The following is a 49,091-nucleotide window of genomic DNA, read 5'->3' on the forward strand; positions in this document are numbered from 1 at the left end:
GGGCGCTGTCCGACGTGCCGGCGAGCGCCCGACCTGGGCGTCCGCTCGCCGCCGACCATGTGCTGGGCATCGGTGGGGCGTCGACCACGCTGGTCGGCGCGACCGTACGGCGGCCGGTCGAGACCGCCCTGGACCTCGGCACCGGCTCCGGCGTACAGGCACTGCACCTGGCCACCCACGCACGCCGGGTGACCGCCACCGACTTCTCCACCCGTTCGCTGCGTTTCGCGGCGACCACCGCCGCGCTCAACGGCCAGCAGTGGGAGCTGTTGCACGGCGACATGACCGCACCGGTCGCCGGTCGCCGCTTCGACCTCGTGGTCAGCAACCCGCCGTTCGTGGTCGGGCCCGGCACCACCACGCACAGCTACCGCGACTCGGGACGGGTCGGCGACGGGATCGCGGCGGAATTGGCCGCCGCAGCGCCGGACCTGCTGACCGAGGGCGGCACCATGCAGTACCTCGCCAACTGGGTGCACGTCGCCGGTGAGGACTGGGGCGAGCGGGTGGCCGGTTGGTTCGCCGGCACCGGGCTCGACGCCTGGGTGATCCAGCGCGAGGTGGCCGACCCGATGGCGTACGTCGACCTGTGGCTGGCCGACGCGAGCGAGGCGACCGACCCGCACCGGATCGCCGCCTGGCTGGACTGGTTCGACGCGCAGAAGGTGGAGGCGGTCGGCTTCGGGCTGATCAACCTGCGCCGGGGCGGGCACGACCAGCCGGTGGTCCGGGTCGAGGACCTTCGCCAACCGGTGCAGCCGCCGATGGGCGACCAGATCGCCGGCTGGTTCGACCGCCAGGACTGGCTGCGCGTACGCGACACCGAGGCGCTGCTGGCCAGCCGCTACCGGATCGCGGAGGGGTTGCAGCTGCGGCAGGAGGCGACCATGGGTCCGGACGGCTGGGCGGTGGACCGGCAGGTGCTCGCCATGCCGCACGGGCTGCGCTGGAGCGAGGAGGTGGACCCACTGGTGCTGGCCCTGGTCAGCGGAGCCGACGGGCAGGTGCCGCTGCGCGAGCAGCTGGCGGTGCTGGCGATCGCGCACGAGGTGGCGGCCGACGACCTGGCCGACGCGGCCGGCCCGATCATCGCGCACCTGGTGGAACGGGGTCTGATCACCCCCGAGACGGACTGATCGCGGTGCGCGCGGTGGTGCAGACGGTCAGTCGGGCCAGTGTCACGGTCGACGGCGAGGTGGTCGGTGCGATCGCCGACGGACTGCTGGTGCTGGTCGGGGTGACCCACACCGACACCCCGGCGGCGGCCGAGACGATGGCCCGCAAGGTGTACGAGCTGCGGATCCTGGACGACGAGCGGTCGGCGTCGGAGGTCGGGGCGCCGGTGCTGGTGGTCAGCCAGTTCACCCTGTACGGCGACGCCCGCAAGGGCCGGCGGCCGAGCTGGGGCGGTGCGGCGCCGGCCGAGCTGGCCGAGCCGTTGGTGAAGTCGTTCGCCGAGGCGCTGCGGGCGCGCGGCGCGACGGTCGAGACCGGCCGGTTCCGGGCCCACATGCTGGTCGAGAGCGTGAACGTCGGCCCGTGCACGATCCTGCTAGACGTGTGAGCGGTCCCGGCCCTCGCACGAGCCTGCTCGACCTGTGAGCGGGCCGGGGACGATCCTGCTCGATTGCTGAGCGGTCCCGGCCCGGCCCGCTCCACCAGGTGTGGGCGGGACGGGCCGGGTGGGACGGCTAGAAGAACAGGCCGCGCTGGCGCATCGACTGGCGCAGCCAGCCGTCGAGCTGGGCGGCCCAGTCGGTCTGGTCGGCGGTGGCGTAGTCGACCGTGAACCGGCCGAACGCGTCGCGGCCCTCGGAGAAGACGCCGCCCCGCTTGTCGATCTCCAAGACGAGTTGGAGGTGCTGGGGCGTACCGACGAAGCTCAGTTCGAGCTGGTTGATGGCGCGGGCGTACTGGGGCGCCGGGTAGAACTCGATCTCCTGGTAGAACGGCAGCGTCTGCTGCACCCCGTAGATCCGGCCCCGCTCGACGTCGGCCCGGGTGAACCGGAAGCCGAGCCGGAGCAGGGCGTCGAGGATGCGCTCCTGCGCCGGCAACGGATGTACGGCAACCGCGTCGAGGTCGCCCTTGTCCACCGCGCGGGCCACCTCCAACTCGGTACGCAGCCCCATCGTCATGCCGTGCAGGTGCTGGCCGTAGACCTCGGTGATCGGCGTCTCCCACGGCACCTCGAAGCGGAACGGGATCTCGTGCCGTTGCCCGCCCTCCAGCCGGAACGCGCCGGTGGCGCGCTGGCGCTGGAACTCCTGCGTGGTGTCGTACTCGCCGTCGCCGCTCTCCACCTCGACCCGGGTGACGAGGCCCAACGCGACGTACTCGATGTCGACCGGGTGGTCGCCCCCGCTGATCTGGATCCGGCCCTCGAGCTGCCCGCCCGGACGGCAGTTCGGGTTGTTCAGCACGGTTTCCACGGACGGGCCACCTACACCCATCGCCTGCATCAGTCTTTTGAAGACCACGCCGTCCTCCCTGGCTTTCTTCGGCTCTTGCTGGTTCTCGTTGCTGGCCCGGTGGCCAATCGGTGGCACAGTAACCGGTCCCGGCAAGCCCTCGTTCGCAGACTGAGCGCTCAGAATATTATCGACGTACCGCATTAAATCGGGTAAGTCACCCGGATCACCTCCCGGATTCATGCCACCTGGACGATCGCCTCACCGCCGCTTCACGCCCCGCCCGCCAAGCTGTTTCCATCGGCGCCACAGGGCTGCCGGTACGCGCCACTTAGTCGACGCGGGGAGGCGACTGAAGATGGTCCTCAACATGATCCAGAACGAACTGCACCCGGCCGCCGTCATCGGGCCCGATAACAGCAAGGTTGCCGACAGCCTGGTTGTCGACAGCAGCACCACGGACACGCTGGTCGACCTGGACGCCACCGACGAGCGGGGCGTGTCGGCCGACCTGGTCCGCGCCTACCTCAACGGCATCGGCCGGACCAAGCTGCTCACCGCCGTACAGGAAGTCGACCTGGCCAAGCGGATCGAGGCCGGTCTCTACGCCGAGGAGAAGCTGGCCGGCGACCCGCCCGCGGCGCTGCGGCGGGACCTCACCGTCGTGGCCGACCAGGGTCGGCTGGCGAAGAACCACCTGCTGGAGGCGAACCTCCGACTCGTGGTCAGCATCGCCAAGCGCTACACCGGCCGCGGCATGGCCTTCCTCGACCTGATCCAGGAGGGCAACCTCGGCCTCATCCGGGCCGTCGAGAAATTCGACTACACCAAGGGCTACAAGTTCTCCACCTACGCCACCTGGTGGATCCGCCAGGCCATCACCCGCGCCATGGCCGACCAGGCCCGCACCATCCGCATCCCGGTGCACATGGTCGAGCAGGTCAACCGGATGGTCCGGGCCCGCCGCGACCTCGCCACCACGCTCGGCCGCGAACCCACCGTGGCCGAGGTCGCCGTGGCGCTGGGCGTACCGGAGTTCCAGGTGATCGAGCTGATCTCGTACGACCGGGAGCCGGTCAGCCTGGACCAGGCCGTCGGCGAGGACGGCGAGAGCGCGCTCGGTGACTTCGTCGCCTCGGTCGACCCGCGCGAGGAGCCGGGCGACGCCGTCTCCCAGGGTCAGTTGCGCAACGAGGTGGAGATCGTGCTGGCCACCCTCTCCCAACGGGAGGAGGCGGTGATCCGGCTGCGCTTCGGGCTCGACGACGGACGGCAGCGCACCCTGGACGAGGTGGGACGGGAGTTCGGGCTCTCCCGCGAACGGATCCGGCAGATCGAGAAGGTGACCCTGCTCAAGCTCCGCCACCCGTCACGCGCCGACCGCCTGGAGGCGTACGCGAGCTGACGCTCACCGGCCGTACGGAAGGGCCTCCGGTCGACAGCGGTTCGCGTCGACCAGGGGTCCTTTCCGTGTCCGGCCCGACCGGCGCCATGATCAGGGGACGGGGTGAGAGAGTTCGGGCATGAGAATCGCGAACCTGGGCCTGCGATTCCTGCTGGAGCTCGGCGCGCTGGTCGCGCTCGCCTACGGCGGCTGGCTGGCCGGCGAGCCACAACTGTGGCAGCGGCTGCTGCTGGCCGTGCTGTTCCCGCTCGCCGCCGCGCTGATCTGGGGCCGCTGGGTCGCGCCGAGATCGGACCGGAAGCTGGCCGACCCGGTACGCCTGGTCCCGGAGTGGGTGGTCTTCGGCAGCGCGACCGCCGTACTGGTTGTCGCCGGCCGTCCCTACCTCGGCGCCGCGCTGGCGGTACTGGCCGCCGCCAACCGACTGATGCTGTGGCGCCTGGGCAGCGACACCGACGGCCGCGCGGTGCGTTGACCGGACCCGGCCGCCGATCGGTCAGAGACGGCGGGGACCGGTGTCGGGACGGGTGGCCGAGGGGCCGAGCGTGATCTCGGCGTGCAGGACCGCCACCCCGTCGGGGCGAGCCAGCACCGGGTTGAGGCGCAGCGACCGTACGCGTGGTTGCTCGTCCACCAGCCGGCCCACCCGTTGGAGCAGGTCGGCCAGCGCGGCCCGGTCGACCGGGTCCGCGCCCCGGTAACCGTGCAGCAGCGGCGCGGCCCGTGGCCCGTCGATCAGCGCGGCGGCGTCCCGGTCCGTCAGCGGTGCCGCCCGCCAGGCCCGGTCACCGAGCAACTCGGTCGCCACCCCGCCGAGCCCGAAGCCGACCACCGGGCCGAACACGGGATCCTCGACCGCCTCCACCACGCACGCGACCCCCGGTGGCACCATCGGCTGGACCAGCACCCCGGCACCGAACGGTTCGGCGATCTCCCGGTACGCACGGCGTACCGCCTCGTCGTCGGCGAGGCCCAGGCGTACCGCGCCCAGGTCGAGCCGGTGCCGCAGTCCCTCCCTGGCCGCCTTGAGCACCACCGGGTAACCCCGGACGCGGGCAGCCTCCACCGCCGCCTCGACGGACTCGGCCACTGTGGACGGCACGACCGGGATCCCGTACGCGGCGAGCAGCCGCTCGGCCAGCCCGGTCCCACCGTCGGTCAGCGCGAAACCCGCCGCCTCGGCGTCGACGCCGGCCAGTTCGGGCAGCTCACCCATTGGTTCACGTAACCAGCCGGCGTAGCCGGTCATCCGGGCCAGGGCCCGTACCGCCTCCTCCACCGACGGGTACGACGGCACCCCGGCCGGCGGTCGCCCGACCGGGAAGGTCACCACCGTCGGCCGGTCCCCGGCCAGCGCCACGCTCGCCACCGCCGAGGTGAAGTCGGCGTCCTCCCCCACGAGCTGACCCGGCAACGGCGGGGCGAAGTGCACCAGCAGGGCGTCGACCTCCGGGTCCACCGCGGCGTCGGCGAGCGCGTCGGCGAAGTCGTGCGCGGTGGCCTGTGGCTCGACGTTGCGCGGGTAACCGGCGGCGACGGTGAGCCCGTACGCCCGGCAGGCGATCGCGGCCAGGTCGGCCAGTGCGGTGGAGTTGCCGACGATCCCGATCCGCCGGCCGGCCGGCAGCGGCTGCTGCGCCAGCAGCACCCCGACGTCGAAGAGTTCCGCCACGGTGTCGACCCGGATCACGCCGGACTGGGCGTACAGGGCGGTCATCGCCGCAGCGTCCGGACCGGCGGGCACGGAATCCGACCGGGGCTGCACGGACGCGGGCTGGCGGGTGGACGAGGCGAGCGCCACCACCGGTTTGGTACGGCCGATCCGGCGGGCCAGCCGGGCGAACTTGCGCGGATTGCCGAAGGTCTCCAGGTAGAGCAGGATCACGTCGGTTCCGGGATCGTCCTGCCAGTACTGCAACAGGTCGTTGCCGGACACGTCGGCCCGGTTGCCGGCGGAGACGAAACTCGACAGGCCCAGCCCACGGCGTTCCGCCTCGGCCAGCAGCGCCACCCCGAGCACACCGGACTGGCTGAAGAAGCCGACCCGCCCCGGGGACGGCAGCCGGGGCGCGAGGGTGGCGTTGAGGCGTACCCGCTCGTCGGTGTTGGCGACACCCAGGCAGTTCGGCCCGACCACGCGCATGCCGGCGGCGTGCGCGGCGCGGATCAGGTCGCGCTCGGCGGCGGCGCCGGCCGGTCCGGACTCGGCGAAACCGGCCGAGACCACGACCAGGCCGTGCAGGCCGGCACCGGCAGCGTCGGCCACCACACCGGGTACGGCCTCTGGCGGCACCGCGACGACCGCCAGGTCCAGCGGTACGCCGGCAGCAGCCGCCGTCGGGTACGCGGGCAGCCCACCCACCACGGCCGCGCTCGGGTGCACCGGTACCAGGTGTCCGGTGAAACCGCCGTCGCGCAGGTGCCCGAGGATGGCCGCCCCGATGCCCTGACCGGTGGCGCTGGCCCCGTACACGGCGATGCCGGTGGGTGCGAGCAGCCGGGCGATCGACCGGGCCTCGGTCAGGTGCTCCCGGCCCCACTGCACCCGTAGCGACGCCTCGGTGGGGGCGATCGGGAAGCTGAGGTGGACCACACCGTCGGCGTACTGGCGCTGCACCAGGTAGCCGAAGTCGGCGAAGACCCGCAGCATCATCGCGTTGGACGGCAGCACCTCGGCGACGAACCGGGTGATCCCCTCCCGGCGGGCCGCCTCGGCCAGGTGTTCCAGCAGCACCGGTCCGATGCCGCGCCCCTGGTGGGCGTCCTCGACCACGAACGCGACCTCGGCGTCGGTCGCGCCGGGGCCGAGCCGGTCGAACCGGCCGACGGCGAGGATCCGCTCCCCCGCGACCACCACGAACGCCTCCCGGTCGTGGTGGTCGACGGTGACGAACCGGTGCAGGTCCCGCTCCGGAATGCGCGGGTACGGCGAGAAGTAGCGCAGGTAGCGGGTGCGGTCGGAGAACCGGGAGTGCATGGCGACGATGCCGGCCGCGTCGTCTACGCGGATCGGTCGCAAGTGGACGGTGGTGCCGTCACGCAACAGCACGTCTGCCGAGCGGTCCGGTGGGCCCTCGACCACGCTCGGGTCGCCTCCCATCACCTGCTCGGCTCTCAGTCCCTGGGGTCGTGCGGGTCCAGCCCGTGCAGCGGGAAGACCGCCTTGCGGGTGGCCAGGATGGCCCGGTCCACCCCGTCCGGCTCGCCGGTGGGCTGCCACGGCTCGTACGCCGGGTCGACGTTGTCGGTCATCCGCAGTGGTACGTCCCGCTCCGGTCGCCGGGATCGGGCCAACGCCCGCCAGGCCGGTGGGGTGAGCGCGGCCGGTTCGATCGGGTCGCCGGTGGCGATCGCCAGCAGGTGCGTCCACGCCCTCGGCACCACCTCGACCAGGGCGTACCCGCCGCCGCCGGTGGCCACCCAGCGTCCCTCGCAGAGTTCGTCGGCGAGCGCCCGCAGCGCCAGGTAGCTGGCCCGCTGCCCGTCGACGGAGAGCCGCAGGTCGGCGAGCGGGTCGAGCCGGTGACTGTCCGCGCCGCACTGGGTCACCAGGATCTGCGGCTCGAAGGCGCGCAGCACCGACGGGACGATCGCGTGGAAGGCGCGCAGCCAGCCGGCGTCGCCGGTGCCCGGCGGCAGGGGCACGTTGACCGCGCTGCCCTTGGCGGCGGGGCCACCGGTCTCGTCGGAGAAGCCGGTGCCGGGGAAGAGCGCCAGCGGGGTCTCGTGCAGGCTGACCGTCAGCACCCGTGGGTCGTCGAGGAAGATCTCCTGCACCCCGTCGCCGTGGTGCACGTCGACGTCAACGTACGCGACCCGCTCGGCGCCGAGGTCGAGTAGCCGGGCGATGGCCACCGCCGGATCGTTGTAGACGCAGAACCCCGCAGCCCGGCCGGCCATGGCGTGGTGCAGGCCACCGGCGACGTTGACCGCCCGCCGGGCCTCGCCGCGCCAGACCGCCTCGGCGGCGGCCAGGCTGGCCCCGGCGATCAGGGCGCTCGACTCGTGCATGTTGTCGAAGATCGGGTTGTCCGAGGTGCCGAGGCCGTAGCCGGAGAAGAACGGGTCGTCCGGGGCGGCCCGGACCGCGTCCAGGTAGTCCGGCCGGTGCACCCGGGTCAGCGCCGCCTCGTCGGCCGGTGTCGGCGCGACGACCCGGACGCCGGCCCGGTCGAGTACGCCGAGCTCTCTCGCCAACGCGACGGTCAGCTCGACCCGGACCGGGTCGAGCGGGTGCTCACCCAGGTCGTAGGCGAGCAGGGACTCGTCCCACATCACCACCGTGCCATCCGACATGGCGCCATCGTCGCACGCTCCGGGGCCCGCTCCCAGACGCATCCGCTCTCGGGCGGATGCGGATCGGGCCCCGGTCGAGGGCGGGATCAGGTGCCGGTGCCGGTGGCCACCGGGCGGTCCGGGTCGGTGAGCCACTGGCTCCACGAGCCGACGTAGAGGGCGGCGTCCTCGTACCCGGCGAGGTGCAGGGCGAGCACCGTATGGGCGGCGGTCACCCCGGACCCGCAGTACGCGCCGACGCGTACGCCGGGCTCGACGCCGGCCTCGGCGAACCGCGACCGGAGGGCGGTGGCGGCCCGCAGCCGCCCGTCCGAGTCGACGTGCTCGGTGGTCGGGAGGTTCACCGCGCCCGGGACGTGCCCGGCTACCGGGTCGATCGGCTCGGTCTCGCCCCGGTAGCGCGGGGCGGCCCGGACGTCGAGCAGCACGCCGTCACCGGCGGCGAGCGCGGCCGCCGCCTGCGCGTCGAGCACCGGCAGGCCGCCCGGGCGGACGGTGACGTCTCCCGGCGGTGGTGCCGGCACGTCGGCGGTGACCGGCTGACCAGCGGCAACCCAGGCCGGGTAGCCGCCGTCGAGCACCCGGACCTCGGTGTGCCCGGCCCAGCGCAGCGTCCACCAGGCGCGCGCGGCGGCCAGCCCGTCACCGGCGTCGTAGACCACCACCGGGTGGCCGGTGCGGACCCCGGCGGCGCGCAGCACCCGCTGGAGCGCGGCCGGATCGGGCAGCGGGTGCCGCCCGTCGGTGCCGGGCGTACCGCACAGCTCGGCGTCGAGGTCGACGAAGACCGCTCCGGGCAGGTGCGCGGCGACGTAGTCGTCCCGGCCGGGAGGGCCGGCGAGACGCCAGCGCACATCGAGTACGGTGGGTGCGGCCGTGGCGGCCGGCTCCGGGTCGGCCAGTTCCCCGGCGAGGGTGGCTACGTCGACCAGAAGATCATCTGTGGCGGGCATGACACTCAGTCAACACCATCACATTCGGTGGATACGAACGCGAGACGCCCCGTTCGGGCTACGGCTGCGTGTCGGTAACTCGGGGTAGCATTGACTACCGGGAGGGCGGCTGACGTGAACGACCTGGTCGATACGACTGAGATGTACCTGCGCACCATTCTCGAACTCGAAGAGGAAGGTGTGCCGGCCCTGCGCGCGAGGATCGCCGAGCGGCTGCACCAGAGCGGTCCGACCGTCAGCCAGACCGTGGCGCGGATGGAACGCGACGGCCTGCTGACCCTCGAGGACGACCGGCACCTGCGGCTCACCGCGTCCGGTCGTGGCCTGGCCATCGCCGTGATGCGCAAGCACCGGCTCGCCGAGCTGCTGCTGGTCAACGTCATCGGCATGCCCTACGAGGAGGCCCACGAGGAGGCCTGCCGGTGGGAGCACGTGATGAGCGACGCGGTGGAGCAGAAGGTATACGACCTGCTCAACCGGCCGACCCGGTCGCCGTACGGCAACCCGATCCCGGGGCTGGAGGCGCTCGGCAGCGCACTGGACTCGGCGACCGCGGAGAGCCCCGACGCGGAACGCAACCTCGCCTTCCCCGGTCTGACCGGCCCGGTCGTGGTCCGGCGGATCTGCGAGAGCGTGCAGACCGACGGGGACGTGCTGCGTCAGCTGCACGCCGCCGGGGTCGACCCGGGTGCCACGGTGACCGTGGCGCAGGAGCGCGACGGGGTCACCATCGACCGCTCCGGTGACAAGATCCGGCTGCCGCGTGAGGTGGCCTCGCGGGTCTTCGTCGCCGCATCCTGATCTCCGGTCCGGCACCCCCGGACCACCCCATGCCGGTCACCACGCGGTGGCCGGCCGTCAGGCCTTGACGGCGTCGATCTCCTTGGCCAGGGTGACCAGCTTGCCGGCGAGAGCGTCCGCCGCCGGCTTACCCTCCCCGGCCGGGAAGGTGTAGCGGAGGTTGATCATCCGGCCGTCCGCGGAGAGCCACGACACCTCGACGCCCGCCCCGTAGTCCTTGCCCGCCGGCAGCGACAGCCGGTACGCGGCCTTACCCAGCCCCTTGACGCTCTGTCCCCCCTTGGGCATCTCGTCGGCGAAGACGGCCGAATCGGCGGTGGTCGGCGTCACCGACAGCGCCAGATCGGGGCGGCTGGCCTCCTCGGACTGGAGCACACAGGTGCTCGTCTTGCCCGAGGTGGTGGAGGCGGACACGTCGAACAGGGTGCCGATCGCCTTCTCCACCGCCGGGTAGTCCAGCAGCTGGCAGACGCCACCACCGGCCGAGGCCGGCAGCTTCACGACCGGCGGGATGGGCAGCGGATCGTTGCGGGTCGAGGCGGCGGACTCGCCACAGCCGGACAGCACCAGCAGTCCGGCACCGATCAGTAAGAGCCGCCCGCGCACAGTAACCTCCCGCTCGGCCCGGCCGGGGGCGGCCGGTGAGTCCGTCGGACACCGTACGGGGTCGGGCGGTAGGGGCGAAACCCCCCACCCGGACAAGGCGCTCAGCGAATGGAAATTCGTCCATGCGGGCAGCGATCCACTCCGGGCTGGCGTGGATCCACTCCGGGTCGGCGCGGAGCTACCCCGGCAGCCGGGCCACTATGTGCTTGGCGATCTCCAGCGAACTGGTCGCGGCCGGCGACGGCGCGTTGAGTACGTGCACCTGGCGGTGAGCGGCCACGATCAGGAAGTCGTCGACCAGCGACCCGTTCCGGGCGATCGCCTGGGCGCGTACGCCGGCCGCGCTCGGCACGAGATCCCGCTCGGTCAGCTCCGGCACCAGACGGGCCAGGCTGGCGGCGAACAGTTGCCGGGACAGCGAGCGGCGGACCTCGGTCAGGCCGTACCCGAGGTGTTTGCGGGCCAGCCGCCACAGGCCCGGATAGCTGACCGCGTCGGCCAGTTCCCGCAGGTTGACCCGCCCCCACGAGTAGCCCTCGCGGGCCAGCGCCAGCACCGCGTTCGGGCCGGCGTGCACGCTTCCGTCGATCATCCGGGTCAGGTGTACGCCGAGAAACGGGAACTGCGGGTCGGGCACCGGGTAGATCAGGCCACGCACCAGGTCCCGCCGTTCCGGCCGCAACTCGTAGTACTCGCCCCGGAACGGGACGATCCGCGCGGACGGGCTGACCCCGGCCAGCCGCGCCACCCGGTCGGCGTGCAGCCCGGCACAGTTGACCAGTACGTCCGCCACCACCTCGCCGACCGTACTGGTCGTCACCACCAGTTCCTCGGCTCCGGCCGGGCCTCCGCCACGGGTGCTGATGCCGGTGACCCGGGCGCCGAGCCGGATCCGGGCGCCCGCCTTCTCCGCCAGGCTGGCCAGGGCTGTGCAGACCGCGGTGAAGTCGACGATGCCGGTGGACTCCACCCGGAGCGCCGCGACGCAGCGGACCGCCGGCTCGTACTCGGCGGCCTCGGCGGGGGTGAGCAGTCGGACCGGCAGCCGGTTGGCCAGCGCCCGTTCGTGCAGGGCCCGCAACCGGGGCAGTTCCGCCTGGTCGGTGGCGACGATGAGCTTGCCGCAGCGCTGCACCGGGATGTCCTGCTCGGCGCAGAAGTCCACCATGGACTGGCTGCCGGCGCGGCAGAGTTCGGCCTTGAGGCTGCCCGGTTTGTAGTACACCCCGGCGTGGATCACACCCGAGTTGTGGCCGGTCTGGTGGGCCGCCAGCCGGGACTCCTTCTCCAGCACGGTCACCTCGGCGTCCGGCCGGTCGAGGATTATCCGGTGGGCCGTTGCCAGCCCGACGATGCCGCCACCGATGACCACGTACCTCGCCATGGGCGCAGACGCTACCGGCTGACGGGGCCGCCGGGAGCCGGGTCACCGGCCGGCTCGTCGTCGACGTACGGACAGTGCCGGCATCCCCGTCCGCAGCACGTACCCCGGCGGGCCAGGAATCCCGCGGTGAGGACGAAGAGGCCGGTCGCCGGGTCGGGGTAGCCGGCCTGCCCGGCGGCCAGCGCGTCGGAGTGCGCGGCCAGGATCGACGACCGCAGCGGGTGGTCCGGTGCCAGCCGGGACGGGTGCGGCCGGTCCAGCGGCCGGGGTGCCAGCGGCAGTCGCCGCCCCTGCTCGCCATCACCCATCCCGCGAGGCTACGCCCGGCTGGCGGACCCGCACCGCAGCGAGTCCGGCACTGCCTGTCGGCTGCCGGCGCCACCGGCGAGTCCGGCTCCCCCGAGCGAGCCGGACTCGCGGCCACGGTCGGTCAGGTGGTGGCCCGCCGGATGGTCAGCAGCCCGGCACCGGCCAGCAGCAGGGCGAGCAGTGCGGGCCAGCCGGCGAACAGGGTGAGTGCGGACTGGTCGCCGAACCAGCGCCCGACCGCCAGCCACCACCCCTGCCAGGTGATCAGTACGGCCGGCAGGCCGAGCAGGGACAGCAGCGAGATGCTCAGCACGTACAGGCCGCTGATGCCCCAGCGCTTCATCACCAGGGCAGCGAAGATCCCGAAGAAACCGAGCACCAGGAACGGCACCATGTAGATCAGGATCTGCAGCACCGGGTTGTCGCTGTTCAGGAACGACGGGGCGAAGAACCCCATCGAGATGCCCCACCCGTCGGTCGCCCGCTCGACCAGCTTGCACAGGTAGAGCATGACCCCGAAGAGCAGCGACTCACCGAGCAGCAGCAGCGAGACGGCGGCGTAGAAGGTCCGCCGGGTCACGCTCAGCCCGAGCGAGAACGGGAAGAACTGCGTGATCGACTGGCCGGCGCTGACCATCGTCACGATGTAGACGCTGACCAGCCCACCGGTCTGCGGCCCACCCTCGATGTCGTCGCCGATCCCGGTGAACAGGACCAGGTTGAACACGAAGCTGGTGAGCAGGATTCCCCACGGCCAGGCGAGCAGGGTCGGCCAGGTGATGAGGTGGACCCGGGTCGCGGGAAGGACACGGTTCATCGGGGGTCACCCTTTCCTGCGGTACGGAGGTTGCCGGCGCCGTTCGACGTACTGGTGAGCCGGACGACGAGTTCCTGCAACGACACCGGTGCCAGTTCCAGCCCGAGTCCGGTGACCCGGTCCCGCTCCACCGGGTCGAACCGACCGCGCAGGGTGGCGCGTACCAGGTTGCCCAGCCGTTCGCGGTGCAGTTCCTCCGCGTTCGCGGCGACCTGTTCCACGGCCGCCACCGGCCCGGAGACCGTGACCAGCTCGGTACGGAGATCCTCCGCGCTCTCGTCCAGCAGGATCTTCCCCCGGTCGATCAGCAGCACGTGCTCGATCAGGTTGCTGACCTCGTCGATGAGGTGGGTGGAGAGCACGATGGTGCGGGGGTGTTCGGCGTAGTCGGCGAGCAGCCGGTCGTAGAAGATCTGCCGGGCGGTGGCGTCCAGCCCGAGGTACGGCTCGTCGAAGAAGGTGAGCGGCGCGCGGGCGGCGAGTCCGATGATCACGCCGAGCGCGGAGAGCATGCCCCGGGAGAGCTTGCGCACCTGTCGCCGTAGCGGCAACTGGAAGTCGTCCACCAGGGCGGCGGCGAACTCCTCGTCCCAGCCGGGGAAAAGCAGTCGGGCGGCGGTGAGCGCGTGCCGTACCTGGAAGTTCTGCGGGTAGGTCTGGCTCTCCTTGATGAAGCAGACCCCGGCAAGCACCTCGTCGTTCTCGTACGGGTGCTGCCCGAGCACCGACAGTTCGCCGGAGGTGGCGAAGTTCTGTCCGGTGAGGATCTGCATCAGGGTGGTCTTGCCGGCGCCGTTGCGGCCGAGCAGGCCGTGGATGGTGTTCTCGGTCAGGGTGAAGCTGACGTCGTCCAGCGCGGTCGTCTGACCGAATCGCTTGGTCACGCCCTGGGCGGTCACGACCGTGCTCATCGCTCCCCCTCCCGGAGGTCGATCATCGACTTGAGTTCCTCGGCGCCGATGCCGAGCCGGCGCGCCTGCGCGAGCAGGGGTTGGACGTACTGGTCGGCGAACTCTTCACGGCGCCGTTCCCGCAGTTTGGCGCGGGCGCCGGTGGAGACGAACATCCCGATTCCTCGTTTCTTGTACAGAACGCCGTCGTCGACAAGCTGGTTGACGCCCTTCGCGGCGGTGGCGGGGTTGATCCGGTGGAAGGCGGCCAGCTCGTTGGTCGAGGGGACCTGGGTCTCCTCGGGGAGGCTGCCGTCGATGATCGCGGTCTCCAGCAGCTCCGCGACCTGGAGGAAGATCGGCCGACCCTCTTCCATCACCCGCACCCGCCCGCTCGAAGGTCGAGCCGACCGGGCCAGCCGAGGTTAGCCGGTTCATTACTCATGTAACTAACCATGTAACCAAGCCGCCCGGATGTCAAGTCCGGATACTCGCGCGGAAAGTCGATCGCCCCGGTTCGACGGCCATGCCACGATCGTTGGCCGGAGCCCCTCGACGGCGTCCGCCCGTCAACCCTCGGAGAGGCGGCACAGGTGACGCGACAGCTGGCGCCACCCGCGCGGGTCGGGACGGCAAGGCCGACATCGCTCTGGCGCAGCAGGAACTTCCTCCTGCTCTGGAGCGGCCAGACGGTCAGCGAACTGGGCACCCGGATCTCCGGCATAGCGATCCCGCTGCTCGCGGCCAACGACCTCGACGCCAGCGTGTTCCAGATCTCCCTGCTGACCTTCCTCGCCTGGCTGCCGTACCTGTTGTTCTCGCTGCCCGCCGGGATCCTCGCCGACCGGGTCGACCAGCGCCGGCTGATGATCTTCTGCGATCTGGGCCGGATGGCGCTGATGCTGTCGCTGCCCCTGGTCGCGCTCGGCGGAAAGCTGACGCTGTGGTACCTCTACGGCGTCGTGGGGCTCTCCGGGGTGCTCACCGTGCTGTTCACCGTCGCCTACCGCAGCCGGCTCCCTCGGCTCGTCGCGGCCGACCAGCTCGTCGACGCCAACGCGAAGCTCGGGATGAGCCAGGAGTTCGCCGAACTCGTCGGCGCGAGCATCGGCGGTGCGCTGATCGGGCTCGTCGGCGCCGCCCGGACCTTCTTCAGCAACGGAATCGCCTTCCTGGTCAGCGCGCTGACCCTGTGGCTGATCCGGGAGACACCCGCCGAGAGGGAACCGGCCGAACCGGACGCCGCGCGGGTTCCGCTGCGAACCGCGATGATCGACGGCCTTGCCTTCGTCCGCCACCAGCCGATCCTGCGTCTGATCCTGGCCTGCACGACCACGTCCAACTTCTTCGTCATGGCGTCAGGCTCCATCGAGGTCACCTTCATGGTGCGCGAGCTGCACGCCTCGTCCATGCTGGTCGGACTCGTCTTCACGCTCAGCGCGCTCGGCGGCCTGGTGGCCGGCGCCCTGGCGAGCCGCCTGTCCGGCTGGATCGGGTCCGCCCGGATCATCTGGGTGGCGATGGCCGCACCGGGCCCGCTGTACCTGCTCATGCCGCTGGCCCAGCCCGGCTGGGGGGTGCTGCTCTACGGCCTCGGCCTCGCCGCGTTCTCCGCCAACGCGGTCCTGTTCAACGTGGCCGCGATGACGTACCGGCAGCGCATCACCCCGCCCGGTCTGCTCGGCCGGGTCAACGCGGCGTTCCTGTGGATCTGTCTCGGGGCGGTTCCGCTCGGCGCGCTGTTCGGGGGCGTACTCGGCAGTCGGCTGGGTCTGCGGGAGACACTGTGGATCTGCGTACTGGGCACCTGGAGCGCGGCGCTGTTCGTCGTCTTCTCACCGCTGCGGAAGATGCGGGACATGGTGCCGGACTGAGTTCCCGGCGGGGAGGGCCGTCGTCTCAGCCGAACCAGGTCATCGCCTGGCCGTGGCCACGGGTCCAGGCGAGCGGCTTCCCGTCGAGCGCGAGCACGTTGTGCATCGCCTCGCTCGGCGGCTGCGGCAGGTCGTCGTAGGGCAACACGTCCGGCGCCTCGTTCGCGATCCAGTGCCCTGGCAGGTCGCGTACCAGGTCGACGAACGCCTCCCGGCGCGGCGGCGGCACCTGGTAGAGCACCGAGGTGTGGAACACCACCAGCGTCGCGTCGGCCGGTGCCCGCGCGGCCAGCGCCGGCAGGTCGTCCACCAGATCACCGCGTACGAGTGTCGGTGGCTCGGCCGAGGCCACGGCGGCGGCGGCGCGTAGCCGGGCCCGGCGGTGCGTGTGCTCCGGCCAGATCAGCGAGTCGAGCCAGCCCACGTCCGCGGGATCGGTCACGTCGAGCGGGTTCAGGTCCAGGCCACCCCGCCACACCACCTCGGGTACGCCGGTCGGCAGCGGCACCCCGGTCGCCTCGCACTCGAGTCTCGGCTCACCCGTACCGAGCAACCGGTCGCCGTAGCGGTAGGCGTACCGGTCGGGGTAGAGGCAGAGCCCGGCCGACGCACCGACCTCCAGCAGGGCGAGCGGCTGCGGCAGCGCGGCGAGCACCGGCAGCAGTACGGCACACCGCCCGGCCTCGTTCGTCTGGGTGGCCCTGGACCGGATCTGCGCCTCGATCGCCGGCCAGTTCTGCACCACGTACTCGTGGAACGCGGCGGGATCGTCGACCGGGCCACCGAGCAGTCGTACGACGCCGAAGAGCAGGTTCGGCTGCCGTTTGGCCGGCGGCAGCGTACGGAGCAGTGCGATCAGCTCGTCGTCACGGGAAACCGCGAGCGACAGCCGCTCGTACGCGGTCGACACCCCGCGCGCCTCACGTACCCCGAACTCGACGTAGACCTCGGCGATCGTCATCCCCCGATGATCGCAGGAACTCCTGCCCACCCGTGCCCGTCGGCACCGGGCGACGGCGAAGGGGAGCCGGGCGGCTGCCCGACTCCCCTTCGTCCTGACGGTGTTCCGACGTTCACCCCGTCCCGACGGACAACCCGTCAGGTGCGGCGGTCAGGCTCAGCTACAGCCCGAGGTGGAGCCGCAGCCCTCGCAGACGTAGCAGCTACCGGCCGGGCGCATCTTCGTGCCACAGGTGAAGCAGAGCGGTGCGTCCGCCGCCTTGCCCAGCACCGATTCGAGCAGCTCGGTCGAGGATCCGATCCGGACCCCCAGCTGCTTGGTCCCGGTGGACTCGACCGACACCGGCTCGGCCACCGGCGCCGCGGGAGCGGCCACCGGCTCCGGCTTGACCTCGGCCGGAGCCGTCACCGGAGCGGAGGACGCCATCACGGACAGCTCCAGGTTGTTCTCCGCCTCCGCCTCGGCCCGCAACTGCGCGGCCCGCTCGGTCGCGGTGAAGATGCCCAGTTCGGCGCGGCGCTCGTACGGCAGGAAGTCCAGTGCCAGCCGGCGGAAGATGTAGTCCATCACCGAGGCGGCCATCCGGATGTCCGGGTCGTCGGTCATCCCGGCCGGCTCGAACCGCATGTTGGTGAACTTGCTGACGTACGTCTCCAGCGGGACGCCGTACTGCAGGCCGATCGAGATGGCGACCGAGAAGGCGTCCATCACCCCGGCGAGCGTCGAGCCCTGCTTGGACATCTTGAGGAAAACCTCGCCCAGACCGTCGTCCGGGTACGACGACGCGGTGAGGTAGCCCTCGGCACCGCCGACCGAGAAGGAAACCGTCTCCGACGGGCGCTTCTTCGGCAGGCGCTTGCGTACGGGGCGGTACTCGATGACCTTCTCGACGACCTTCTCCGCGCTGACCGGCGCAACCTCGGCCGGGGCGGTCTCCGCTGCCTTGGCCGGCTTGGCCACCGAGAGCGGCTGGCCGACCTTGCAGTTGTCGCGGTAGATCGCCAGTGCCTTGAGGCCGAGCTTCCAGCCCTCGAAGTAGATCTCCTCGACGTCGGCGACGGTGGCCGCCTCCGGCATGTTGACCGTCTTGGAGATCGCGCCGGAGATGAACGGCTGGACCGCGGCCATCATCCGGACGTGCCCCATCGGTGCGATCGAGCGCTCGCCCATGGCGCAGTCGAAGACGGCGTAGTGCTCCGGCTTGAGGCCGGGCGCGTCGACGACGTGGCCGTGGTCGGCGATGTGCTCGACGATCGCCTCGACCTGCTCCTCGGGGTAGCCGAGGCTGCGCAGGGCGCGCGGGACGGTCTGGTTGACGATCTGCATCGAGCCGCCGCCGACCAGCTTCTTGAACTTGACCAGCGCCAGGTCGGGCTCGACGCCGGTGGTGTCGCAGTCCATCATCAGGCCGATGGTGCCGGTCGGTGCGAGCACCGACGCCTGGGCGTTGCGCCATCCGTTGCGATCGCCGAGCTTGTTGCCCTGCGTCCACTGCTTGGTGGCCTCGCGGACGATCGCGGTGGCGACCGCGCCGGACGGCTTGATCTCGTCGTTGGCGGCGGCGTGCTTGCGCATGACCCGCTTGTGCGGTTCGGCGTTGCGGGCGTACCCGTCGTACGCGCCGACGACACCGGCCAGCTCGGCCGAGCGGCGGTACGCGGTGCCGGTCATCAGCGAGGTGATCGCCGCGGCAACCGAGCGCCCGGTCTCCGAGTCGTACGGGTGGCCGGTCGCCATCAGCAGCGCGCCGAGGTTGGCGTAGCCGATGCCGAGCTGCCGGTACGCCCGGGTCGTCTCGCCGATCTTCTCGGTCGGGAAGTCGGCGAAGCAGATCGAGATGTCCATCGCGGTGATCACGAACTCGACCGACTGGACGAACTTCTCCACCTCGAAGCCACCGTCGGCGCGGAGGAACTTCATCAGGTTGAGCGACGCCAGGTTGCACGAGGAGTTGTCCAGGTGCAGGTACTCCGAGCACGGGTTGGAGGCGGTGATCCGCCCGGTCTCCGGGCTGGTGTGCCAGTCGTTGATGGTGTCGTCGTACTGCAGGCCGGGGTCGGCGCACTCCCAGGCGGCCTGGGCGATGGTGTGGAACAGCCCCTTGGCGTCGACGGTGTCGATGACCGCGCCGTCGAGCCGGCCGCGCAGGTCGAACGTGCCGCTGCCCTCGACCGCCCGCATGAACTCGTCGGTGACCCGGACCGAGTTGTTGGCGTTCTGGTACTGCACGCTGACGATGTCGGAACCGCCGAGGTCCATGTCGAACCCGGCGTCACGAAGGGCACGGATCTTGTGCTCCTCGCGTGCCTTGGTGGTCACGAACTCCTCGATGTCCGGGTGGTCGACGTCGAGGATGACCATCTTGGCCGCGCGCCGGGTGGCGCCACCGGACTTGATGGTGCCGGCGCTGGCGTCCGCGCCGCGCATGAAGCTGACCGGGCCGGAGGCGGTGCCGCCGCTGGAGAGCAGTTCCCGCGAGGACCGGATCCGGGAGAGGTTCACCCCGGAGCCCGAGCCGCCCTTGAAGATCAGCCCCTCTTCCTTGTACCAGTCGAGGATCGAGTCCATCGAGTCGTCGACGGCCAGGATGAAGCAGGCGCTGACCTGCTGCGGCGAGGCGGTGCCGACGTTGAACCAGACCGGCGAGTTGAAGCTGAACACCTGGTGCAGCAGCATCCAGGCCAGCTCGTGCTCGAAGATCTCGGCGTCGGCCGAGGTGGCGAAGTAACCGTGCTGCTCCCCCGCAGCCCGGTAGGTCTTCACCACCCGGTCGATGAGCTGCTTGAGCGACCACTCCCGTTCCGGGGTGCCGACGGCACCGCGGAAGTACTTGGTGGTCACGATGTTGGCCGCGTTGACGCTCCACGACTCCGGGTACTCGACCCCGCGCTGCTCGAAGTTGATCGAGCCGTCCCGCCAGTTCGTCATGACGACGTCCCGGCGCTCCCAGGTCACCTCGTCGTAGGGGTGCACCCCCTCGGTGGTCCAGACCCGCTCGACCTTGAGTCCGGTCGTGGTAGCCGCCCGTGAACGGCTCTTGTTCGCTGTCATACCTTCCCCCGCCATCTCATCCGCCCCCTTACCGGCACGGTCCGCCGCCGTGCCACCGACATGATCAAAAATCCAAGAAGCTAACTGGTACGGCCACCGGCCGGCTCCGCTGGCGCCGGGATCGCCGACCCCTGCGGTGCATCGGTCCGCGCCGTACGGGCAGCCGCCGCCGCGCGCAGCGACTCGATCTCGCGCTCGAAGTCCCCCAGGGAGTCGAACGAGCGGTAGACGCTGGCGAAGCGGAGATAGGCCACCTCGTCCAGTTCCCGCAGCGGCCCGAGGATGGCCAGGCCCACCTCGTTGCTCGGGATCTCGGCGGCGCCCTTGGCCCGGACGGTCTCCTCTACCCGCTGCGCGAGCAGAGCGATCCTGTCCTCGTCGACCGGGCGGCCCTGGCACGCCTTGCGTACCCCACCGATGATCTTCGTACGGCTGAACGGCTCGGTCACCCCGCTGCGCTTGACGACGGCGAGCACCGCCTCCTCGACGGTGGTGAACCGCTTGCCGCACTCCGGGCACGACCGGCGGCGGCGGATCAACTGGCCGTCGTCGGCCTCACGCGAGTCGACGACCCGGGAGTCGGCGTGCCGGCAGTATGGACACCGCATAGCCGACCTCCTTTCACCGCACTGTGGGGTGCCCGCCATCCCCCGGACACCAGGACAGCCGGCGGGACCCACTGCGAGGTGGTCGTCGCCGTGCTGGTGAGCGGGAAGCTGTGGGTAGTCGAACCCAACCTGTGGACGACTTACACCCTTGTCACTACTACATCTAGGGGTCGACCGTATGCCGCAGAGCGGCCGGGGTCAAGTTACGGGCGGGTCCCGCGCGTCGGGCGTTATCTTCCCAACACCACCGGTCGGCCCCGGGTTACCGGCCCCCGACAGACGGTCAGACAACCACCGCGTGTCACCCCGAAAACCCCGAGAGTCACTCCTCTCGCGGCAGCTTCAACCGCTGCCCGGCATGGATCGTGTAGTCGTCGAGCCCGTTCAGTCGGCGGATCTCGGCGATCACCCGGAACGGCTGCCGGCTCGGCCGGTGCCGCTCGGCGACCGACCAGAGCGTGTCGCCGGGAAGCACCACGGCGGTGGGCGCCGGACCCGGCGGATCGGACGCCCGGGAGGAAGGGGCGAGCGCCACCGCCAGCCCGGCCGCGAGAATCAGGAAAAGACCGACCAGCACCACCCGACCACGTCGGGTCAGGCGGAGTCGACCACCCTGCGAGGGCCGGGAGATGTCCGGTGCACCCACGCTGACCTCCAAGATCGTACGTCAGTTCGATAGAACAGACGTACGATGGTGTATCAGAACAGGCGTACGGATGTCGAGCGTGCGGGCACGACACGCCGACGCCACGTCGTACAGATGTTTGAAACTGTCCGATCTCACCTATACGGTCGTGAACAACCGATCCCGGCCGGCACACGGCCGCACGGGATCCGGGCCATGCGCACCACGTGCCACACCGGCACCACCGCCGAGCAGGGAGGACGGACGTGTCGACCGACGACCGGACGAACCGGCAGCAAAACCCGCAAGAGGCCGCCGCTGGATCCGGCGCCACCTCGGCCCGCCGCCGCGGCCCCGCCCGCGCCCGCGCGGCCGAGCCCACCCTGCGGGCCGTCACCTCGGTGGTGAGCCACTTCCCCGACCTGGTCAGCGCCGACCTGACCGCCCGGCAGCGGCGGATCCTGGAGTTCATCCGGGACTGGGTGGAGCGCTACGGCTACCCGCCGAGCGTGCGCGAGATCGGCGAGGCGGTCGGCCTGGTGTCCCCGTCCAGCGTTGCCTACCAGCTCAAGGAACTCGAACGGAAGGGCTTCCTGCGGCGCGACCCGAACCGCCCCCGGGCGGTGGACGTACGCCCACCCAGCGACCTGATGGACGACGAGGCCGCCCGCGCACAGCGCCCCACCCCGGCGTACGTGCCGATGCTGGGCCGGATCGCGGCCGGTGGTCCGATCCTCGCCGAGCAGGCCGTGGAGGACGTCTTCCCGCTGCCCCGCGAGTTGGTCGGCGAGGGCGAGGTGTTCATGCTCAAGGTCAAGGGCGACTCGATGCTCGACGCCGCGATCTGTGACGGCGACTGGGTGGTGGTCCGGCAGCAGCCGACCGCCGACTCGGGCGAGATCGTCGCCGCCATGCTGGACGGCGAGGCGACGGTGAAGACCTACCGTCGGCGGGACGGGCACGTCTGGCTGATGCCGGCGAACTCCGCTTTCGACCCGATCCCCGGCGACAGTGCCTCGATCATGGGTCGGGTGGTCGCCGTACTCCGCCGGATCTAGCGTCCGGCAGCACGCTCACAGCCGTCGCGGTGCACCCGGGCCACCATCGTGGCCCGTACCGCGACGGCTTCGACGTTCCCGCCGAGCAGCAACCGGTCGGCAGGGGTGGCTCAGCGCCGGCCCTGCTCCGGATAGCCCTGGTCGGGGTAGCCCTGGTCGGGGTAGCCCTGCTCCGGATAACGGGGTGCCGGGCGAGGCTGCCCGTACTGACCGTTCGGCTGGCCGTACCCGTTCACCGGTCGGTCGTTGCGCCGGTCGCCGGCCTGACCTCGGGGGTCTGCGGGCGGGTAACCACCACGGCCTCCGCCGTAGACGGGATCCGGCGCGCCGCCGCCCCCGGGTGCCCGCGTACCGGCTCCGCCGTAGACCCCGCCGCCGGGTCCGGCGGTCTGGGGTCGGGGCTGGCCGCCGTAGACCGCGCCGCCACCACCCTGCTGGCCGCCGTAGACGCCCGCCTGGGGTCGGCCGGAGGGCTGCTCGTAGCCGCCACCGGACTGCGGTGGATAGGCACCGCCGGGCGCACCGGTCCACCCGCCGTCCTGGGCACCCCCGCCGCCGTACGTGGTGCCGCGTGCCTGCCCCGACGGGTCCGCCGGTAGGTCACCGACGCCCGCGCGACCGGTCCTCGGCCCGTCGCCGTCCGGCTCCGCTGGCTCGCCCGCCCGCTTGCGCCGGGACCGGACGATGCCGAAGATCCCGAGCCCGACCAGCAGGGCACCGAGCACCCCGACGGCACCGATCAGGTACGTGATGTCGGTCAGGGTGAGCTGCGAGGTCCAGGACTTGCCGCTCGCGCTCGTACCGCCCGTGGTGCCGCCGGCTGCGGCCGGTGCCTCGGCGACCTTCTCCGACGGGACGTAGCTCTGGATCACGACCTCGGCGTCGTCGGCGAGACTGCCGACGTCCGAGACGGTGACGAAGGCGGTGCCGTCCGGGGTGTACGCGATCGACTCGCCGAAGGCGTCGGCCAGCGGCGTCATCCTCGGCTTACCCGAGGTCAGGGCCTTGACGATGTCGCCGTCGGTTACGTCCCACTCGAACGCGTCCGCGTAGGTCCGCAGCACCACCCGGTTGCCGTCCGGTGACCGCGCCGCACCGGTGATCATCAACCGACCGGTGACGGTGAGCAGGTTCTCCGTCGTGCTCTTCGGCAGGGTGATCTCGCCGGCCAGTTCCATCGGCACGCCGGTGGCGTTGTCCTTCGGCAGCGGTGCCGGCGCCCGGTAGATCTCGCTCTTCTCGGTGCCGGTCTTGGTGATGATGTACGGCGTACCGTCCTCGCCGAGCAGCAGTGCCTCGGCGTCGTGCGGCTTGCCGCCGGGATAGGCCAGCCGGTGCAGCACCGGCTTGCCGGTCCCCTCCAGCGGCAGGCTCCAGAGCACCACGCTGGTACGCCGCTCGGCGGCGTCGACGTTGTCCCCGATGTCGGCGACCCAGAGGGTCTTGCCGTCCGCGGAGAGCGCCAGGTCCTCCGGGTCCCGCGAGCCCTTGCCGGTGTACGGGACGGCCCTGGTCACCTTGCACTTGCTGCTCAGGAAGAAGATCTGGTCGTGGCTCTGCACCTCGGTGCTGTCGTTGATCACGACGTAGCCGGTCTTGGTGGCGACCATGCCGGACAGTTCGTTCGTCCGACTGTCGTCGATGGTGCACACCTTGGCCGGCGCGGCGAGCGCCGGGGCTCCAGTCAGCCCCAGGCACGCGCCGACCACACCACCGACAACCACGACCGAGGAGAGGACACGCCGCATCGGCCAAGTGTCGCACGTCGCGTAGACACGGCGGGGAGGCCGTGATCCTTCGACCCGAAGCTGCCGTTCGGGCAGTTTCAACCTACTCCCCGGAGGCCCGATATGGGGTCAATTCGGCTGCTAACGCCTCGTCGACCCGCACGTGCAGCAGGGTCCCCTCGGCGAGGTGTGTCGTGCCGAGTACCTCGCCGCGCCGATGGATCCGCGCGACCAGGTCACCCCGGGCGTACGGCAGCACCGCCCGCAGCTCGACCGCCGGCCGCGGCAGCCGGGCCTCGATCGTGGCCCGAAGCTCGTCGATGCCCCGTCCGGCCCGCGCGGAGACGAAGATGGCGTCCGGCCACTCACGCTTGAGCCGGAGCAGCATCTCCTCGTCGGCGGCGTCGGTCTTGTTCACCACCAGCAACTCGGGCAGCTTGTCGGCGCCCACCTCGGCGAGCACCTCACGGACCGCGCGTACCTGCTCCTCGGGATCCGGGTGCGCCCCGTCCACCACGTGTACGACCAGGTCGGCGTCGGCTACCTCCTCGAGCGTCGAACGGAACGCCTCGACGATCTGGTGCGGCAGGTGCCGGACGAAACCGACCGTGTCGGAGAGGGTGTAGACCCGCCCGTCGGCTGCTTCGGTGCGGCGGGTGGTCGGGTCCAGGGTGGCGAAGAGCGCGTCCTCGACCAGCACCCCCGCCCCGGTCAGCCGGTTCAGGATGCTGGACTTGCCGGCGTTGGTGTAACCCGCGATGGCGATCGCCGGTACGGCGTTGCGACTGCGCCGGGCGCGCTTGGTCTGCCGTACGGTGCGCATGTTCTTGATCTCGCGCCGCAGGCGGGAGATGCGGTGGCGGATCCGGCGCCGGTCGGTTTCCAGCTTGGTCTCACCGGGACCACGGGTGCCGACACCGCCACCCGCGCCACCGCCGCGACCGCTGCCGCCAGCCTGCCGGGACAGGCTCTCACCCCAACCACGCAACCGGGGCAGCAGGTATTCGAGCTGGGCCAGCTCGACCTGCGCCTTGCCCTCCTTGCTCTTGGCGTGCTGGGCGAAGATGTCCAGGATCAGCGCGGTCCGGTCGACGACCTTGACCTTGGTGCGCTGCTCCAGGTTGCGTAGCTGGGACGGGGAGAGCTCCCCGTCGCAGATCACCGTGTCCGCGCCGGAGGCGAGCACCTCGGCGGCGAGATCCTCGACCTTGCCCCGACCGATGTACGTCGCCGGGTCCGGTCGGGTACGCCGCTGGATGAGTCCCTCGAGCACCTCGGAACCGGCGGTCTCGGCGAGCGCGGCCAACTCGGTGAGCGAGTTCTCCGCGTCGGTCATGGTGCCCTCGGTCCAGACCCCGACCAGGACCACCCGCTCCAACCGGAGTTGCCGGTACTCGACCTCGGTGACGTCGGTGAGCTCGGTGGAGAGTCCGGCGACCCGGCGCAACGCCTGGCGGTCCTCCCGCTCCATCTCACCGGTGGTGACCTCCTCGCCGAGCAGGGCGTCGAGGTCCTGGTCGGTCAGCGGAGCGAAGCTTTCCTGATTTCGCAAGCGGGTCTCCTGTCCGTTTGATCCCTGGCCCCAATCGTGACACGCTCCGGCACCGATCGCACCGGCATAATCCGGCACCCGGACTGATCGCCTCGTCAGCCCCAACCAGTGGGTAACCCACTGAAAAGGGGCGTTTGCGGGCTGATGAGGGTCGTTTACGGCACTCGCGGGGGATGCGCCGCAAGCGGTCCGTACGACGCGGGTAAGAATGCGAAGCGACGGCCGGCCGGCCGTGCCCACCAACGACGGAGGGACCCCGTGACCACCACCCGCCTGCCGAGCGCCGGATTCTCGATCACCATCCGGATCGGCGTCACCGCTGACGCCTCGGCCATCGGCCGGCTCACCACCTGCGTCGGCGAAGCCGGCGCGATCGTCACCGCCCTGGACGTGGTCGACTCCGACCCGACCACGGTCATCGTCGACCTCACCTGCGACACCGCCGACTCCAACCACGCCGACCAGGTGGTGAAGTCGCTGACCGCGCTCGACGGCGTGGACGTACGCAAGGTGTCCGACCGTACGTTCCTGCTGCACCTCGGGGGCAAGATCGAGGTCACCCCGAAGGTCGCGCTGCGCAACCGCGACGAACTGTCCCGCGCGTACACCCCCGGGGTGGCCCGGGTCTGCCTGGCCATCGCAGAGAACCCGGCCGACGCCCGTCGGCTCACCATCAAGCGCAACACCGTGGCCGTGGTCACCGACGGGTCGGCCGTACTCGGGTTGGGCAACCTCGGACCGGCCGCCTCGCTGCCGGTGATGGAGGGCAAGGCGGCGCTGTTCAAGCGCTTCGGTGGGGTGGACGCCTGGCCGGTGGTGCTGGACACCCAGGACGTGGACGAGATCGTCTCGATCGTGCGCGCCATCGCCCCCGCGTACGGCGGGATCAACCTGGAGGACATCGCCGCCCCGCGTTGCTTCGAGGTCGAGGCCAAGCTGCGCGACCTGCTCGACATCCCGGTCTTCCACGACGACCAGCACGGCACCGCGATCGTCGTGCTCGCCGCGCTGACCAACGCCCTGCGGGTGGTGGGCAAGCGCCTCGCCGACGTCAAGGTGGTCGTCTCCGGAGCCGGCGCCGCCGGTACGGCGATCATGAAGCTGCTGCTACGTCAGGGCGTCGGCGACATCATCGCGTACGACCGGGCGGGTGCCCTGCACCGCGGGCTGGCCGACGCCAACCCGGCCTGGCAGTGGCTGGCGGAGAACACCAACAAGGAGAACTACAGCGGCGACCTGCCCGGGGCGATCCGGGGCGCCGACGTGTTCATCGGGGTGAGCGCGCCGAACCTGCTCACCGGCGACGACATCGCCGGCATGGCGAAGGACTCGATCGTGTTCGCGCTGGCCAACCCGGACCCCGAGGTCGACCCGCGGGAGGCCCGCAAGTACGCGGCCGTGGTCGCCACCGGCCGGTCCGACCAGCCGAACCAGATCAACAACGTGCTCGCCTTCCCCGGCGTGTTCCGCGGCATGCTCGACGCGCACGCCGAGGAGTTCACCGAGGAGATGGCACTCGCGGCGGCTCAGGCGATCGCCGACGTGGTCGGCGAGGACAAGATCAACCCGACGGTGATCGTGCCCAGCGTCTTCGACGCCCGGGTCGCCACCGCGGTCGCGGCCGCCGTACGCGCCGCCGCCCAGAACCCCGCTCCCGCCCCGGCCGCCGACCCGGGTCCGGCCGACCTCCCCGAGATCGCAGCCACCGCCGCCGCCCCCACCGCCCCCCTGGCCAACAACACCAACTGACCCGACCCCACCCCATCCCCATCCCCGTCCCCATCCCCGTCCCCACCCCACCTCGCCCGCGGCGATCTTGCACTTGTGGTGGTTCACAAGTCCGGATGAGTTACCTAATTCCGGACACCACAACTGCAAGATCGCGGGCGGAGCGGGCGGGAGGGCGGGGCGGGAGGGCGGGAAAGAGGGAGGGCGGGCGGGGTTAGGGCGGGGGGATGAGGGTGCCTTCGGCTACGAGGAGGGCGGGGCCGGCGAGCCAGGCGCTTTCCGGGTCCACGGTGATGGTCAGGCGGCCGCCGGGTACGTCGACCGCGACCACACCGCCGCTCAGGCCGGCGTCGCGCAGGGCCACCGCGGCCACCGCCACCGCGCCGGAGCCGCAGGACAGGGTTTCCGCCGATCCGCGCTCGTAGACCCGCATGAGCACGTGCAGGTCGGTGCCGGCCACCGGCTCGGCCGGGGTGACGAACTCGACGTTGACCCCGGCCGGGAAGAAGTCGGGATCGAAGCCGGGTGCCCGGGTCAGGTCCAGCGCGGAGAGTTCCACCCCGGCCGGCAGTACGCAGACCAGGTGCGGGTTGCCGCAGTCGACCGCCGTACCGGACAGGGTCACCCGCTCGGGCCCGTCCAGCCGGTCGGGGTCGGGTCGCGGGGCGAGGGCGGTGACCGCCGTGCTGTTGCCGTACAGCCGGGGGGCACCGAGGTCGACGGAGATCTCCCGGTCCGCGACCACCACGTGCCCGACGGCGGCCGGACCGACCACGGCCCGGACCACTCCGGCGCGGGTGGCGATCGGCAGCCCGCCCTCGGCCGGTTCGGCGAGGCCTCTCTCGATCAGGTAGCGGGTGAAGACCCGGACCCCGTTGCCGCACATCTCGGCCACCGAGCCGTCGCTGTTCCAGTAGTCCATGAACCACTCGGCGTCACCCGCGTACGCGGCGCCGGCCGGATGCTTGGCCGCCCGGATCACCCGCAGTACGCCGTCCGCGCCGATCCCGCGCCGCCGGTCGCAGAGCGCGGCGACCAGGGTCGGGGTGAGCGGAAGTTCGCCGTCCGGATCGGCGAGGATGACGAAGTCGTTGCCGGTGCCATGTCCCTTGGTGAAGTGCACCAGCCCATCATTCCCGATCATCGGCGTTGTCATCCCCGAGCCTGCTCCCGAGCCGCCTCGACCGCCTTCAGGCCGGCCTCGACCAGGTCCGACCGGCCCGCGTCGAGCCAGCCGATCCGCGGGTCGCGACGGAACCACTTACGCTGGCGGCGGACGAAACGCTGGGTCGCGTGGATTGTCTCGGCGCGTGCCTGTGCCTCGGTCAGTTCCCCGTCGAGCTGCCGCAGCACCTGCTGGTAGCCGAGCGCCCGACCGGCGGTCCGGCCCTCGCGCAGTCCGCGTCCGGCGAGTTCGCGTACCTCGTCGACCAGGCCGGCCGCCCACATCAGGTCGACTCGCAGGGCGATCCGCTCGTCCAGGATCGCGGTGTCCCGGTCGACGCCGAGCTGCACGGAGGCGTACCAGGGCTTCGGGTCCGGCAGGGCGGCGGTGAACGGCCCGCCGGTCAGCTCGATCACCTCCAGCGCGCGGACGATCCGCCGCCCGTTGCCGGGCAGGATGCCGGCCGCCGCGGCCGGGTCGACCGTACGCAGCCGGGCGTAGAGCGGCGCCGGGCCGGTTCGGGCCAGTTCCTCCTCCAGCCGGGCCCGCAGGGCGGGGTCGGTGCCGGGGAACTCGAACTCCTCCAGTACCGCCCGGACGTAGAGGCCGGAGCCGCCGACCAGCAGCGGCACCCGGCCACGGGCCAGGATGTCGTCGACCGCCGCGCGGGCCAGCCGCTGGTACTCGGCCACGCTGGCGGGCTCAGTGACGTCCCAGACGTCCAGCAGGTGGTGTGGGACGCCGGCCCGTTCGGCCGGGGTGAGCTTGGCGGTGCCGATGTCCATGCCCCGGTAGAGCTGCATCGAGTCGGCGTTGACCACCTCGCCGCCGAGCGCTTCGGCCAGGCCGATGCTCAGCGCCGACTTGCCGGCCGCGGTCGGCCCGACGATCGCGACCACGAGGCTCATCGCCGCTCCTCCCGCGCCCCGGCAGCCCCAGCCTGTTCGCCCTCGGTCTGTGCCCAGGTGGCCACGAAGTAGCCCACGCCGTAGGGGGCCGCGTCGTAGGTCAGATCACCGGTCCAGCCGGCACCGCCTGCCCCGGCGGCTCCGGCGAGCACCTGCCACGGCGCCCGCCCGGCCACCCGCAACTGCGTCGAGACCCCCGGGTCCAGGCCGAGCAGCGCGTCGGCGTCCGCGCCGGCCAGGGCCGCCGCAACCCGCTCGTCGTACGCGACCGCGCGCGGGTCGTCGTAGCCGGGTGACTTCTCCCCCCGGCAGGCCGACCCGTCCCCGAGTACGAGCAGCGCCACCCGTGGCCGGTGGTCGGCCAGTCGCGCGCCGAGCGCGGCGCAGTCCCCGGCTGGCGTGGCGGCGTCGACGGTGTCCAGCCGCAGGTCCGGTCCGGTGAGGTCGTGCCGGCTGAGCAGCCAGCCACCAACCAGCAGGCTCAGCGGCCCGAGCGGCCGGTGGGGCCCGTCGCCGAGGAAGAATCCGGAGTCCACTCCCCAGGGTGCGAAGCTGCCGACGTACGGCGCGGGAAGGGTTTCTGTGCGGTCGCCGCCACCGAGCACCACCAGCACGTCGGGAGCGACGGAAAGTAGTTGCGTGATCGCGGCGTCTGCGGCGTACCGTAGGTCATCGAGTTCCGCGGCGGCCGAGCCGGCGATCTCGGGCACGATCATCGGCGGGTGCGGACAGACGGCGGCGGCGATCAGAGACACGCCACCACCGTAGCCGGGTTCGGACCTTACACCCGCTTGCACACCGATCGGGCCATGGTCAAGGACACCGTATGGTCACGGTCGACCACAGGCGCTCGACGCGGACCCGGTTGGACCTGTGACAATGCCGGGGAGAAACTTCGCTGCAATATGACTGCGCCGTGGCGGCGACCCCGGGGGACCCCTCTCTTCGGTGGCGCCGGGAGAACGAGGATGGGCACATGAGCGACTGGACGGCCTTCGGACGGGTGGACGCGGACGGCACGGTCTACGTCAAGACGGCCGAGGGCGAGCGGGTGGTCGGTTCCTGGCAGGCCGGGGCACCGGAGGAGGGGCTGGCGCACTTCGCCCGCCGCTTCGCCGACCTGGTGACCGAGGTGGACCTGATCGAGGCGCGGCTCAACTCCGGCGCCGCGGACGCGGCGCACTCACTGGCGAGCGTACGGCGGCTGCGGGGCTCGCTGGCCGAGGCGCACGTGGTGGGCGACATCGACGCTCTCGGCGCCCGGCTGGACAAGTTGGCGGGTGTTGCCGAGGAGAAGGCGGGCGAGGCCCGAGCGGCCCGCGAGACGGCCCGGACCGAGGCGCTGGCGCGCAAGACGGCGCTGGTCGAGGAGGCGGAGAAGCTCGCCGCCGAGTCGACCGGCTGGAAGACTGCCGGTGACCGGCTCAAGGAGATCCTGGACGAGTGGAAGGCCATTCGCGGGGTCGACAAGAAGACCGACGGTGAGCTGTGGAAGCGGTTCGCCGCCGCGCGGGACGGGTTCACCCGCCGCCGGGGCGCCCACTTCGCCACCCTGGACGCCCAGCGCAAGCAGGCCCAGGGCGCGAAGGAGGACCTGGTCACCGAGGCCGAGTCGCTGGCCGAGTCGACCGACTGGGCGGTGACCGCGAACCGTCTCAAGGACCTGATGACGCAGTGGAAGGCCGCCCCGCGCGCGTCGAAGGAGGCCGAGCAGAAGCTCTGGGACCGGTTCCGGGCCGCGCAGGACGCGTTCTTCTCCCGGCGGAGCGAGGTGTTCTCCGCCCGGGACAACGAGCAGCGCGGCAACCTGGAGCGCAAGCAGGCCCTGCTGGCCGAGGCCGAGGCGCTGGACGTGGACACCGACCCGCGGGCCGCGCAGGCCAAGCTGCGGGAGATCCAGGGGGCTTGGCACGACGCCGGCCGGGTGCCGCGCGAGGCGGCCGCCGGGCTGGACCGCCGGCTGCGGGTCGTGGACGAGAAGGTACGGCAGGCGATGGACTCGGCGTGGCGGCGTACCGAGCCGTCGGCCAACCCGTTGCTGGTGCAGATGCGCGACCAGGTGGCCGAGGCCGAGCAGCGGCTGGCCCGCGCCCAGGCGGCCGGGGACGCCAAGCGGATCCGGGAGGCCGAGTCCGCGCTCGCCGCCAAGCGGCAGTTCCTCCAGCTCGCCGAGCAGGCGAGCTGACCCGATCGCACCGCCCGCGATGCCGGGCGAGCCCAAGGGCCTCCTCCCACCGTGCAGCGGTGGCAGGGGGCCCTTTCGCCTGTTCCGGTCCGAGCTGAGGCTTTACATCGATTCAAATCCATGGTTGCATCAGGAAAGCGCTTGCCTCGGGCATGCGAGCGCGGGAGCCAACTCTCGATCACGGTTCGATCCGTACGGCGGGACAAGCCGGACGACGTCGATCCGGCAGGTCACCGGCGCCGCCTTGGGCACGGCCACCGGAGGTGATCCGCCGCCCGGCGCCGCTTTCCCGCCAGTGACCAAGGAGAGCCACCATGCTCGCACGACGGCGCCGGATGGCGCTGTTCAGCACTGCCGCCGCAGCAACCCTCACCCTCGCCGCGACCGGAATCGTCACCGCCGTCAACGCCCACGCCGCCGCCGGCTGCCAGGTCAGCTACTCGGTGGGTAGCCAGTGGCCCGGCGGGTTCAGCGGCAACGTCACCGTCACCAACCTCGGCGACCCGCTCAGCGGCTGGACGCTGCGCTGGTCGTACGCGGCGGGGCAGCAGGTGACGCAGGCCTGGAACGCCACCGTCACGCAAAGCGGTGCCCAGGTCAGCGCGGCCAACGTCGGCTACAACGCCAACCTCGCCACCAACGCCAGCGTCACGGTCGGCTTCAACGGCACCTGGAACAACTCCAGCAACCCGGCGCCGACCAGCTTCAGCCTGAACAACGTGGCCTGCACCGGCAGCGTCGGGCCGACCACCCCGGGCACGAACCCGACCACGCCAGGGCCGAACCCGACCACGCCCCGGCCGACCACTCCGCCGCCGACGACGGGTCCGACGCTGCCCCCGCAGACCGGGCTCGTCGGCTGGGCCACCCAGAACGGCGGCACCTCCGGCGGCGGCAACGCCTCACCGATCACCGTCTCCGACTCCGGTGGCCTGACCAGCGCACTCGGCTCCACCAGCGCCTCGGTCATCCGGGTCTCCGGCACCATCTCCTGCTCCGGCATGCTCCGGGTCCGGTCGAACAAGACCATCCTCGGCATCGGCTCCGGCGCCACCATCAGCGGCTGCGGCTTCAACATCAACGGCGACCGCAACGTCATCATCCGCAACCTCAACTTCCGCGGCTGGGACGACGACGCCATCAACGTCCAGGAATCAGCCACCAACATCTGGATCGACCACAACAGCTTCACCGACGGCTACGACGGCGCCGTTGACGTCAAGCGCGGCTCCGACTTCGTCACCGTCTCCTGGAACCGCGTCTACGGCCACGACAAGTCGATGCTGCTCGGCCACAGCGACGACAACGCCAGCCAGGACGTCGGCCACCTGCGGGTCAGCTACCACCACAACTGGTTCGACGGCTCGAACCAGCGACACCCCCGCGTCCGGTTCGGCAACCCGGTGCACGTCTACAACAACTACTACAACAACATCGGCGGCTACGGCGTCGCCTCCACCGAGGGCGCGGGTGTGCTCGTCGAGGGCAACTACTTCGAGAACACCGACGACCCGTACCACCTGGGTGAGGGCGATTCCGGGCCCGGCACCCTGGTCGCCCGGAACAACCATTTTGTGAACTCCGGCAGCGGTCAGACCGGCGGCAGCGTCGCCAGCATCCCGTACTCCTACCAGCTCGACACCGCCAGCAGCGTCAAGTCCATCGTCACCTCGGGCGCCGGCACCGGCCGGATCGGCCTCTGACCGGGTAGCGAAGGGCCCCTCGTACATCGGAGTCCGACGTGCGAGGGGCCCTTCGAACGCCCGTAGGTGCGGGGGTCAGCGGTCGCAGGCGCTGACGGCCGCGGTCGCGGCGAGCGGCGGTGCACCGATGGTGGGCAGACCGAGCGACACCGCCGACGTACGCGGCACCCGACCCGCCTCGTACGCGTCACCGGCCCGCGTCCGGCGGTGGGCCAGCGGCGCCCCGTCGGCGTTGAGGTGGTGCGGCGCCGCGTAGGTCACCACCGTGTGCACGACGTCGCCGGGTCGGATCGAGCCGGCGTCGGGACCACCGTCGAAGTGCACCAGTCGGCCGTCGCGCGCCCGGCCGGACATCCGCCCGGTGCGCTCGTCCTTGCGCCCCTCACCGACCGCTACCAGCAGCTCGACCGGCTCGCCGACCAGCTTCTTGTTTTCCGCCCAGGTGATCTCCTCGACCGCGGCGATCAGCCGCTCGTACCGCTCCTGCACGACCTGCTTCGGCAGTTGGCCGTCCATGGTCGCGGCCGGGGTGCCGGGACGCTTCGAGTACTGGAAGGTGAAGGCGGAGGAGAAGCGGGCCTCGCGTACCACGTCCAGGGTCCGCTCGAAGTCGGCCTCGGTCTCGCCGGGGAAGCCCACGATGATGTCGGTGGTGATCGCCGCGTCCGGCATGGCCGCCCGGACCTTCTCGATGATCCCGAGGTAACGGTCCGACCGGTACGAGCGCCGCATCGCCCGCAGTACGTCGTCGGAGCCCGACTGGAGCGGCATGTGCAGGGAGTGGCAGACGTTCGGTGTCTCCGCCATCGCCGCGATCACGTCGTCGGTGAAGTCCTTCGGGTGCGGGCTGGTGAACCGGACCCGCTCCAGCCCGTCGATCTCACCGGTGGCGCGCAGCAGCTTGCCGAAGGCGAGCCGGTCACCGAACTCCACCCCGTACGAGTTGACGTTCTGCCCGAGCAGCGTCACCTCCAGTACGCCCTCGGCGACCAGTGCGCGTACCTCGGCGAGCACGTCGCCGGGCCGCCGGTCCTTCTCCTTGCCGCGTAGCGAGGGCACGATGCAGAAGGTGCAGGTGTTGTTGCAGCCGACCGAGATCGACACCCAGCCGGCGTAGGTCGACTCGCGCCGGGTCGGCAGGGTCGACGGGAAGACGTCGAGCGATTCGAGGATCTCCACCTCGGCGCTGGAGTTGTGCCGGGCCCGTTCGAGCAGCACCGGCAGCGAGCCGATGTTGTGGGTGCCGAACACGACGTCGACCCAGGGCGCCTTGCGGACGATCTCGCTGCGGTCCTTCTGCGCCAGGCAGCCGCCGACCGCGATCTGCATGCCGGGGTGTTTGTCCTTCACCGGGCGGAGATGACCGAGGTTGCCGTAGAGCCGGTTGTCGGCGTTCTCGCGTACGGCACAGGTGTTGAAGACCACCACGTCCGGGTCGTCGACCTCGGCGGCACGCACGTAACCGGCCTGCTCCAGCAGGCCGGAGATCCGTTCCGAGTCGTGCACGTTCATCTGGCAGCCGTAGGTCACGACCTTGTAGCTCTTCGACACTGTCGCGCGCCCCTCTCCCACGGCCACCAAGCGTAGCCGTCTGCCTCGTCCCGCCCAGGTCGGGTGGGTGCGCCGGCAACGCCCGGCGGAAACGGCCGGCACCGCCGTACGGCCCATCGGTGGCAGAGTAGGCGCAGGGAGCCCCGACCGGCGGGCCGGCGCCACCCGGGTGCCCGACCCCAGCCGGGCCCACGGGTACGGCGGACGGGCCGATCGGGTCCCCGAGCGCCCCGGACCAGTCCCCGAGCAGCCCCGGACCAGGAGGAACCATGTGCCGCAGCATCAAGACCCTGCGTGAGCCGTACGCCGAGGAGGTCACGGTGGCCGACATCGAGGCGGCGGCATTGCAGTACGTACGGAAGATCTCCGGCTTCCGCGCACCGGCGGCGCACAACGCGGCGGCGTTCCAGGCCGCGGTCGACGCCGTGGCGGAGGCCACCCGGACCCTGCTCGACCAGCTCGTGGTCCGGGGCAGCAGCGCGGCCCAGGCCGGCGCAGGCGACACCCGGACCGCCACGAACGCCGGCTGAGACCCAGACCGCCACGAACGCCGGCTGAGACCCGGACCGGCGCGGGACGGCGCTGCTGACGGCGGGCCCGATCGTCCGCGACCAGCCGCCCCGGCAGCGCCGGACGGACGGCCCGGCCGTCCGCGCGAGCGACGCGCCACGGCGAGCGGTCGTGCGGGCCGCCCGATCGAGCACCGGGGCAGGGCCGAGCAGTCTCGCGGCCCGCGGACGAGGGCCTGGCCCTCCGAACGGCGAGCGGCCGGCAGCGGTCAGGCGGCGGCGAGGGCCGGGACCACCGAGTCCGGCCCCCACTGCGACTGGTGGCACTGCGACCACCGGCACCGCGGACTGTGCGCGCTGCACAGCCGAAGGTCGCTCAGGATGTCGCCGTCGTCGTCCTCACGGACGTCGAGGTGCACCGGCCGGATCGTGCCGTCGGATCCGACCAGCAGGTGCCGGCCGGGGTCGAGGGTGTCGTCCGCGAGCAGGCACGGCCGGCCGAGTCGCCGGGCGAAGGCCGCGATCACGGTCACCTCCGGCAAGCCGTCCGGGATGCCGTAGCAGTCCACGGAGGTGGGGAACTCCCCCGGCCTGAGCCACACGTCGCACACCACCGCGTCGAGTGGCAGCCGGGCAGGGTCGGCCGTGTTCAACGGCACCACCGCCAGGCCGAGTACGTCGCCGAGCGCGGAGCAGACCTCCGCGACGGTCATCCGGTCGTCGATCTTCCAGTTCCACAGCTCGGTCACGCCGCCTCCTCGCTGTGCGCAGCCACGGCCGCAGCAACGGCCCCTACTGACGATGGTGACCGGCAGCCGACGCCGAGCGGGGCTAAGTTACCGGTCTGTGACCATTTCTGCCGAAATCCGCCTATCCCATTACCTTGTGTAATCGAGTGGTGACACTCTACCGCTCTCGATTTTCCCCCGCACTCACTTAGCGTATTCCAGTCGCTGCAGTAGGTTTGCCGACACCCGGCGGTCCCGTACGGACGCTCTCCGGAGCGTGGGGCGTCGCGTCCCGGACCGGGCCGAGTCGCCGATCCGACGTACCGATGGCCGTCATGGTCCGGCGTGGAGGCGGGCGGGTGCCCGATGGCCCTCCGGGTCCGCGAAACCGACGCGGTCCCGCAGCTCGGTCGGGCGGGTTCGATTCCCCCCCGCCTACGCAGGAGTTTTCGCAGGCCAAGACCCGTACGCCGGCTGTCCGAAGCGGACCGCTCGGGCAGACCGGACCACCTCGTGGTCCGGATCGCGTTACCGCCCCGTGACCAGATCGTTTGCGTCGCCGCACGTCAGGTCCCCTACAGTTGCCTAACCAAAGCAGACTGGGGCCCACGACAGGGGCCACAGACCAGACAGGTGGGGGCATGACCGCGGCGACCGACCAACCGCTCATCAAGCTTGACGGGGTCAACAAATGGTTCGGCCCGCTCCATGTGCTGCACGACGTGAACCTCTCCGTCAACCGCGGTGAGGTGGTCGTCGTGATCGGGCCGTCCGGTTCCGGCAAGTCGACGCTCTGCCGGGCGATCAACCGCTTGGAGCCGATCAACTCGGGCACCATCGTCTTCGACGGCCAGCCGCTGCCGGCCGAGGGCAAGGCCCTGGCCCGCCTGCGCAGCGAGGTCGGCATGGTGTTCCAGTCGTTCAACCTCTTCGCGCACAAGACGATCCTGCAGAACGTCACGCTCGGGCCGGTCAAGGTACGCAAGGAGAAGCCGGCCGCCGCGCGGGAACGCGCCCTGGCACTGCTGGACCGGGTGGGTATCGCCAACCAGGCCGACAAGTACCCAGCCCAGCTCTCCGGCGGACAGCAGCAGCGGGTGGCGATCGCCCGCGCCCTGGCGATGCAGCCGAAGGCGATGCTTTTCGACGAGCCGACCAGCGCGCTGGACCCGGAGATGGTCGGCGAGGTGCTGGACGTGATGACCTCGTTGGCCCGCGAGGGCATGACGATGGTGGTGGTGACGCACGAGATGGGCTTCGCCCGGCACGCGGCGAACCGCGTCATCTTCATGGCCGACGGCCAGCTCGTCGAGGACGCTCCCCCGGAGGAGTTCTTCGCGAACCCCCGCAGCGAGCGGGCCAAGGACTTCCTGTCCAAGATCTTGACGCACTAGGCGTCCAGTGTGGAGCGCCCCGGGTGGGGGCGACCGTTCGTCGAAGAAGGAGATGTAGATGCGTATCTCGCGAGTGGCCACGCTGGCCGCGGTCGCGGCCCTGACCCTGGGTGTTGCCGCGTGCGGCGGTGACGACAGTGACGACGCCGGCACGGCGCCCGAGAGCAAGAGCTTTGCCGCCGGCACCACGATGGAGAAGCTGAACAAGGCTCAGAAGATCATCATCGGCACCAAGTTCGACCAGCCCGGCTTCGGACTCAAGGGCCTGGACAACAAGCCGGCCGGCTTCGACGTGGAGATCGGCAAGATCATCGCGACCGAGCTCGGCATCCCGGAGAGCAAGATCGAGTACATCGAGACCCCGTCGGCCGTCCGCGAGGAGGTCCTCGAACAGGGCAAGGCCGACATCGTGGTGGCGACGTACACCATCAACGACAAGCGCAAGGAGCGGATCGACTTCGCCGGTCCGTACTACGTCGCCGGGCAGCACATCATGGTCAAGGCGAGTGACTCCAGCATCACCGGCCCGGACTCGTTCAAGGCCGGCGGCAAGAAGGTCTGCTCGGTCGCGGGTTCGACTCCGGCCGCGAACATCGAGAAGTACCTGGCCGACAAGGTCGCCCAGCTGGTGGTCTTCGACGTCTACCAGAAGTGCGTCGACGCGCTCAACGGCGGTCAGGTCGACGCCGTCACCACCGACAACGTGATCCTCACCGGCTTCATCGCCAAGAACGAGGGCAAGTTCAAGCTCGCCGGCCAGAAGTTCACCGACGAGCCGTACGGCATCGGGGTCAAGAAGGGCGACACCGCCTTCCGCGACTTCATCAACGACACCCTGGAGAAGATCTACGCCGACGGTCGCTACGCCAAGGCGTGGACCGAGACCGCGGGCAAGTTCGACTCGGCCGTGCCGACCGGCCCGAGCATCAACCGGTACTGAGTTCCACCGCTGGAGCTGGAGGGTGACCATGAGAGAGGCGTGTCCGTGAGTGTGCTCGTCGACAACTTCGACGTCTTCGCCGGGGGACTCTGGGTCACCTTCCAGCTCTGTGTGTTCGCCGCGATCGGTGCCCTGCTGATCGGCACCCTCGTGGCGGTCATGCGGATCGCGCCGGTGCCACCGCTGCGGTGGATCGGTACGGCGTACGTGACGGTGTTCCGCAACTGTCCGCTGACCATCGTGCTGTTCTTCGCCGCCTTCGCGCTGCCGGCACTGGGGTCGAACGCCGATTTCCTGCGGATACCGGGGCTGACCTCGATCTCCAGCCGGCTCGGCAACGACCTGCCGTACTTCCGGTTCGCCATCATCGCGCTGAGCCTCTACACCGGTGCCTTCGTCTGCGAGGCGATCCGCAGCGGCATCAACGCGGTCTCGCCCGGACAGGCCGAGGCCGCCCGGGCGATCGGCCTGACCTTCACCCAGAACCTGCGGCTGGTTGTCCTGCCGCAGGCGTGGAAGTCGGCGATCGTGCCGCTGGGCAGCGTCATCATCGCAATGATCAAGAATTCCGCGCTGGCCGGCTTCTTCGGCGTGGTCGGCGACCTTTCCAGCTCCGGCACGAACCTGACCAGCCAGGGCGGCGAACCGATCATCCCGGTGTTCGTCGGCATCTGCATCGGCTTCCTGCTGATGACCGTGCCGCTCGGCCTCCTGCTGGACCGGGTCGAGCGACGCCGGGCGGTCGGGGTCCGATGAACGAGCGAAACATCGAGCGGTACGCGGCGCACGGCGAGGACTCGGCATGAACCAGCAGCAATCGGTGCTCTACGACAACCCCGGCCCGCGCGCCCGGCGGATCACGCTGATCGGCAGCGTGATCGCCGTCATCGGCATCGCCGCCTTCCTCTACTTCCTCGTCTACCGGCCGTTGGAGGAAAACGGCCAGTTCGAGATGGAGAAGTGGGGACCGCTGGTCGACCCGAACAACGAGGTCTTCCCGCTGGTCTGGGCGCGGCTGCGGGACGGCTTCATCGCCACCCTCAAGGCCGCCGGCCTGGCGGTCGTCGGCTCACTGGTCGTCGGCGTCGCGCTGGCCGTACTGCGGGTCCAGCTCAAGGCACTGCGGGAACGCCGCTTCGTCGGTCTGCCCGCCCCGGCCGCGCTCGGACTGCGGGCGCTGAGCTGGCTGCTCAACGCGATCACCCGGTTCTGCGTCGAGGTCTTCCGGGGCCTCCCGGTCGTGATCACCATCTTCTTCGTGGCGACCGCCCTGCCGGATCTCGGCGTCGACTTCGGCGACCGGCTCTGGTACCTGGTGCTGGGCCTGACCATCTACAACAGCGTGGTGATCGGCGAGATCCTGCGCTCCGGGATGGAGGGGCTGCCCGGCGGGCAACGCGAGGCGGCCCTTGCCTGCGGCCTCAGCTCGTTCCAGATCACCCGCATGATCCTGCTGCCGCAGGCGCTGCGCATCATGCTGCCAGCGCTGATCAGCCAACTGGTGGTGGTCCTCAAGGACACCTCACTCGGCTTCATCATCGGCTACGAGGAGGTGCTCCGGGTCAGCGCGTTCCTGATCGGGAACCTGGAGAACCCGATCCAGGTGTACGCCGTGGTCGGTGCCATCTACATCGTGCTCAACTACCTGCTCTCCAAGCTCGCCGAGTACGTCCAGCGCCGGCTCGCCAAGGGACGCAAGACGAAGGGCCTGCCCCCGATCGACGTCATGACGCCGGCCCGCGCTGGCGCCGACGGAAGCGGCGCAGCCGCCTGAGCCGAGCGATCCGTACGACCGAACCCGGGTCCAGCCCCACGGCTGGCCCGGGTTTCGTCTTGTCCGGGGCGGCCACCTGCCCGGTCAGGGGAGCTTCCGGCACCTGGCCCGGCGGTCGGCGGGCGATCCCTCAGCGGGCGATCTCGGTGACCCGGGACTCGCGTACGACGGTGACCCGGATCTGACCCGGATAGGTCAGCTCCTCCTCGATCTGCTTGGCCACGTCGCGGGCCAGCACGGCGGCACCGATGTCGTCGACGTCGTCCGGCTTGACCATCACCCGGATCTCCCGACCCGCCTGCATGGCGAAGACCTTCTCCACCCCGGACTTGCCGCCGGCGATCTCCTCGATCCGCTCCAGCCGCTTGACGTACGCCTCCAGGCTTTCCCGGCGCGCGCCCGGCCGACCACCGGAGCAGGCGTCCGACGCCTGGGTCAGCACCGCCTCGATGGTCTGCGGCTGCACCTCGTTGTGGTGCGCCTCGATCGCGTGCACGACGTCGTCGGACTCACCGTACTTGCGGGCCAGGTCGGCGCCGATCAGCGCGTGGCTACCCTCGACCTCGTGGGTGAGCGCCTTGCCGATGTCGTGCAGGAACGCGCACCGCTTGATCATGGGCGCGTCCAGGCGCAGCTCCGAGGCCATGATGCCGGCGATGTGCGCGGTCTCGACCAGGTGCTTGAGCACGTTCTGCCCGTACGACGTCCGGTAGCGCAGGCGACCGAGCAGGGTGACCAGCTCGGGGTGGATCTCGGTGATGCCGACCTCGACCAGGGCGTCCTCGGCGGCCCGCTGGCAGAGGCGCTCCACCTCGTGCCGGGCGGTCTCGAAGACCTCCTCGATCCGGTGCGGGTGGATCCGGCCGTCCAGCACCAGCTTCTCCAGGGTGAGCCGGCCGATCTCCCGGCGTACCGGGTCGAAGCAGGAGAGCAGCACCGCCTCGGGGGTGTCGTCGATGATCAGGTTGACCCCGGTGACGGACTCGAAGGCGCGGATGTTGCGCCCCTCCCGGCCGATGATCCGACCCTTCATCTCGTCGCCGGGCAGGTGCAGCACGCTGACCACGCTCTCGGCGGTCTGCTCACTGGCCACCCGCTGGATCGCGTCCACCACGATGTGCCGGGCCCGTTGGTCGGCCGTGTTGCGCGCGTCGGCCTCGATGTCCCGGACCAGGATCGCCGCCTCGCGCTTGGCCTGCCCCTCGATCGCCTCGACCAGCTCACCACGAGCCGCGTCGGCGGTCAGGCCCGCCACCCGTTCCAGCTCCCGCTTGCGCAGCTCCTCGGCCTCCACCAGGGCCGTCTCCCGGACGCCCAGCGCGGCCTCCCGCTCGGCCAACTCGGTCGTGGCCGCGGTCAGCCGGCGTTCCCGCTCGGTGAGCCGCTCGACCTCTTCGGTGTGCAGCCGCTCCCGCTCGTCCATCCGGGCGGCCCGCCGTTCGACCTCGACGGCCTGTTCCCTGGTGGTGGCCGCGAGGGAGGCGATCTCCCGCTCACCGCTGCGCCGGGCCGCGGTCCGCACCTGCTCGGCGTCGACCTCGGCCTGCCGGTGCGCCCGGTCGAGCACGGTGTCCGCCTCGACCCGGGCCGCGTCCAGCACCCGCCGAGCCTCCGCCCGTGCGGCACTCGCCTCGGCCTTCGCCGCGGCGGCCTCGGCCCGAGCGGCAGCAGCCGCGGACTTCGCCGTGTCCACCGTCGTGTACGCCTCGTCGGCGGCGGACCGCAGCGCCGCGAGCGACTGCTCCTGGCGGTCCTTCTCGGCCACGAAGGCGGGGTCGTCGGCTGCCGGTCCGGCCCCGGTGAGGCCGATCCGGCGCAGCGCCCGCGCGCCTAGGACCAACGCGGTGAGTACGAGGGCGGTCAGCACCGCGATCGCGGCGAGCAACCCCCACTCGAGCGCGGTCATGCCGACGCCTCACAGCGACTCGTACCGATGTCCCTGCGCCGCCCGGTCATGGCCGCCTCCCCTCACCGCCCCGGCGCCGGAGGGTCGCCCTCCTGGTGACGCGCCCTACGGCTGTCGAGACGCCCGACCGAGGCGGCTGGCCGAGGATAGGTTCCATCGGCGGTGTGTTGGTACACCGCCGGAGGCCGGGAACCCGTGTCGTCCCGTTACCGGATCGGCCTGTCCGGTAACGGGTTATCTGGCCCCTGAACTGGCCAAAGTGATGCCGTACTGTTACGCGATCTATGTTGTGCGTTTAGCCTGCGATGGTCGGGCAGTCTCACCTGTAACGCGAGGCTAGGTCGCGAGGGGCCCTTCGGTCAAGGACTCATGATCCAGCATGAGTCGGACGTACGGCACACGGATGCCTACCCGCAGCTCATGACGGGTGGGGCATACCCGGACGAGCCCGGCCGGTCGAGGGCCCTCGCAGGCCCCGTCGCGTCGGTTGCCGGCGTCCGGCGGCGCTACTCCCCCGCGCGGGCATCCCGGTCGAGCTCCGACTCGGCGTCGGCGAGCGCGTCCGGGTCGATGTACTCGGCGAACTCGGCCGCCTCGGCGCTCTGTGCCGCCAACGCGTCCTTCACCGCCCTGATCGCCACGCCGGGGGGATAGCCCTTGCGGGCGAGCATGCCCACGAGCCGACGGAACACCGCGTCCGGCTCACCCCGGGCGGTCCGCAGCTTGCGGTCCACCAGGGTGCGGGCGGTTTCGCTCTCGGTCGTCTCGTCCAGCTCGCCGAGTGCCTCGGCGGCGATGTCGCGGTCGACGCCGTGCTGGCGCAGCTCGTTGGCGAGCGCCCTGCGGGCCAGGCCCCGGCCCTGGTGGCGACTGGTGACCCAGGCTCGGGCGAAGGCGGCGTCGTCGATGATGCCGACCTCGTCGTAGCGGTCGAGCACCTGGTGGGCGACCTCTTCGCTGATGCCCCGCCGGGCGAGCGCGGTCGCCAGCTCGGCCCGGGTACGCGGGCGTACGGCGAGCTGGCGCAGGCAGATCTCCCGGGCCAGTTCCCCCTCGTCACGGGGCGGTCCGGCCGCGGCGGTGTCCCCGCTCCGGCCACGCCGTCGACCGCCGAAGCCACCCGGCTGCTCCGCGGCGCCACCGTCGGTACGCCCCGATGGCGTCGCGGCACCCTCCGGCCAGCCCTGATCGTCCTCGGACCAGCCGGTTGTGCCGGCGGCACCGGTCGCGTCGGTGTCACCGTTCGGATCGGCGCCCGCGGCCCGTCCCCGCCGCGAGCGCCCCGCTGTCCCGCCGCCCGATCGGGGCGGTGCGGCATCCCAGCCACGCCCCGACCTGGCCCCACGTCGTCCAGCCATGATGGAGAGGAAGACTCAGCGACCGGTCAGAAGTCCACCGGCGGCAGCTCCGGGCCGCCCGCGGCGTCACTCGGGCTGACCCCGACGCCGAGCTTCTCCAGGATCTTCTTCTCGATCTCGGCCGCCACGTCCGGGTTGTCCTTGAGGAACTCCCGGGCCTTCTCCTTGCCCTGGCCGAGCTGGTCACCGTCGTAGGTGTACCAGGCGCCGGACTTACGGATGATCGACTGCTCCACACCGACGTCGATCAGCGATCCCTCGCGGGAGATGCCCTTGCCGTACATGATGTCGAACTCGGCCTGCTTGAACGGGGCGGCGACCTTGTTCTTCACCACCTTGACCCTGGTCCGGTTACCGACCACGTCGGTGCCGTCCTTGAGGCTCTCGATCCGGCGTACGTCGAGCCGGACCGACGCGTAGAACTTTAGCGCCCGGCCACCGGTGGTGGTCTCCGGGCTGCCGAACATGACACCGATCTTCTCGCGGAGCTGGTTGATGAAGATCGCGGTGGTGTTGGTGTTGCTGAGCACACCGGTGATCTTCCGGAGCGCCTGGCTCATCAGCCGGGCCTGGAGGCCCACGTGGCTGTCGCCCATCTCGCCCTCGATCTCGGCCCGGGGCACGAGTGCGGCCACCGAGTCGATCACGATGATGTCCAGCGCGCCGGAACGGATCAGCATGTCCGCGATCTCCAGCGCCTGCTCACCGGTGTCCGGCTGGGAGACCAGCATCGCGTCGGTGTCGACCCCGAGCGCCTTGGCGTATTCCGGGTCGAGCGCGTGCTCGGCGTCGATGAAGGCGGCGATGCCACCGGCCCGCTGCGCGCTCGCCACCGCGTGCAGCGCCACGGTGGTCTTACCGCTGCTCTCCGGGCCGTAGATCTCGACCACCCGGCCACGGGGCAGACCGCCCACACCAAGTGCCACGTCGAGTGCGATCGAGCCGGTCGGGATAACGGCCATCTGGATCTGCGGCCGTTCGCCCAACCGCATCACCGAGCCCTTACCGAACTGCTTGTCGATCTGAGCGAGAGCAAGGTCTAGTGCCTTCTCCCGGTCAGGTCCTGGCGCCATGGTTGCCACCCCTGCCTTCGCCGGCGTCTTTGCTGAACTTTTCGTCACGCGCACACGCTAGGCGCTAGGTCCGACAGAAAACAGCCGACCGGCCGTGAGCTGTGGACGAGCACCCCGGTGTGGACAATAGCCGAACAGGTGTACGACAGCATGCACGACACGCCACAAGGCCATAACGGCAGCTCAGCGTAGTCGGGCCGGTACTCGATCGGGGTACGCGGCGACCACCGCACGCCAGACGACCACCGTCGCCTCACCCTCCGCGAGCGCCTGCTTGACCGTCCGTCCACCCAACTGGGACAGCACCTGGTCGGCGGCGATGCTGGTCGCGTACGCCGGGCCGAACACCTGCTCCAGCCGCGTCCAGAAATCCGTCAGCCGCACCGACCCAACCCCCTCGCGTCCACCCGACCCCGACCCCATCACCGGGCCGGCCGCGCCACCACCCGCCGACGCCGACCGCCAACGCTAGCGCCATCGGCACCGTCACCGCGAACGGGCGCGACACCGGTGTCCCGAGCGTGTCCCCGGGCGCACCTCAGGTCAGTGCCCCGGCGGCCACGGTCAGGTCGGCGACCAGTCCGGCGTACGCGTCCTCCCGGTTGTCGGAGCGCAGCACCGCCGAGGGGTGGATGGTGGCCAACAGCCGGGTCGGCTCGACCGGCCCGTTCGCGGTGGTCGACGGCCGGGTGAAGTCCTCCGGGCGCTGGGCGGACTCCGGCCAGGGCAGCAGCACCCCACGGTCGCGGGTGACCCGGAACGCCGGGCCGAGCAGCGCCTTCGCCGCGATGGCGCCGAGCACCACGACCACCTCCGGGTGCAGTACGGCGAACTCGGCGACCAGCCAGGGCCGGCAGGCGACGATGTGCACCTGGTCGGGGGTCTGATGTAGCCGCCGCTTGCCCCGCATGGTGTGCCGGAAGTGCTTGACCGCGTTGGTCAGGTAAAGCTGTCCGGGCTCAAGGCCGGCGTCGTCGACCGCCCGGCGCAACACCCGACCGGCCGGGCCGACGAACGGCAGCCCCTCCCGGTCCTCGACGTCGCCGGGCTGTTCACCGACCATCACCACCCGGGCGTGTGCGGCTCCCCGGCCGAAGACCGTCTGGTTCGCGTCGGCGTACAGGTCGCAGCCCTCGCACGAGGCCGCGGCCGTACGCAGCGCGGTCAGGCTCTTCGCGCGGGGCGGGACGAACTCCTGTGCGCCGGGGGCGGTCCGGGTCTGCGCCATGGACCTGTCCTACCCCGGCCCACCGCGCTCACACACCACGTCCCCTGACGGCACCCGGCCGGGGCGATCGCGGGGTGAGGATCTGCCCGGCGACGGTGGTCAGCCCGAGCACGGCTGGACCGCCCGCTCAGGCGCCGAACGGGGTCGGTGCGCCGATGCCGGTCGCGCGGAGCAGCGCGTCGGCCAGCGGTTCGATGTCGGCGTCGCCGAGCGGGCTGATGGTGATCCGGACGGCCGGTCCGGTGGCGAGCCGGTAGAGCGAGCCGGGCGCGACCGCGTAGCCGGCGTCGCGCAGCCCGGTCACCGTACGGATCTCGTCCGACACCGGCAGCCAGACGTTGATCCCACTGCGGCCGTACGCGGTCAGCCCGCGCCGGGCCAGCGCCTCCCGCAGGGCCTCCCGCCGCCGCTGGTAGCTCTCCCGGGCCGAGGTCACCTGGGCGGCCACCTCCGGATCCCGCCAGAGCCCGATGGCGAGCCGTTGCAGCAGAGTGGAGACCCAACCGGCACCGACCCGCATCCTGCCGGCCACCCGGGCCACGGTCGCCTCGTCCCCGGCGAGCACCGCCAGGCGCAGGTCGGGGCCGTAGGGCTTGCTGGCCGACCGGACGAATGCCCAGCTCCGGGTCACCCCGGCGAGGCTGTGCAGCGGCATCGGGGCGAGTTCGGCGGCGTGGTCGTCCTCGATCAGCAGCAGGTCGGGTCGGGCACCGAGCAGTTCGCGCAGGATCGCCGCCCGGTCGGCGGTGACCGCGGCCCCGGTCGGGTTCTGCGCCCGGCTGGTGAGCACCAGCGCCCGTACGCCGGACGCCAGCGCGGCCCGTACGCCGGCCGGGGTGGGGCCGTCGTCGTCGACCGGTACGCCGACCGGCTGGAAGCCCAGCGCGGCGACCAGGTCGAGCAGGTTGGCCCATCCTGGGTCCTCGACCCCGACCGGGTCGCCGGGGCGCAGGTGGGCGGTGAGGAGTCGTTCGATGCCGTCGAGCGCGCCACTGGTCACGGTGATCGAGTCGGTCGGCACCCCGTCGGCGGCCAGTCGCCGACTGGCGAGGTCGACCAGTTCCGGCAGCACACCGGCGTCGCCGTAGCCGACGGAGGCGCCCGCGGAGTGGGCGAGGGCGGCCAGGTGCGGCCCGAACGCAGGCAGCAGCCGGTGGTCGGGCTCGCCGCTGGCCAGGTCGAGCACCCCGGAGGCCACCGGGGGCAGTCGCAGCGCCGACCGGGACGCGGCGACGGGCGGCCGGGGCCGGATCCGGGTGCCGTTGCGTCCGGCGGTCTCCACCAGCCCGCGCTGGCGCAGCGCCTGGTACGCCTTGGCCACCGTGGCCGGGCTGACCGCGAGCTGTCCGGCCAGGTTCCGGACCGGTGGCAGGGCCGCACTCGCGGTCAGGGCACCGATGCGTACGCCGGTTTCCACGCTGGCCGAAATCTCGGCTGCCGTACCACCCTCGATCTGATAATGTGCTGCCACAGTTCTGAGACTGTACTAGAACAATCGGGGAGGCGCCAGGTGTACCAGCAGACGGAACGGACCACCGCGAACCGAGGCCGCAACCGGATGGGCTACCAGCGCGAGACCGCGCACGCGATCCTGGACGAGGCCTACCACTGCTCCCTCGCCTTCACCGTGGACGGTGAGCCCCGGGTCCTGCCCACCCTGCACGTACGCGTCGACGACACGGTCTACCTGCACGGCTCCACCGGTGGCCGCCCGTTACTGGCCGCCCGTGGCCCGGACGGGCTGCCGGTCTGCCTCAGCGTCACCCTGCTCGACGGCCTGGTCTACGGCCGGTCCCAGTTCCACCACAGCGCCAACTACCGCTCGGTGATCGCGCACGGCACCGCCCACCTGGTCACCGACCAGGCCGAGAAGGCGGCCGCGATGACCGCCCTGGTGGAGAAGGTGGGCCGGGGACGGGCCGCCGACAGCCGCCCACCGACCCGCAGGGAACTCGCCGAGACGGCGGTGCTGGCCCTGCCCCTGCGGGAGGTCTCGGTACGGGCCCGGACCGGGCCGGTGGTCGACGAGCCCGAGGACTACGACCTGCCGCACTGGGCCGGGGTGCTGCCGCTGCGGCAGGTCGCCGGCCCGGCCGAGCCGGACACCGGGGTCACCGCACCGGTCCCCGACTACCTGCGCCCGCCCCGCTCGCCCTGGCTCACCGCAGCACCGCTGACCGGCGCGCACGTACGACTGGAACCGCTCGACCCCGCCCACACCGACGAGTTGTACGCGGCCACCGACGACGCCGAGGTCTGGCGCCACCTCTCCCACCCGCGCCCGGCGAACCGGGACGACCTCGCCGCGATCATCGCCGAGGCGCTGCACGCCCAGTACCTCGGCACCCGGGTGCCCTGGGTGCAGCGCGACGCCCGGACCGGCCAGATCGTCGGCAGCACCTCCTACTACGAGGTCGACGAGCCCCGGCGGTCGGTGGCGATCGGGCACACCTTCCTGGGCCGGGCGAGTTGGCGTACCGGGATCAACACCGAGGCCAAGCTGCTCCTGCTCGCCCGGGCCTTCGACGAACTGGGCGCGGAGCGGGTGGTCTGGCACACCGACATCCGCAACGAGCGATCGCAGCGGGCGATCGAACGGCTCGGCGCCCAGCGCGAGGGGGTGCTGCGACGGCACCGGCAGCGGCCGGACGGCTCGTGGCGGGACACCGTGCTCTACGCCATGATCGCGGACGAGTGGCCGAAGGCACAGCTCGCGCTCCGGGAAATGCTTCGCCCGACGGCACCCCTGGGGTGATGATGACGCCCGTGCTGGGGATCACCGACATCTGGACCTACGTGCTGGGCACCGTCGCCATCGTGCTGCTGCCCGGACCGAACTCGCTCTTCGTGCTCTCGACCGCCGCCAAACGCGGCGTACGGGTCGGCTACCAGGCGGCGGCCGGGGTGTTCCTCGGCGACACCGTACTGATGGTGCTCTCCGCCGCCGGGGTGGCGTCGCTGCTCACGGCGTACCCGCCGATCTTCACGGTGATCAAGTACGGCGGTGCGGCGTACCTCGGTTATGTGGGGTTGACCATGCTGCGCGGAGCGTGGCGGCGCTGGCGGTCCCGCAACGACCCCGGAGCGCCGCGCCTGATCGACGGGGCCGAGCCGGCCCCGGTGCGTAACCCGTTCCGGCGGGCCACCGTGATCAGCCTGCTCAACCCGAAGGCGATCCTGTTCTTCATCTCCTTCTTCATCCAGTTCGTCGACCCGGACTACGCCTACCCGGCGCTGTCGTTCCTGCTGCTCGGGGTGATCGCGCAGGCCGCCAGCGTGCTCTACCTGACCCTGCTGATCCTCACCGGCACCTACCTGGCCGCCCAGTTCCGCCAACGCCGCCGCCTAGCCGCGGCCACCACCACCGGCATCGGCGTCCTCTTCCTAGGCTTCAGCCTCAAACTAGCCACCGCCACCACCAGCTAACCCCCACCCCCTCCCACCCCCTCCCACCCCCTCCCCCTCCCACCCCCTCCCCTCCCAGTGCGGCGATCTTGCAGTTGTGGTCCCTGACATAAGCCCTAAGTCAGTCATACGAGGCGCCACAACTGCAAGATCGCCGGGGGGTGGGGGCGCGGTCGACGTGGCCGACGACCTCGACGCGATCCGGGCC

The 49,091-nt window shown here is 71.2% G+C and carries 44 protein-coding genes (1 of these 44 cut by a window edge); 17 read left to right on the forward strand and 27 right to left on the reverse strand.

Features of this window, described 5'->3' with window-relative positions; genetic code table 11:
* Positions 1-1,136 carry the 3' portion of a methyltransferase gene (locus tag AB0J90_RS21790; protein ID WP_363598503.1) on the forward strand. The gene continues 349 nt to the left of window position 1, outside the view, so only the last 1,136 of its 1,485 coding nucleotides appear in the window; its start codon lies beyond the left edge, outside the window; it ends in the stop codon at positions 1,134-1,136.
* A gap of 5 nt (positions 1,137-1,141) precedes the next feature.
* Positions 1,142-1,564, forward strand: coding sequence for a D-aminoacyl-tRNA deacylase (gene dtd / locus AB0J90_RS21795; RefSeq protein ID WP_363598505.1), 423 nt, complete (start codon positions 1,142-1,144; stop codon positions 1,562-1,564).
* A gap of 127 nt (positions 1,565-1,691) precedes the next feature.
* Here the strand turns inward: dtd and AB0J90_RS21800 are convergent, their stop codons facing one another.
* Positions 1,692-2,480 carry a sporulation protein gene (locus tag AB0J90_RS21800; RefSeq protein WP_363598507.1) on the reverse strand — a complete coding sequence of 263 codons (789 nt, stop codon included), beginning with the start codon at positions 2,478-2,480 and terminating at the stop codon, positions 1,692-1,694.
* 289 nt (positions 2,481-2,769) lie between these two features.
* Here AB0J90_RS21800 and sigB point away from each other — a divergent pair, with 289 nt between their 5' ends.
* Positions 2,770-3,816, forward strand: coding sequence for an RNA polymerase sigma factor SigB (gene sigB / locus AB0J90_RS21805; RefSeq protein WP_363598509.1), 1,047 nt, complete (start codon positions 2,770-2,772; stop codon positions 3,814-3,816).
* Between the two features lie 118 nt (positions 3,817-3,934).
* Positions 3,935-4,291, forward strand: coding sequence for a YrdB family protein (locus AB0J90_RS21810; RefSeq protein WP_363598511.1), 357 nt, complete (start codon positions 3,935-3,937; stop codon positions 4,289-4,291).
* 21 nt (positions 4,292-4,312) lie between these two features.
* On the opposite strand, the gene AB0J90_RS21815 is transcribed toward AB0J90_RS21810, so the two are convergent.
* From AB0J90_RS21815 to AB0J90_RS21825, 3 genes are all read right to left on the reverse strand, one after another.
* Positions 4,313-6,916, reverse strand: coding sequence for a GNAT family N-acetyltransferase (locus AB0J90_RS21815; protein WP_363598513.1), 2,604 nt, complete (start codon positions 6,914-6,916; stop codon positions 4,313-4,315).
* Positions 6,917-6,930: 14 nt separating this feature from the next.
* Positions 6,931-8,112 carry an acetoin utilization protein AcuC gene (locus tag AB0J90_RS21820; protein WP_363598515.1) on the reverse strand — a complete coding sequence of 394 codons (1,182 nt, stop codon included), beginning with the start codon at positions 8,110-8,112 and terminating at the stop codon, positions 6,931-6,933.
* 86 nt (positions 8,113-8,198) lie between these two features.
* On the reverse strand, positions 8,199-9,065 hold the full coding sequence (locus AB0J90_RS21825) for a sulfurtransferase (protein ID WP_363598517.1): 867 nt from the start codon (positions 9,063-9,065) through the stop codon (positions 8,199-8,201).
* A gap of 114 nt (positions 9,066-9,179) precedes the next feature.
* On the opposite strand from AB0J90_RS21825, the gene AB0J90_RS21830 reads away from it, so the two are divergent.
* Complete coding sequence (locus tag AB0J90_RS21830) at positions 9,180-9,866, forward strand: metal-dependent transcriptional regulator (protein ID WP_363598519.1); 687 nt, start codon at positions 9,180-9,182, stop codon at positions 9,864-9,866.
* Between the two features lie 57 nt (positions 9,867-9,923).
* Here AB0J90_RS21830 and AB0J90_RS21835 read toward each other — a convergent pair whose 3' ends face one another.
* From AB0J90_RS21835 to AB0J90_RS21860, 6 genes are all read right to left on the reverse strand, one after another.
* The gene (locus tag AB0J90_RS21835) at positions 9,924-10,472 is read right to left on the reverse strand and encodes a hypothetical protein (protein ID WP_363598521.1); all 549 of its coding nucleotides are present in this window, start codon (positions 10,470-10,472) and stop codon (positions 9,924-9,926) included.
* A gap of 178 nt (positions 10,473-10,650) precedes the next feature.
* Positions 10,651-11,856 (reverse strand): L-2-hydroxyglutarate oxidase, encoded by a 1,206-nt coding sequence (gene lhgO, locus AB0J90_RS21840; protein ID WP_363598523.1) that lies wholly within the window; start codon positions 11,854-11,856, stop codon positions 10,651-10,653.
* Positions 11,857-11,867: 11 nt separating this feature from the next.
* Positions 11,868-12,164 carry a DUF5522 domain-containing protein gene (locus AB0J90_RS21845; RefSeq protein ID WP_363598525.1) on the reverse strand — a complete coding sequence of 99 codons (297 nt, stop codon included), beginning with the start codon at positions 12,162-12,164 and terminating at the stop codon, positions 11,868-11,870.
* A 122-nt stretch (positions 12,165-12,286) separates the two neighbouring features.
* Entirely contained in the window at positions 12,287-12,982 is a 696-nt protein-coding gene (locus AB0J90_RS21850) for an ABC transporter permease (RefSeq protein ID WP_363598527.1), read from the reverse strand.
* Positions 12,979-13,893 (reverse strand): ABC transporter ATP-binding protein, encoded by a 915-nt coding sequence (locus AB0J90_RS21855; RefSeq protein ID WP_363598529.1) that lies wholly within the window; start codon positions 13,891-13,893, stop codon positions 12,979-12,981. Before AB0J90_RS21855 ends, AB0J90_RS21850 begins: the two co-directional genes overlap by 4 nt.
* Entirely contained in the window at positions 13,890-14,249 is a 360-nt protein-coding gene (locus AB0J90_RS21860) for a GntR family transcriptional regulator (protein ID WP_363598531.1), read from the reverse strand. Before AB0J90_RS21860 ends, AB0J90_RS21855 begins: the two co-directional genes overlap by 4 nt.
* Before the next feature lie 216 nt (positions 14,250-14,465).
* Between AB0J90_RS21860 and AB0J90_RS21865 the strand changes: the two genes are divergently transcribed.
* Positions 14,466-15,746 carry an MFS transporter gene (locus AB0J90_RS21865; protein WP_363598533.1) on the forward strand — a complete coding sequence of 427 codons (1,281 nt, stop codon included), beginning with the start codon at positions 14,466-14,468 and terminating at the stop codon, positions 15,744-15,746.
* Positions 15,747-15,771: 25 nt separating this feature from the next.
* On the opposite strand, the gene AB0J90_RS21870 is transcribed toward AB0J90_RS21865, so the two are convergent.
* The 4 genes from AB0J90_RS21870 to AB0J90_RS21885 all read right to left on the reverse strand — a co-directional run bounded on the left by AB0J90_RS21870 (position 15,772) and on the right by AB0J90_RS21885 (position 21,012).
* Positions 15,772-16,707, reverse strand: coding sequence for a DUF2332 domain-containing protein (locus tag AB0J90_RS21870; protein WP_363598535.1), 936 nt, complete (start codon positions 16,705-16,707; stop codon positions 15,772-15,774).
* A 156-nt stretch (positions 16,708-16,863) separates the two neighbouring features.
* A complete protein-coding gene (locus AB0J90_RS21875; protein WP_363598537.1) occupies positions 16,864-19,773 on the reverse strand; it encodes a vitamin B12-dependent ribonucleotide reductase in 2,910 nt (969 codons plus the stop codon).
* 65 nt (positions 19,774-19,838) lie between these two features.
* Positions 19,839-20,366, reverse strand: coding sequence for a transcriptional regulator NrdR (nrdR, locus tag AB0J90_RS21880; protein WP_363598539.1), 528 nt, complete (start codon positions 20,364-20,366; stop codon positions 19,839-19,841).
* Between the two features lie 322 nt (positions 20,367-20,688).
* Complete coding sequence (locus AB0J90_RS21885) at positions 20,689-21,012, reverse strand: LysM peptidoglycan-binding domain-containing protein (protein WP_363598541.1); 324 nt, start codon at positions 21,010-21,012, stop codon at positions 20,689-20,691.
* A gap of 245 nt (positions 21,013-21,257) precedes the next feature.
* Between AB0J90_RS21885 and lexA the strand changes: the two genes are divergently transcribed.
* A complete protein-coding gene (gene lexA, locus AB0J90_RS21890; RefSeq protein ID WP_363598542.1) occupies positions 21,258-22,049 on the forward strand; it encodes a transcriptional repressor LexA in 792 nt (263 codons plus the stop codon).
* A gap of 110 nt (positions 22,050-22,159) precedes the next feature.
* Here lexA and AB0J90_RS21895 read toward each other — a convergent pair whose 3' ends face one another.
* Both AB0J90_RS21895 and hflX read right to left on the reverse strand, forming a co-directional pair.
* Positions 22,160-23,797, reverse strand: a complete 1,638-nt coding sequence (locus tag AB0J90_RS21895; RefSeq protein WP_363598544.1) for a hypothetical protein — start codon at positions 23,795-23,797, stop codon at positions 22,160-22,162.
* A gap of 82 nt (positions 23,798-23,879) precedes the next feature.
* Positions 23,880-25,247 (reverse strand): GTPase HflX, encoded by a 1,368-nt coding sequence (gene hflX / locus AB0J90_RS21900; RefSeq protein ID WP_363598602.1) that lies wholly within the window; start codon positions 25,245-25,247, stop codon positions 23,880-23,882.
* A gap of 339 nt (positions 25,248-25,586) precedes the next feature.
* Between hflX and AB0J90_RS21905 the strand changes: the two genes are divergently transcribed.
* Positions 25,587-27,077 carry an NAD-dependent malic enzyme gene (locus tag AB0J90_RS21905; RefSeq protein ID WP_363598546.1) on the forward strand — a complete coding sequence of 497 codons (1,491 nt, stop codon included), beginning with the start codon at positions 25,587-25,589 and terminating at the stop codon, positions 27,075-27,077.
* 193 nt (positions 27,078-27,270) lie between these two features.
* On the opposite strand, the gene dapF is transcribed toward AB0J90_RS21905, so the two are convergent.
* From dapF to AB0J90_RS21920, 3 genes are read right to left on the reverse strand one after another with little or no spacing between them, the layout of a single operon-like run.
* Positions 27,271-28,179 (reverse strand): diaminopimelate epimerase, encoded by a 909-nt coding sequence (gene dapF, locus AB0J90_RS21910; protein WP_363598604.1) that lies wholly within the window; start codon positions 28,177-28,179, stop codon positions 27,271-27,273.
* A gap of 29 nt (positions 28,180-28,208) precedes the next feature.
* Positions 28,209-29,129, reverse strand: a complete 921-nt coding sequence (miaA, locus tag AB0J90_RS21915) for a tRNA (adenosine(37)-N6)-dimethylallyltransferase MiaA (RefSeq protein WP_363598548.1) — start codon at positions 29,127-29,129, stop codon at positions 28,209-28,211.
* Positions 29,126-29,845: a hypothetical protein gene (locus tag AB0J90_RS21920; protein ID WP_363598606.1), complete on the reverse strand. Its 720-nt coding sequence runs from the start codon at positions 29,843-29,845 to the stop codon at positions 29,126-29,128. The genes miaA and AB0J90_RS21920 overlap by 4 nt, the downstream gene beginning before the upstream one ends.
* A 260-nt stretch (positions 29,846-30,105) precedes the next feature.
* Between AB0J90_RS21920 and AB0J90_RS21925 the strand changes: the two genes are divergently transcribed.
* Positions 30,106-31,314: a DUF349 domain-containing protein gene (locus AB0J90_RS21925; RefSeq protein ID WP_363598550.1), complete on the forward strand. Its 1,209-nt coding sequence runs from the start codon at positions 30,106-30,108 to the stop codon at positions 31,312-31,314.
* Positions 31,315-31,628: 314 nt separating this feature from the next.
* On the forward strand, positions 31,629-33,017 hold the full coding sequence (locus AB0J90_RS21930; RefSeq protein ID WP_363598552.1) for a cellulose binding domain-containing protein: 1,389 nt from the start codon (positions 31,629-31,631) through the stop codon (positions 33,015-33,017).
* 75 nt (positions 33,018-33,092) lie between these two features.
* Here the strand turns inward: AB0J90_RS21930 and miaB are convergent, their stop codons facing one another.
* Entirely contained in the window at positions 33,093-34,589 is a 1,497-nt protein-coding gene (gene miaB, locus AB0J90_RS21935) for a tRNA (N6-isopentenyl adenosine(37)-C2)-methylthiotransferase MiaB (RefSeq protein WP_363598554.1), read from the reverse strand.
* Positions 34,590-34,837: 248 nt separating this feature from the next.
* Here miaB and AB0J90_RS21940 point away from each other — a divergent pair, with 248 nt between their 5' ends.
* A complete protein-coding gene (locus AB0J90_RS21940) occupies positions 34,838-35,098 on the forward strand; it encodes a DUF2277 family protein (protein ID WP_363598556.1) in 261 nt (86 codons plus the stop codon).
* 248 nt (positions 35,099-35,346) lie between these two features.
* Here the strand turns inward: AB0J90_RS21940 and AB0J90_RS21945 are convergent, their stop codons facing one another.
* Positions 35,347-35,826 (reverse strand): hypothetical protein, encoded by a 480-nt coding sequence (locus AB0J90_RS21945; protein ID WP_363598558.1) that lies wholly within the window; start codon positions 35,824-35,826, stop codon positions 35,347-35,349.
* Positions 35,827-36,446: 620 nt separating this feature from the next.
* Between AB0J90_RS21945 and AB0J90_RS21950 the strand changes: the two genes are divergently transcribed.
* Genes AB0J90_RS21950 through AB0J90_RS21965 form a run of 4 tightly spaced genes read left to right on the forward strand, consistent with a single transcriptional unit; the run spans position 36,447 to position 39,913 of the window.
* Positions 36,447-37,199, forward strand: a complete 753-nt coding sequence (locus AB0J90_RS21950) for an amino acid ABC transporter ATP-binding protein (RefSeq protein WP_363598560.1) — start codon at positions 36,447-36,449, stop codon at positions 37,197-37,199.
* Between the two features lie 58 nt (positions 37,200-37,257).
* Complete coding sequence (locus AB0J90_RS21955) at positions 37,258-38,139, forward strand: glutamate ABC transporter substrate-binding protein (RefSeq protein WP_363598562.1); 882 nt, start codon at positions 37,258-37,260, stop codon at positions 38,137-38,139.
* A gap of 45 nt (positions 38,140-38,184) precedes the next feature.
* On the forward strand, positions 38,185-38,895 hold the full coding sequence (locus AB0J90_RS21960) for an amino acid ABC transporter permease (RefSeq protein ID WP_363598564.1): 711 nt from the start codon (positions 38,185-38,187) through the stop codon (positions 38,893-38,895).
* A 46-nt stretch (positions 38,896-38,941) separates the two neighbouring features.
* Positions 38,942-39,913: an amino acid ABC transporter permease gene (locus AB0J90_RS21965; protein ID WP_363598566.1), complete on the forward strand. Its 972-nt coding sequence runs from the start codon at positions 38,942-38,944 to the stop codon at positions 39,911-39,913.
* Positions 39,914-40,043: 130 nt separating this feature from the next.
* Here the strand turns inward: AB0J90_RS21965 and rny are convergent, their stop codons facing one another.
* The 6 genes from rny to AB0J90_RS21995 all read right to left on the reverse strand — a co-directional run bounded on the left by rny (position 40,044) and on the right by AB0J90_RS21995 (position 46,949).
* Positions 40,044-41,819, reverse strand: coding sequence for a ribonuclease Y (rny, locus tag AB0J90_RS21970; protein ID WP_363598568.1), 1,776 nt, complete (start codon positions 41,817-41,819; stop codon positions 40,044-40,046).
* A 506-nt stretch (positions 41,820-42,325) separates the two neighbouring features.
* Positions 42,326-43,177 (reverse strand): regulatory protein RecX, encoded by an 852-nt coding sequence (locus tag AB0J90_RS21975; RefSeq protein ID WP_363598570.1) that lies wholly within the window; start codon positions 43,175-43,177, stop codon positions 42,326-42,328.
* A 26-nt stretch (positions 43,178-43,203) separates the two neighbouring features.
* Entirely contained in the window at positions 43,204-44,250 is a 1,047-nt protein-coding gene (gene recA, locus AB0J90_RS21980) for a recombinase RecA (protein ID WP_363598572.1), read from the reverse strand.
* Between the two features lie 183 nt (positions 44,251-44,433).
* A complete protein-coding gene (locus AB0J90_RS21985) occupies positions 44,434-44,634 on the reverse strand; it encodes a DUF3046 domain-containing protein (protein WP_363598574.1) in 201 nt (66 codons plus the stop codon).
* A 154-nt stretch (positions 44,635-44,788) separates the two neighbouring features.
* Entirely contained in the window at positions 44,789-45,478 is a 690-nt protein-coding gene (locus tag AB0J90_RS21990) for a UdgX family uracil-DNA binding protein (RefSeq protein WP_363598576.1), read from the reverse strand.
* A 127-nt stretch (positions 45,479-45,605) separates the two neighbouring features.
* The gene (locus tag AB0J90_RS21995) at positions 45,606-46,949 is read right to left on the reverse strand and encodes an aminotransferase class I/II-fold pyridoxal phosphate-dependent enzyme (RefSeq protein ID WP_363598578.1); all 1,344 of its coding nucleotides are present in this window, start codon (positions 46,947-46,949) and stop codon (positions 45,606-45,608) included.
* 39 nt (positions 46,950-46,988) lie between these two features.
* Between AB0J90_RS21995 and AB0J90_RS22000 the strand changes: the two genes are divergently transcribed.
* Together AB0J90_RS22000 and leuE are read left to right on the forward strand one after the other, a co-directional pair.
* A complete protein-coding gene (locus AB0J90_RS22000) occupies positions 46,989-48,233 on the forward strand; it encodes a bifunctional pyridoxamine 5'-phosphate oxidase family protein/GNAT family N-acetyltransferase (protein ID WP_363598580.1) in 1,245 nt (414 codons plus the stop codon).
* Complete coding sequence (gene leuE / locus AB0J90_RS22005; protein WP_363598582.1) at positions 48,233-48,904, forward strand: leucine efflux protein LeuE; 672 nt, start codon at positions 48,233-48,235, stop codon at positions 48,902-48,904. Before AB0J90_RS22000 ends, leuE begins: the two co-directional genes overlap by 1 nt.
* Positions 48,905-49,091 lie beyond the last annotated feature (187 nt).

The sequence above is a fragment of the Micromonospora sp. NPDC049523 genome (assembly GCF_040676775.1).
GTDB lineage: Bacteria > Actinomycetota > Actinomycetes > Mycobacteriales > Micromonosporaceae > Micromonospora_G.

What these genes read in the sequence shown, in the direction of transcription:
- AB0J90_RS21925 (WP_363598550.1), top strand. Translation starts at nt 30,106, where the DNA reads ATGAGCGACTGGACGGCCTTCGGACGGGTGGACGCGGACGGCACGGTC.
- nrdR (WP_363598539.1), bottom strand. Translation starts at nt 20,366, where the DNA reads ATGCGGTGTCCATACTGCCGGCACGCCGACTCCCGGGTCGTCGACTCG.
- AB0J90_RS21855 (WP_363598529.1), bottom strand. Translation starts at nt 13,893, where the DNA reads ATGAGCACGGTCGTGACCGCCCAGGGCGTGACCAAGCGATTCGGTCAG.
- AB0J90_RS21815 (WP_363598513.1), bottom strand. Translation starts at nt 6,916, where the DNA reads ATGGGAGGCGACCCGAGCGTGGTCGAGGGCCCACCGGACCGCTCGGCA.
- recA (WP_363598572.1), bottom strand. Translation starts at nt 44,250, where the DNA reads ATGGCGCCAGGACCTGACCGGGAGAAGGCACTAGACCTTGCTCTCGCT.
- AB0J90_RS21920 (WP_363598606.1), bottom strand. Translation starts at nt 29,845, where the DNA reads ATGATCGTGCCCGAGATCGCCGGCTCGGCCGCCGCGGAACTCGATGAC.
- lhgO (WP_363598523.1), bottom strand. Translation starts at nt 11,856, where the DNA reads ATGGCGAGGTACGTGGTCATCGGTGGCGGCATCGTCGGGCTGGCAACG.
- AB0J90_RS21810 (WP_363598511.1), top strand. Translation starts at nt 3,935, where the DNA reads ATGAGAATCGCGAACCTGGGCCTGCGATTCCTGCTGGAGCTCGGCGCG.
- AB0J90_RS21930 (WP_363598552.1), top strand. Translation starts at nt 31,629, where the DNA reads ATGCTCGCACGACGGCGCCGGATGGCGCTGTTCAGCACTGCCGCCGCA.
- AB0J90_RS21950 (WP_363598560.1), top strand. Translation starts at nt 36,447, where the DNA reads ATGACCGCGGCGACCGACCAACCGCTCATCAAGCTTGACGGGGTCAAC.
- AB0J90_RS21870 (WP_363598535.1), bottom strand. Translation starts at nt 16,707, where the DNA reads ATGACGATCGCCGAGGTCTACGTCGAGTTCGGGGTACGTGAGGCGCGC.
- leuE (WP_363598582.1), top strand. Translation starts at nt 48,233, where the DNA reads ATGATGACGCCCGTGCTGGGGATCACCGACATCTGGACCTACGTGCTG.
- miaA (WP_363598548.1), bottom strand. Translation starts at nt 29,129, where the DNA reads ATGAGCCTCGTGGTCGCGATCGTCGGGCCGACCGCGGCCGGCAAGTCG.
- hflX (WP_363598602.1), bottom strand. Translation starts at nt 25,247, where the DNA reads ATGGAGCGGGAGGACCGCCAGGCGTTGCGCCGGGTCGCCGGACTCTCC.
- AB0J90_RS21845 (WP_363598525.1), bottom strand. Translation starts at nt 12,164, where the DNA reads ATGGGTGATGGCGAGCAGGGGCGGCGACTGCCGCTGGCACCCCGGCCG.
- AB0J90_RS21975 (WP_363598570.1), bottom strand. Translation starts at nt 43,177, where the DNA reads ATGGCTGGACGACGTGGGGCCAGGTCGGGGCGTGGCTGGGATGCCGCA.
- AB0J90_RS21825 (WP_363598517.1), bottom strand. Translation starts at nt 9,065, where the DNA reads ATGCCCGCCACAGATGATCTTCTGGTCGACGTAGCCACCCTCGCCGGG.
- AB0J90_RS21875 (WP_363598537.1), bottom strand. Translation starts at nt 19,773, where the DNA reads ATGGCGGGGGAAGGTATGACAGCGAACAAGAGCCGTTCACGGGCGGCT.
- AB0J90_RS21820 (WP_363598515.1), bottom strand. Translation starts at nt 8,112, where the DNA reads ATGTCGGATGGCACGGTGGTGATGTGGGACGAGTCCCTGCTCGCCTAC.
- AB0J90_RS21990 (WP_363598576.1), bottom strand. Translation starts at nt 45,478, where the DNA reads ATGGCGCAGACCCGGACCGCCCCCGGCGCACAGGAGTTCGTCCCGCCC.
- rny (WP_363598568.1), bottom strand. Translation starts at nt 41,819, where the DNA reads ATGACCGCGCTCGAGTGGGGGTTGCTCGCCGCGATCGCGGTGCTGACC.
- AB0J90_RS21895 (WP_363598544.1), bottom strand. Translation starts at nt 23,797, where the DNA reads ATGCGGCGTGTCCTCTCCTCGGTCGTGGTTGTCGGTGGTGTGGTCGGC.
- AB0J90_RS21860 (WP_363598531.1), bottom strand. Translation starts at nt 14,249, where the DNA reads ATGGAAGAGGGTCGGCCGATCTTCCTCCAGGTCGCGGAGCTGCTGGAG.
- AB0J90_RS21850 (WP_363598527.1), bottom strand. Translation starts at nt 12,982, where the DNA reads ATGAACCGTGTCCTTCCCGCGACCCGGGTCCACCTCATCACCTGGCCG.
- sigB (WP_363598509.1), top strand. Translation starts at nt 2,770, where the DNA reads ATGGTCCTCAACATGATCCAGAACGAACTGCACCCGGCCGCCGTCATC.
- AB0J90_RS21940 (WP_363598556.1), top strand. Translation starts at nt 34,838, where the DNA reads ATGTGCCGCAGCATCAAGACCCTGCGTGAGCCGTACGCCGAGGAGGTC.
- AB0J90_RS21955 (WP_363598562.1), top strand. Translation starts at nt 37,258, where the DNA reads ATGCGTATCTCGCGAGTGGCCACGCTGGCCGCGGTCGCGGCCCTGACC.
- AB0J90_RS21965 (WP_363598566.1), top strand. Translation starts at nt 38,942, where the DNA reads ATGAACCAGCAGCAATCGGTGCTCTACGACAACCCCGGCCCGCGCGCC.